This is a genomic window from Pseudoalteromonas sp. TAB23 (assembly GCF_000498075.1).
Classification (GTDB): domain Bacteria; phylum Pseudomonadota; class Gammaproteobacteria; order Enterobacterales; family Alteromonadaceae; genus Pseudoalteromonas; species Pseudoalteromonas arctica.
Window position 1 is genome coordinate 1 of record NZ_AUTP01000339.1, and the last position, 48,629, is coordinate 48,629.

The following is a 48,629-nucleotide window of genomic DNA, read 5'->3' on the forward strand; positions in this document are numbered from 1 at the left end:
CCGCCAATCTCGATTGGTAAGGGTGAAAGGGTGCGGTAAGAGCGCACCGGGCCGCTAGTAATAGTCGGTTGCAAGGTAAACTCCACTCGGAGCAAGACCAAATAGGGTTCCTTATGGCGTGGCCCACGTTGGAACCGGGTAGGTTGCTTGAGCCATAGAGCGATTTATGGCCTAGACGAATGATTATCACTTTCTTCGGAAAGGACAAAACCCGGCTTATAGGCTGACTCACTCATTCAATAAAAAGCCCGCAGTTAATACTGCGGGCTTTTTTGTGTCTAAATTTTAGTTAATACAACTTCAGCATTATTAAATAATATTTTTCCCTTGTTCTGGATCGCGAGATTGCTCTGCTTGTTCACGTATTTCGTCAGTATCACTGCTTACATCATCAAGCGTTTTAGTTTGCTCAACAGTTTCACTTTTTTCGCTTTGTATTTGCGATGGTTGTTTTTCCTCTAAACTAGAAACATTTTCATTAGGGTCGGTGAGTATAATTCTCTCTCGTGCGTCATCAGGCATGCTAATGTTTTGTTTTGTGAACTCATTGACTAATTCGCGCATAAGTTGTGAGGCTACTTTTAATGGACTGTGCTGCTCGCTATTAACCCAAAAATACAAAACGAAGTTAATAGTAGATGAGCCTAAATTTTTTATTAAAACTTGCGCGGGTGGGTCGCTAAGTACTGCGTTTTGTTGATTGGCAATATCTAGGGCGAGGGTTTGTGCGCTGCGTATATCGTTATCGTAGCCAATACCAATTTCTACTTTTCCGCGCATTTTTGGATTGGCAGTCAGGTTTTTAATGGTATTTTTATATACAGTCGCATTGGGTATTTGAATATGATTGCCATCGTAATCAACAAGCGTGGTTGCTCTTGCGGTTACTTTTTTAACAATACCTAATCGGCCATCTACTTCAATTACATCGTCAATTTTAAAAGGTCTTTGTACGCTCAGTAATAAACTAGCAATAAAGTTCTCTGCTATGTCTCTAAAAGCAAAGCCGAGTATTAAACCTATTAACCCCGTCCCACTCATAATAGCAACAGCAAACTGAGTAAGCCCTGCCAAACGTAAAAATAAATACACCCCAAATAAAATTATTAGGGTGCTTATGCTGCGCCTTATGACTAGGTGAACAAGCTTGCTGTCAGTCATATAGTCAATGGGTTTGATTAGTAATCTAGAAAGTGGTCCTGAAATTAAGTAACTGAGTATTAAAAGCATTATGCCGAGTAAAAGAGTGGGTAATATTTGCGCTGTTACGTGAAGTAATTGCACGCCTTGCTCATAAAAGAAATTCCACGAAAGTGTATCAACTTTGATCACTTCAGTTATTGGTGTTGTATTATTTAGCGCTACACTGCTTTTTAGGATGCCGAGCATGGCTTATCTTCCGTGTTAGAGTCATTTATAGATAAATATTAGCAAGTTTGGTACCAAACACTTATAACTTGGCAAATATTTTGCTGTAGTAACGTAATACAAATATTGAGGTTTAGAATGAAAGAAGCTAAACGAGGACAGCAAGCAGAGCAGCCTGCACATATCCCTTTTATAGGTTGGTGGGATATTGTTAAACGTATTTTTAAGCAAATGAGTGAAGATAACTTATCTATAGTGGCTGNGCATTTTATGCGTTACTTGCTATTTTTCCAGCCATTGCGGCGATGGTATCAGTGTATGCGTACTTTTCATCCCCAACAGATATTAGTGAGCACTTAAGTAAAATAGTTACTTTGCTTCCACCAAGCACCAGTGAACTAATTTTATCTCAGGTTTCTAGCCTAGCTAAAACATCAAGTGCAAGCTTGAGCTTAAGTGCAATTGGTACGCTCATACTTACTATTTGGAGTAGCTCAAAGGGCAGCCAAGCACTTATTACTGCATGTAATATTAGTTATCGTGAGTATGAAAAACGCTCATTTTTTCAGGCTCAACTAGTGCGCTTTTTATTTTCGGTAGGAGCGATTGTAGTCGCAATTTTTGCGCTATTAATTATTGGTATTTTACCTATTGTACTTAATTTAGTGGGACTAAAAGAAAGTATAGATTTATTAATTAAACTCATTTCTTGGCCATTATTAGCTTTTACCTTTAATTTTGCATTGGTACTTTTATATCGTTATGCCCCACATCGTAAACCGGCTAAATGGCGTTGGATCACAATGGGGTCGTCTATTGCTACCGTGCTTTGGATTTTGGCATCTATAGGTTTTTCATTTTATGTATCGCGCTTTTCTAGTTACAACGAAACTTATGGTTCACTAGGTGGTGTAGTGATCATGCTGATGTGGTTGTATATCAGCGCCTACATAATCACATTAGGTGCTGTAATTAATGCAGCTACTGAGCAGCAAACAGGCAAAGATAGCACTGTAGGGCCGGCTAAAGAGCGTGGGCAGCGAGGCGCCTATGTAGCAGATCACCTCGATGTAAAAAATGAATAGCTATTAATTAGCTAAATTAGTAAGTGCAGTAATTTGCTCTTTAAACTCTTGTGCTGCAGGACCAAGCCTGTCGTTGTCGTTGCACATTAAATATAAATTAAGAGTGCGGGTTGTGCCTTGGTCTAAATTAAGTGCAATGAGGGTTTGATCTTCAATTAAATGTGCAATTTGTGTTTTTGGCAGCCAAGCGTAACCTAAATTTTGACTAACCATATCAATAGAGTTACGTAAGTGGCTTACTGTCCAGCGCATATCTGCCCCTAGCCAGCCTTCATTGTGACTGGTGTGGGTTGCTGAATCGCGCACTACTATCTGCCGGTGTAGCTTTAAATCACGAAAGTTGAGTTGTTCAGTATGCTGGTGTAATACATGGTCTTTATGCGCAACCGCTATAAACTCTATATCGCATAACGTACTGCAACTAATTCCATAGATAGGAATTGACGAAATAGCTAAATCAACCACTGAGTTATGTAATAATTCGTTTGCACCTGTTAGCACGCTTTCTACTAAATCAATTTTTAAAAGAGGGTAAAGCTCACTCGTTTTAGCAAGTGCTTGATATAAAATAGCGTGTGGAAAAACTTCATCAACAGCTATTTTTAATGTGCTTTCCACGCCTTCGCTTAGTGTACTTGCTACCGATTCTATTTTAGTCGCTTCCTCAATTAAAAACTCGGCTCTGCGTAAAATCAGCTTACCGCTATCGGTTAAAAATGCTTTACGGCCTTTTACTTCAAGCAACTTAATTTGCAAGGCGGCTTCAAGTTTTTGCACAGCATGGTGTACGGTTGACTGACTTTTATGTACAGCTGCGCTTGCGCCTGCAAACCCGCCATGATCCACAACCGCTTTAAACATTCGCCATTGCTCTAATGTTGCTTTTGCCATTTTTAAATCCTGTTACTACTTTATATCTGATTGCTTAACTTGACCGCGCAGACGCATTATTTATTGCGTAACAGTGATTTTTTGTCTATTTATTTTAATAAAGCTACTTTTTTATCAGCTAGAAGTGCCATAAAACTGCTTTTATTTAAAGGTCTTGAAAATAAATAACCTTGACCGTAATCGCATCCTGCTTCAAGTAGTAGCTGCATTTGTAATTTAGTTTCAATTCCTTCGGCGATTACTTTTAAGCCCAACTGATGTGCCATAACAATGATGGCTTCACACAATGCAAGTTCTTGGCTGCCTATTTGAATATTATCAACAAAACGTTTATCTATTTTTAAATAGTCGGTGTCCATTTCTTGTAAGTAAGCGAGCGACGAATACCCGGTACCAAAGTCATCAAGAGCAAGCTGCATACCTGATTTTACTATTTCTTTCAGGCGTCTTTGCGTAAGTGCTTCAGGGTTAACCATTAAGCCTTCAGTTATTTCTGCGACAATTGACGAAGCAGGCAGTTTTGCTGCTTTTAGCATATCGTACCATTCATCTATGCCACTCTCTGGCGTGGATAATTGCACTGGCGATACGTTTACACTTATTTGAAAAGTATCATCGGTTAGTGTTTTTATATCGTTAAGTGTTTGCAAAGCTTGGGCAAATACAAATTGACCAATTGCATTTATTTGCCTGGTTTCTTCAGCAAGTGGGATAAATGCGATAGGGCTAATTAGGCCTTTTTCGGGATGTTGCCAACGAATAAGCGCTTCCGCTTTATGAATATGTAAATCATTTAAAGCAACTATGGGCTGATAAAATAACTCAAACTGTTCAAGTTCTATGGCACTTCGTAAGTCTTTTAATAGCACCATGCGCGCGTGTGCATATTCGCGCATGTCAGCAGAGAAAAACTCAAAACAGTTACGACCATTACTTTTTGCTTTATACATAGCCTGATCGGCTGCCTTTAAAAGCTGTTCAGTATTTTCACCATCATTAGGAGCGCAAGCAATGCCTATGCTTGCACTAATAAATAACTCTTCGTTTTCAAGATGCAAAGCTGACGATAGACTAAGTAAAATATTACTCGCAATTTGATTAATATGGCGCGTACTTTTAATGTGACTAAATACAATAACAAACTCATCTCCCCCAATTCGTGCCACAAACTCAGCGTTTTTTGCCGACTGGACTATACGCTGAGATACGAGTTTTAATAAGTTATCGCCATAGTGATGGCCTAATGTGTCATTAATATCTTTAAAGTGATCAATATCTAAAAGCATGACAACCAATTGATTATCTGGAGTAACAACATTTGAAAATCGTTGATTTAATCGCTCCTTTAACTCTAAACGATTTGGTAAGTCAGTTAGGTGATCAAAATGAGCTTGTCGCCAAATGGTTTCATCAGCTTGTTTTTTTTCTGTGAGGTCTGTGAATATCGCGATACGACGAATAGGTGCGTTGTTTGTATCATAAATAGTATCGATTGTGAGCCACTCAGAATAAAGCTGCCCGTTTTTTTTACGGTTAATAACCTCGCCTTGCCAGCGGCCTGTTTGCTGTAATTCAGACCACATTTTATTGTAAAAATTCTTATCATGTTTTCCTGATGAAAGAATTGAAGAGGACCGGCCAATAACTTCTTCTTTACTATATAAAGTCGTTTTACAAAACGCAGGATTTACATCAAATATAATGCCCGTTGGATCGGTGATTGCCATGCCTTCACTACTGTTGTTATACACTAGTGAGGCAAGGTGGAGTGCTTCTTCATTTACTTTTCGTTGTGTTATATCTCGTAGCACAACAACGTATTCATTTTTACTTTGCATTGCGCTAATACGTGCTTCAAAGCTGCGTTTAGGATCTGATTTTTCGAGTGTGAATTCTAAATTGCTCGAAACATCAAGTTTAGATAACTGCGATAACAAAAGCTGAACATTGCTGTGTGAAAGTATTGATGATAAATGAGGTACTACCGTGCTGTTAGGATTTACTTGGGGCTTAAACTGTCCTGTTATGTTGAGAATATCGCCATGGATGTTAATTCTAACGTAACTATCGGGCAGAGTATTAAGCAAGCTAGTAAGCTCATCATGCTTGTTTTTTAAATTAGCTTCAGCTGTTAACCGAGTTTGCGCCATTGATTTAAAACGCTGATAGAGAGTATTTAGCTCTGGATTATTGGGTTGTATTTTTTGTGCGGGCATCTCGCCCTTAGCCAATACGTTTGTTGCATTTGTTAGATTATTAATTGGGTCAATAATGCTGGTTTTAAGTAGTTTACGTGCAATTAAAGACAGCATCAGCAGCGATAAAATAAACACACCAATCGCTATAAAAAAATTATTATTTATTTGCTTTAAAGCATGTGTGACAGGAAGTGCGATATGTATATTTAAGCTGTTATTACTTGGATCGCTGTAAATAACAGAGTGATGAAGCATTCGGGCTTCACCTTCAATAGATTTTATTTTTGTTGATGCCTCATTATCAATCGAAGAATCAGTTGCTAATAAAGTCTGTGCAATATTATCGCCAAGAGCGGCCGTTGTAGGTGGATAACGCGCTAAAATTTTTCCGTTAGAATCAGCAATTGCAGCAATAGAGCCTGGCGGAAGTTCAATGTCATTAAAAGCATTGTTCCACCAGTCAAGCGCAACAACGATAACTACAACGCCCTGAATTACATTTTTTTTATTAATAATAGGTAACGCAAAATTAAGGGTGTTTTTTTGCAGACTTCGGTCGTGCTGAAAATAACCTACCGACAATTGGTTACTTTTTAAGGCGTTTTGGAAATACGCCCGATCGGCAATATTAATTGTTTTGGCTAACCCGCTTGTTGTGCATATAACAATGCCATTTGGATCTATAATCCCGATATTGGCAACATGTGCGTAAATAGATCTAAATTGATTAAAATAATTAGGGCAGGTCGTTGCTAAATTTTCTTTCTTACTTTCCTCTTTAGCCAAATAACGCGCTAAACGGTCAATATCATCGACTAAGTGCTTTTGCTGTAAAATTAATTGCTTAGCAATATTTTCTACTTTTTTTTCACTTTGCTCAATAGAGTGATCGCGTTCAAGCAGCAGTGTAAAAATAATTACAGCGGTGCCCGGAATACTTAGCAATATAAGTAAACGATAAAGCTGATGTTTGAGAGAATAAGTAAAAATAACCATTCCTTAGTTTTGTATTTTGCAATAACAATTGTAGCCAAATTCACTCCAAATAACCATAGTAATTATAAGGTTGAAAATGTAACCAATGAATCATTATAGTTCTATTTTTTGGAATGTTAAGGTCGATTTAAAGACATAGTTGTTTTGTTTAATGGATGATTTAATAACCCCATAAACTTATTCTTTAGAGTGAATTAATAAATGAAAATATCAAAAATACTTACAGCTTATGCAACTCAAGATGGCGATGGTGTGAGTATTAGCCGTATACCTGGGTTTGATGGTAAATATTTAGATCCCTTTTTAATGATTGATGAACTTAAGTCAGACGACAAAAAAGATTATATGGGAGGCTTTCCTGAGCATCCGCACCGAGGTATTGAAACGTTTACTTATATTCTAAAAGGTGGCTTTGAACATCGTGACCAAATGGGTAACAGAGAAGCAATTAAAGCAGGTGATGTGCAATGGATGAGTACAGGGCGCGGCGTCATGCACAGTGAAATGCCACTCGCGGATGCTGTTGACGGTTTGCATGGCTTTCAAATTTGGATCAACATGCCAAGCGCAGAAAAAATGCGTGATTCACGTTATCAAGATACTACTAAAAACCCAGCTCCGAGTTTTACAAATACGCAAGGTGTGACGTTAAAAGCACTTGCGGGATCGTGGCAGTTCGAAAGTGAAACGCTTACAAGCGCTCTGCAAAGTTTAGCTGCTAATGCGGCGCTCGCTGATATTACATTACCCGCTGGTAAAAGCATGAATTTAGAACCTATTAGCCAACAAAAAGTAATGCTTTATATTCATAGCGGCTCACTAATAATGAGCGACAATCAAACAATACCAACGGGCAAGTTACTTATTTTAGAACCAGGTAGTGATATTAATATTAGCTCTGAACAAGGCGCTGGTGTATTGGTTTTAGCCGGCGATCCACTCAATCAACCGATTGCTCATATGGGGCCGTTTGTAATGACGACTCAAGCTGAAGTACAGCAAGCAGTGCGTGATTATCAAAACGGCGAGTTTGGCAAAATTTAACGGTATTTTTAGGAGAGTTTTATGGGATTATTAGTTAACGGTCAATGGCAAGATAAATGGTACGACACCGATTCAAGTAACGGTAAGTTTGAACGCGAAACTGCGCAGTTACGTCACTGGGTAACTGTTGATGGTAGCGCTGGAATAACGGGCGAGGCCGGTTTTAAAGCACAAGCGAACAGGTATCATTTATATGTATCACTTGCGTGTCCTTGGGCGCATCGAACGCTTATATTTAGAGCGTTAAAAGGGTTACAAGATTTAATTACGGTGTCGGTTGTTAGCCCTGATATGCTTGATAGTGGTTGGGCTTTTGATACGCAAAACCACAGTACTGGTGATGCTTTATTTAATAGTAACTACTTACATCAAGTGTATACAAAAAATAATCCTAAGTATTCCGGGCGAGTCACCGTACCTGTATTGTGGGATAAAAAGTTAAATAAAATTGTCAGTAATGAGTCTGCCGATATTATACGTATGTTCAATAGTGCATTTAATGAATTAACAGGTAATAAAGATGATTACTATCCTGAGACGCTGCAACCAAAAATTGATGAATTAAACGCGTTGATTTATCCAAGTATAAATAATGGTGTTTATCGTACGGGGTTCGCAACAACTCAGGATGCGTATGAAGAGGCATTTAATGATGTATTTAAAGCACTCGATACAGTAGAGGGGATACTGAGCAAGCAGCGGTATTTAACAGGGGATAACCTCACAGAGGCAGATTGGCGATTATTCACCACTCTCATTCGGTTTGATAGTGTGTACGTTGGTCACTTTAAATGTAATTTACGCACAATTGAAAGCTATCCTGCTTTGAGCGGATACCTTAGAGAGTTATATCAGGTTAAGGGAGTAGCAGAGACAGTTGATTTTTACCACATTAAACGTCATTACTATTTTAGCCATACAATGATCAATCCAACACAAGTTGTGCCAAGTGGCCCAAGTGTTGGTTACTTATCTGATCACGGTAGAAATGTTTAACGTTTAAGCAAACAACCTAACAAGCCAGCCGTATTTTCTTACCAAGCTGGTTTCGCCTTTTCCTGCTTGTACAGCTGCACCGGCTAAAAAGGCACTTGTTAGTCCCACTTTAGTTGCGGCAAAACGCTTTAGTCTATATTGAAACGCTGCATGATGTTGGCGTTTTAACTCACTGCGCGTATCCGTTTGCTTACTCAGAGCATCAACGTTTTCATTAGGTGCTTTAATTAAGTAGTTAACTAACATAGTAATTTCCTTATAAGTTAAACAGTTGTTTTAAGCTTTTAAGTGTTTTACTAAAGCCAATTTTATTGCTTAGGTAAACCGTATTTTTCCAAAGCCATGCTAAACAAGCAACTTGCAGCAAAGTAGCTGTTGCAATACTTAGCCATACTGACCCAAAAAGATCATATACACCGTATCCAACAGCACCTAGAAATCCTGCCCACAACAAAACCAAACCACTGGCAAAACAGCCTAAAAATATAGTGATCAATGCAAGCGATCTAAGCGATAACCGCCATTCAGCTTTAGCAAGCTGATGGGTGATCTTTCCTTGAGTTTGGTAATCATCCTTGAGCTGCTTAGAGTACTCTAAAAGCTTTGCAATATGATCTTGCCAATCGTCCTTTTGGCTCTGCTGCTCAGTTGTTTGGTTTTGCGCTTCACCATCCTTGGCTGCGCTTGTTTGTGGGTTATTCATCACTGATTACTTACGACGAAATAGTGATGTAATCAGCATACCCGCAGCAAAAGCAATACCCGCGGTTGCTAATGGATTTTCAGAAGCAAATGCACGGGTTTTAGCTGTACATTCACTTAACTTTTCGCGTGCAATAAGCTGTTTTTCGCTTAGTGCTTCTGCTGAACTCGAAGCGCCTTTACGAACACTGCTTTCAGCTGTTGCTGCTTTGCTAGAAAGTGCATCTACAGCATCGTGCGCCGCTGATGTTGCTTTCTCTGTAAGAGGTGATTCAGTATTTGTTAGTTTAACGTCAGGCTTAACATCTGAAGTTGTGTTTGGTTTCGTATTTGTTGCAGTAGCCATAATCAATCCTTAATAAGTTAAAAATTTAAATAGTGATTTAGATGATGCAATGATTAAACCAAACTTGTTATTTATTTTAACCTATTGATTTTATTGGTTTTTATTGTTTATATATAACTTTTCATATTTGGTAATTTAAAGCAAACAGTAACTATTACTACACGGTTAGGTAAATTTTACAAAGGGAGTGAAAATGCTTAAAAAGTTGTAAATATTCATTGGTTATTCAGTAAGCAAAGCGTGTAAACAGAAAGTTATAAAAAACAGAATAGATATTTTTTTCATCACAATCCCACTTTTTCCCACGTAATTCAAACGCTTCGCTTGAGCCCTTATTTTTTCTAGCTTTGGGACTTACTAAAGCTGGTCAGCTTACTTGACAAAATGGCTTGTCAAGCCCTAAACTGGAGCACTGTGGTAAAAAGTGGTTTTTAGTGGATCACACTGGATAAAAATAAACAAAAGTTGAATAAAACAATTTTAAAGTAGGTTTTTTATGTTTCGTGGCGCGAGTTCACTGAGTTTGGATGATAAGGGGCGTTTTGCGGTACCGACTAAGTACCGAGAATCTCTATTGTCTGAAGATCAGGGAACGGTTATTTGTACCGTCGCATTAAATGAGCCGTGTTTATGGTTGTATCCGCTGGCTGAGTGGCTCGAAATAGAAAGCCGTTTAGCTAAAATCTCCAATATGAACCCACGAGCCCGTCGAATGCAGCGTATGTTGCTCGGGAATGCTACTGAATATCAACTTGATAAAAATGGTCGAATTTTGCTTGCGCCGTCACTAAGGGCTCATGCATCACTTGGCAAAAAAATCATGCTAGTTGGTTTGATGAATAAATTTGAAATTTGGGATGAGGCGCGTTGGCACGAGCAAATGCAGCAAGATACTGAGCTTGAAAGGCTTGGCGATTTTGAACCTAACCAAGATTTAGATAATTTTACACTCTAACAGCACAAAAAAAGGCAAATAATAGCTAATGACAGCACAATTTGAACACGTATCCGTATTAATGGACGAAACCATCGATGCCCTCGCAATTAAGCCAGACGGTATATACATGGATGGTACGTTTGGACGTGGCGGCCACTCTGGACAAATTTTAGCACGCCTTGGTGATGAAGGTCGCCTGCAAGCAATTGACCAAGATCCACAAGCGATACAATCAGCCGAAAAATTTGCTGATGATCCACGTTTTGCGATTGCACATACTCGTTTTTCAAATCTATACGAAGTAGCAGAGCAGAACGATCTCATTGGTAAAGTGGATGGCATTTTATTAGACATTGGTGTCTCGTCGCCACAACTGGATGACGCTGCGCGTGGTTTTAGTTTCATGAAAGATGGGCCACTTGATATGCGCATGGACCCAACAACAGGTCGCAGTGCTGCGCAGTGGTTAGCAGAAGCTGAATTAGATGATATTACCCACGTAATTAAAAAACTGGGCGAAGAAAAGTTTGGTAAACGCATTGCACACAAAGTACTCGAAGTTCGTGAGCACACGCCAATCACAACAACCAAGCAACTTGCTGACCTTGTTGATGAAGCAGTACCGGTAAAAGATAAGTTTAAGCACCCTGCAACACGTACTTTTCAGGCGATTCGTATTTATATTAATAGCGAGCTTGAAGAGATTCAAACAGCGCTACAGTCTGCAGTTAAAGTACTAAAGCCAGGCGGACGTTTAGTGGTGATTTCGTTTCACTCACTAGAGGATCGTATTGTAAAACAGTTTATTAGAAAACAGAGTAGGGGAGAAGTGTTACCCAGAGGTCTGCCTTTAACTGATGCACAAATAAATAAAAACCTGACGTTAAAAGCAGTGGGTAAGGCTATTAAGCCAAGTACTGTTGAAGTAGAACGTAATCCACGTTCTCGTAGTTCTGTACTTAGGATTGCACAGAGGTTGGGATGAGTAAAAAAGCGAGCTATCGTCAACCCAATTTATTCTTTGAAATATTAAAAGGCCTAGGTGCTAACAAGCTAACCTCGGCCTTGTTGGTTGTGATATTCGCTTCTAGTTTAGCTGTTGTGCAAACAACACATTTAGCTCGTGGGCAACTTATAAAGCAAGATCAATTATTACAAGAACGTGATGAACTCGATTTAGAGTGGCGCTACTTACTTGTTGAAGAAGAATTTTATTCGCAACATGCACGCATTGAAGAAGTTGCTATATCACAATTAAAAATGAAACGACCTACGAGTCAAGATGAGCAGGTAATAATAGTACAATGAGAAATAGAGGCAAAAAACCAGTCACTAATTTAATCACATGGCGCTTTATGCTGGTGTGTACAGTTGTGTTTATGGTGTTTGTAACACTCGTATCTCGCGCTGCTTATTTACAAGTGATAGAACCTGATAAAGCACGTTCAGAAAGTGATAAACGTACGGTACGTGTTGAAAAACTGCATGTGCAACGCGGAATGATTTTTGACCGCAATGGTAAAGAATTAGCGGTAAGTGTGCCTGTGGTAAGTGTATATGCTGATCCTAAAGCATTACATAAATCGCTTGTATCTAAAGTAATCAAACAAGCCCGCAAAAGCGGCGAAGATCACTTATCTTTAACTGAAAACACTGTTGAGCTTGATAAGCGTACTGCACTTTATTATAAAAACGATTTACGCTGGCGCGAGCTTGCAGATGTGCTGCGTATTGATCCTAAAAAGATTAATTCTCGACTTTTAAACGATCCTTCGCGTCGCTTTGTGTATTTAAAGCGCCAAGTTACTCCTGCTGTAGCAAATTATATTGGTGATTTACGCCTCCCTGGTATCCATTTACTAGATGAATCTAAACGCTACTACCCTGCAGGTGAAGTTACCGCGCATGTAATTGGTTTTACCAATATCGATGGCAAAGGCATTGAAGGCATTGAAAAGCTATACGAAAACGCTTTAACGGGCGAGGAAGGCCGCCGTACCATTCGTAAAGACGCACAAGGGCGTGAGGTAGAAGTACTTGACGAGCGTGAACGTGTAGAGCCAGAAAGTATAGAACTAAGTATTGATCAACGAATTCAAGCCATTGCGTACAAGGCCGTAAAATCAGCTGTACTGACTTATAAAGCCACATCGGGCTCAGCTATGGTAGTTGATGTTAAAACCGGTGAAGTACTGGCAATGGTAAATAGCCCTTCATTTAATCCAAACAACTTAAGCGATGCTGCACCTCATAAACGTCGTAACCGCGCAATTACAGATTTGTTTGAACCAGGCTCAACTGTTAAGCCTCTAGCCATTTTGGCTGGGCTAGACTACGGCGCCATTCAGGCAGATGACACGATTGATACCTACCCAGGTTGGATGCGTTTAGGTGGTAGTTTAGTTAGAGATACTCGTAATCACGGCGAACTAACACTACGCGAAATACTAAAGTACTCCTCAAACATGGGAGTTGCGAAGGTTACTCAGTTAGTGCCTAAAGATTACCTTGTTGGCTTATACCAAAAAGTAGGGTTTGGCAGTGATACAGGTACTGGAATGGTAGGTGAAAGCAGCGGTTTGTTTTATCCAAATCGTCGTTGGTCTGACTTTGAAATTGCGACTTTATCATTTGGTTATGCAATTTCGGTAAGTACTGCGCAAATGGCGCGCTTTTATACCATGTTAGGCGCTGGTGGAATTAACCGACCTCTGACTATTTTAAAGCAAGATAATATACCTGAAGGCGAACGTATTTTTAAACAAAAAGACGTAGAAGCCGTAGTGCACATGATGGAAAGTGTATTTGAAAAAGACGGTACTGCTCGCAACATAAAAGTTGATGGGTATCGTGCAGCTGGTAAAACAGGTACATCTAAAAAAGCCGTAGCAGGTGGTTATGGTGATGAATATGTAGGTTATTTTGCAGGTGTAGCGCCGGCAAGTAATCCTCGTTTAGCCGTGGTAGTTATGATTAATGAACCAGGTGGTGATGTGTACTATGGAGGTGCCACCGCTGGCCCTGCATTTGCAGAAATCATCTCTAACGCATTAAGAATATTAAACGTAGCGCCTGACAAGGAAGAGGTTGCGTACGTACAAGGTAAAGATAACGATGCGTGATTTAAAGGATATTTTAAAATACATCGAAATAGATGCGCCCTCGCAACTGGTAAAACATTTACGCCTTGATAGCCGTGAAGTAACGCCAGGTGATGTATTTGTTGCTATTAAAGGCCATGCACTTGATGGCGGTCAATTTATTAATAAAGCAATTGAAAATGGCGCAACAGCTATTATTGCTGACAGATTATGTGAATTTGAAACAAGTTTTGAGCCGCTATATTTAGTTTCGGAGCTTGATAAAAAGCTTCCAGAATTAGCAAGTCGCTTTTATAGCCAGCCAAGTCAGGCTCTTGATTTAATTGGTGTGACAGGTACAAACGGTAAATCGACAACCACAGCAATGATTGCCCACTTAGCGCAATTTTGCAGTACTGATTCGGCTATTATTGGCACTTTAGGTTATGGTCATCCTGATAACTTAATTCCACTGATAAACACTACTCCTTCAACAGTTGATTTACAGCATATTTTGAGCGATTTAAATTCGCAGCATAAAAAGCTGGTAGCCATGGAAGTATCATCTCATGGGTTAGTGCAACAACGCGTTGCTAAATGCGCGTTTAAAGCGGCTGTGTTTACTAATCTTTCGCGCGATCACTTAGATTACCATGGTGATATGGCAAGTTACGGTGATGCGAAACTAATGCTTTTCCGTGATTTTGAGCCGCAAGTTGTAGTGCTTAATCAAGATGATTCTCAAGCTGAGCAATGGCTTGAAAAGTATGATTTTAATAACCTAATCTGTTATGGCCGCAAAAACTTAGCCCCAAAGAATGCTCAGTACGTTTATTTTTCTGATGTTGAATATTCAAGTGAAGGTATTTCGGCACAGTTATCAACTAGTTGGGGTGATATGTCGATTAAATCGCCTCTGTTTGGCGAATTTAATTTATATAACTTAACGGCCGCGATCGCTACATTACTAGGGCTTGATTATCCGCTTGAGCAATTAGTTGCAGGTTGTGCGCAGTTACAGCCAGTAGCAGGGCGAATGCAAGCATTTAGCCAAGCAGGCATGCCGACGTGTATTGTTGATTACGCACATACACCCGATGCACTTGCACTTGCATTACAAGCATTGCAGCTGCATGTGCCAGGTGGTGTAAGTTGTGTATTTGGTTGTGGTGGCGACAGAGATAAAGGTAAGCGCGCATTAATGGCGCAAGCTGCTGAGCAAAACGCTAATAAAGTTATTATTACCAGTGATAACCCTCGCTCAGAAAACCCTGATGACATTATTGCAGATGTAGCAGGCGGTTTAACCCATCCTCAAAATGCACATTTAGAGGCTGATAGAGCAACTGCAATTCGTTTTGCTATAGAAAATGCTACATCTGATGACGTTATTTTGATTGCAGGTAAAGGCCACGAAGATTATCAAATTATAGGCGATAAGCGCATCGACTTTTGCGATCGCCGCTATGTACAAGAACAACTAAAAAAAGCAGTAAGAGGGATAACACAATGATCCCAATGGATTTTGATTGGTTAGCTAATGTGCTAACAACCGATTATCAAGGTGATAATCAACACGTGCTAAATATAAATACTGATACTCGCACAGTGTGCGATGGCGAAGTGTTTTTAGCACTTAAAGGGCCAAATTTTGATGGCCATAAATTTATAGCTGAGGCTAAACAAAAAGGCGCTATAGGCGTTATTGTTCAGCACAAAGTTGATGTAGATATTCCACAATTTATAGTAAGCGATACACGTATTACACTAGGTACAATTGGCACCGCTGTTATGGCACAAGTGGCACCTAAAACAATTGCAATTACAGGGAGTGTAGGCAAAACCACCGTAAAAGAAATGTGTGCGGCAATTTTGTCGGTTCACGGTGATGTATTAGCTACTAAAGGTAATTTTAACAACGATATTGGCGTCCCACTTACGTTATTGCGCTTAGAGCCTCAACATCGTTTTGCTGTAATTGAGCTAGGTGCAAATCACTTAGGTGAAATTGCTTACACAACGGCAATGACAAAACCAGATGTGGCCGTTGTATGTAATGTTGCAGCAGCTCACTTAGAAGGTTTTGGTAGTTTAATGGGAGTCGCAAAAGCTAAAGGTGAGATTTTTGACGGCCTTAAAGATGACGGCGTTGCGATTGTTAACTGCGATAGTGAATTTAGCCAGTATTGGTTAGATAAGCTTAAAGGGCGTAATGTTAAACGTTTTTCTACAACCGAAAAACTAGACATTTGGGCAGAGAACATCACGCTTGATGCCAATGCACGTGCAAGCTTTACGCTTTGCACTAAAAACAAGCAAGTACCTGTTACTTTGGCACTTCCGGGTAAGCACAATATTAGTAATGCACTTATCGCTGCTGCACTGACCAGTGAATTTAACGTAACCCTTGAAGAAATAGCCAATGCACTTGCCACAATGGGGGATGTAAAAGGGCGCGTTAATTTAATTGAAGTGTCTGATTTACTCACCGTGGTTGATGATACCTATAATGCCAATGTTAAGTCGGTAAAGGCTGCGATTGACTTGTTAAGTGATATGCAAGGTCACCGCATTTTAGCGCTGGGAGACATGGGTGAGCTAGGTGAAGATGCACGTAAGTACCATCAAGAAGTTGGCGAGTATGCACTTGAGCAAGGGATTGATGAGTTATTTACATTAGGTGTATTAAGTAAATACGCAAGTGATGTGTTTGAACTCCCTAATCGCCACTTTTCGAGCCGCGAACAAATGCAGCAAAAAATTCAAGAAAGTATTAATAAAGTGAATACTAAAACAACAATAGTAGTGAAAGGATCGCGCAGTTCTCGCATGGAATTATTAGTAACCGATTTAGTTAATGGCCAGCAACAAGCCATCAATGGAGTATCATAATGTTAGTTTGGCTGGCAGAGTATTTAACACAGTATTTTAGTGGTTTTCATGTTTTTTCGTATTTAACGCTACGTGCCATTTTAGGTATTTTAACTGCGCTAATTATGTCTCTTTATTTAGGACCTAAGTTAATTCGTGGTTTGCAACGTATGCAAATAGGCCAAACAGTTCGAGACGACGGTCCGCAATCGCATTTGTCTAAGTCGGGTACGCCGACTATGGGTGGCTTACTTATTTTAGCGGCTATTTTTACCAGCACGCTACTTTGGGCCGATTTATCAAATAAATACGTATGGGCAACACTGTTTGTAATTGGCTCTTTAGGTATTGTTGGCTTTGTTGATGATTACCGTAAAGTTATTCGTAAAGATCCAAAAGGTTTAATTGCTAAGTGGAAGTACTTTTGGCAGTCGGTCATTGCATTAGTTGTAGCTACTGCTTTGTACTTTACCAGTGCACAAGCATCTGAAACATCACTTGTTGTTCCATTTTTTAAAGACGTATTACCGCAATTAGGTTTGTTTTATATCGTGCTTACGTATTTTGCGATAGTAGGTACATCAAACGCGGTAAACCTGACCGATGGTTTAGATGGCTTGGCGATTGTGCCAATTATTTTAGTGGCTTCAGCATTGGCAATTATTGCTTACTTAACAGGTAATATTAACTTTTCGGCTTACTTGCATATTCCACATTTACCGCTGGCGAGTGAGCTTGTGGTTGTGTGTACTGCCATTGTGGGCGCAGGGCTTGGCTTTTTATGGTTTAACACTTACCCAGCACAAGTATTTATGGGCGATGTTGGCTCATTAGCACTTGGTGGCGCATTAGGTATTATTGCTGTTTTAGTACGCCAAGAGTTACTGCTTATTATTATGGGCGGTGTATTTGTAATGGAAGCACTATCGGTAATATTACAAGTGGGGTCGTATAAATTACGCGGTCAACGTATTTTTAGAATGGCGCCGATTCATCATCATTATGAATTAAAAGGTTGGCCAGAGCCTCGCGTTATTGTGCGCTTTTGGATTATTTCTGTTGTGCTAGTGCTTGCTGGCTTAGCTACTTTAAAGATTCGATAAATGCAGTATTTAAACGAGATAAAAAACAAACAAATAACAGTGCTCGGACTCGGTGTAACCGGTCTGGGCATTGTGCGTTTTCTATTATCTCATGGCCTCACACCAAAGGTCGTTGATAGCCGAGTAACCCCGCCGGGGATTGATTGGTTAAAAGAGCACGCGCCAACTCTAGATACCCACTTTGGTAAGTTGGATGACGCAGAGCTTTGTTCAAGCGATATGATTATTATAAGCCCTGGGCTTAGCTTAAAAATACCAGCTGTTGCCGATGCAATTAACGCAGGTGTTGAAGTGATTGGCGACGTTGAGTTATTTGCACGTATTAATACAAAACCGGTTGTTGCAGTAACGGGCTCTAACGGTAAATCAACCGTGGTTACGCTCGCTTATGAAGTGTTAAAAGAAGCCGGCTATAAAGTTGCTTTGGGTGGGAATATTGGCACAGCGGTACTTGATTTACTCAATGATGATTTTGATGTGTATGTGCTTGAGTTATCGAGTTTTCAGTTAGATACCACAACGAGTTTAAAACCAGTAAGTGCAACGGTATTAAATGTGTCTGAAGATCATCTTGACCGCTACGACAGTTACCAAGCTTATATAGATTCAAAGCTTAGTATTTATAATTTCGCAGAGCTTATTGTTGTCAACGCAGACGATAGTCAAACACATCCAGTTGAACGCGGTACAACCCCTTTAATTAGCTTTGGTGCTCAACAAGGTGATTACCATTTAGCGCAGCACAATGGCGAAACTCACTTTATGGTTAAAGGCGATGCCTTTTTACCTGTTGATACGCTTGCGGTAGTGGGTAAGCACAATTATTTAAATGCGCTTGCAGTAATGGCGCTCTTAAGTCCGTTTGAAGTAAGCAAAGAGCAATATAAAAATGCGTTAGGTCAATTTAATGGATTGGCTCATCGCTGCCAATTTGTAGCTGAGCTTAACGGTGTAAAGTATTTTAACGATTCAAAGGCAACTAATGTTGGAGCGACCATTGCTGCAATAGATAGTTTAGCTAGTGACGGTGAAAATCTGATTGTTATTGCTGGTGGCGATGCCAAAGGTGCTGATTTAAATGCGCTTAAACCCTACATAGAACAGCATGTAAAAGCATTAATTTGTTTTGGTAAAGATGCAAGTGACTTAGCTGCGATTACCAATAAGAGTTATTTAACTAACAATATGGAAGAAGCCGTTACTTTTGCCAAAGTACTTAGTAGTACAGGCAATATTGTTTTATTAGCACCCGCATGTGCCAGCATTGATATGTATAACAACTATATGCAACGCGGTGATGACTTTGTTCAGTGTGTAATGGCAGGGGCGTTATGATTGCTTTTGCCGATATAAGAGACGCATTAACACCTAAGCCTTCGGCGCAGTTATACGATGTACCGCTATTGTACTGCGTAATAATGCTAATTGGTGTTGGTTTTATCATGGTGACCAGCGCATCAATGCCTACCGCAGAGCGGTTATTTGATGACCCGTACCATATTACCATTCGCCATAGCATGTTTTTAGCAATGGCTTTTGTGCTTTTTTGGATAAGCGTTTGTGTGCCAATGGAGTGGTGGAAACGATCAAACCCTTATCTATTAATACTAGGCATGGTGCTATTAATAGCGGTATTGATTATTGGGCGTGAAGTAAACGGCGCTAAACGATGGATACCTATAGGACCTGTTGGTTTTCAGGTGGCTGAGGCCGCTAAGTTGTACTTTTTTAGTTATATTGCGGGTTATTTGGTAAGAAAACGCGAAGAAGTACAAGAAAATATTAAAGGCTTTGCAAAGCCTATTGCTGTATTTGCAGTGTATGCACTGCTTATTCTGCTGCAGCCAGATTTAGGCACAGTGGTTGTTATGTTTGTAACAACGGTTGGTTTATTGTTTCTAGCTGGTGCTAAGTTATGGCAGTTTTTTGTACTTATTTTAACGGGCGTTGGTCTGGTTGTATTACTTATTATTGTTGAACCATATCGTATGGCACGTGTTGTTGGCTTTTTAGACCCTTGGGATGATCCTTTTGGAAAGGGTTATCAGTTGGTGCAATCGCTAATGGCATATAGCCAGGGGGGTTGGTTTGGTCAAGGCTTAGGTAACAGTGTACAAAAGCTACAATATTTACCTGAAGCACATAACGATTTTATTTTTGCCGTTATAGGTGAAGAACTTGGCTTAATAGGCGTTGTAAGTATTTTAACGGTATTAGCTACTTTAGTATTTAGAGCCTTATTAATAGGCCAACAAGCCCTTAAATGCGGCAAGGAATACGAAGGCTACTTTTCATTTGCCATTGGTATTTGGTTTGCATTTCAAACCATGGTGAATGTAGGTGCGAGCGCGGGTATTTTACCGACGAAGGGTTTAACCCTGCCGTTTATTTCTTATGGCGGNCGGCTCAAGCTTATTAATTATGACGATTGCCACGGGTATTTTATTACGCGTAGATTTTGAAACCAAAATGGCAACCAAACAAGCCACCTCACGCGGAGGTAAGCGATGAGTAAAAAATTAGTAGTAGTGGCTGGTGGAACTGGCGGACACATTTTTCCCGGTATTGCAGTAGCCGATTATTTAAAACAGCAGGGCTGGCAAGTTAGCTGGATCGGCACACCAGATCGAATGGAAGCGAGCGTTGTACCTAAGCACAATATAGATATTGATTTTATTAATGTTAAAGGTGTTCGTGGTAACGGATTAAAGCGTCTTATTAAAGCCCCATTCATGGTAATTAATGCAGTATTGCAGGCGCGTAAGGTATTGAAAGAACAGCGTCCTGATGTAGTACTTGCAATGGGCGGTTATGTTACGGGTCCAACGGGAATTGCCGCAAAAAGTTTAGGTATCCCGCTGGTTATTCACGAGCAAAACGCTGTAGCGGGTATGAGCAATAAACTGCTAGCTAAGGTGGCTACACGAGTATTAGCTGCATTTCCAAGTGCTTTTGCACAGGGTCAAGCCGAGCTAGTAGGTAACCCAGTTCGCCAAAGCGTTATGAATATAGCCAAACGCGATGTATCAAGCCCTATTAATATTTTAGTAGTGGGCGGCTCGCTTGGTGCACAAGTGCTTAATCAAACATTACCAGAAGCATTTAAAGTACTAAATAATACAGCTCCAATAAGTATATGGCATCAAACAGGTAAGGGTCATTTAACTACCGTAGAAGCCGCTTATAAAATGCATGCTTTTACAGGCAGTAATACAAAAATAGCTGAATTTATTGATGATATGGACGCAGCGTATAGCTGGGCTGACATTGTTGTTTGCCGTGCTGGTGCGTTAACTGTTAGCGAAATTGCAGCGGCAGGTAAAATGGCCGTTTTTGTTCCGTTTCCACATGCCGTGGACGACCATCAAACAGCGAACGCACAATATTTAGTGATGGCTAATGGCGCATTATTAATGCCACAAGGGCAGTTTAATAAACAATCAATTGTTGAACTATTAAGCCCGTATTTAGCCCAACCTTCATTAATTACTGAAATGGCTACAAATGCAAAAAAACAAGCCATTTTAGATGCCACAGCAAGCGTAGCAACGCACTGTGAGCAAGTAACAAATAAGAGAAAATAAGTGAAAGAAACGTCAGTACAAGAAAAACACACACGCCCTGCAATGCGCCGAATAGAAACCATTCACTTTATTGGTATTGGTGGAGCAGGTATGGGCGGTATTGCTGAAGTACTCGCTTTTGAAGGCTACCGTATTACAGGTTCTGACATTGCCCATAGCGCTATGACAGATCGTTTAATTAAAGCCGGTGCTGAGGTATTCATTGGCCATCATGAAAATAACGTAAAAGATGCCAATGTAGTCGTTGTTTCAAGTGCGATTGATGAAACAAACCCTGAAATTATTGCAGCCAAAGCCGCAAGAGTTCCTGTTGTTCGCCGCGCAGAAATGTTGGCTGAATTAATGCGTTTTCGCCACGGTATAGCAATTGCGGGTACGCATGGTAAAACAACGACAACAAGCTTAATTGCGAGTATTTATGGACAAGCAGGGCTTGATCCAACCTTTATTATTGGTGGCTTGTTAAATAGCGCAGGTAGTAACGCAAAAGTAGGCAAAAGTGATTTTTTAATTGCAGAAGCTGATGAAAGCGACGCGTCGTTTTTACACTTACAGCCAATGGTATCGGTGATCACAAATATTGAAGAAGATCACATGGATACTTACGGTGGCAGTCTTGAAAAGATGAAAGACACATATGTGGATTTTATTCATAACTTGCCGTTTTATGGTTTAGCTGTTGTATGTATTGATTCTGAAGTTGCTGCTGAACTTATTCCGCGCTTTGGTCGCCCAGTTATTACGTATGGCGAATCGAAGGATGCTGATTACCGCATGAGCGACTTTAGCCAATCAGCTAATACATGCACATTTACAGTAACTAACAAGCAAGGTGAGTGTTTAACTGCCACGTTGAATATGCCAGGTAGACACAACGCACTTAATGCAACCGCTGCGATTGCTGTGGCAAAAGATCAAAACATTGCGAACCATGCAATTTTAGAAGCGCTGCAGAAGTTTGAAGGTATTGGTCGTCGTTTTCAGCACTATGGTGAATTTGAAAACGAGCGTGGCAATGTGATGTTAGTTGATGATTACGGGCATCATCCTTCAGAAGTTGCAGCAACAATTGCAGCAGTACGTGAAGGTTGGCCTGATAAGCGTTTAGTAATGGTATATCAACCTCATAGATTTTCCCGTACACGCGACTTATACGAAGATTTTGTAAAAGTACTTGCTGATGTAGATCAGTTGCTACTGCTTGATGTGTATAGCGCTGGTGAAGATCCTATTGTCGGCGCAGACAGCAAAAGCTTATGCCGTAGCCTTCGTCAACGTGGCAAAGAGCCGCTGCATGTAGCAACAAATGCAGAGCTTGCAGGCGTTTTGGCCGCAAATTTACAAAATAATGATTTAGTATTAACCCAAGGCGCTGGTAATATAGGTCAGTTAGTTAAAACATTAGCTGCGACGGGTATGTCGATAGAAAAACTTAAGCAAGGTGAAGTATGACTCAGGTAAACACACAATTTGGTAAAGTAGCGGTACTGCTAGGTGGTAACTCAGCAGAACGTGAAGTGTCTTTACGATCGGGTCAGGCTGTTTTAAATGCGCTGCAAAATAGTGGCATTGATGCAATTGCATTTGACCCGCAAAGTCGTTCTTTGTGGGAGTTAAAAGAATTAAATGTAGAGCGCGTTTTTATTGCTTTGCATGGTCGTGGTGGCGAAGACGGAACTGTACAAGGTGCGCTTGAATTTATGAACCTGCCTTACACGGGCAGTAATGTACTGGGTTCAGCACTTGCTATGGATAAAGTACGTTGTAAGCACTTATTTAAATCAGCGGGTTTAAGCACTGCACCTTATGCCGTAGTTGACGCTAAAAAAGGCTTTGATGCTGCAGCTATTATGGGTGAGTTTAAAAAGGTAATGGTTAAGCCATCGCACGAAGGTTCAAGCATAGGTATGGCGCAAGCAAGTACAGCACAAGAACTTGAAGACGCACTAGCTAATGCATTTAAGTTTGATAATCAAGTGCTTGTAGAGCAGTGGATCACGGGACGTGAATTCACAGTTACAGTGCTTGGCGACGAAGTACAACCAGTCATTGAAATGACTACGCCAAATGGTTTTTACGATTACCAAGCTAAGTATCAATCAAATACAACCCAGTATCATTGTCCTGCCGATTTATCAGAGCAAGATACTAAGTACTTACAAGCTATATCGCTAGATGCATTTGATTTAGTGGGCGCAAGTGGTTGGGGCCGTGTTGATGCGATGCAAGACGAGCAAGGTAACTTTTACCTGCTTGAAGTAAATACAGTACCAGGCATGACTGAAAAGTCGTTAGTGCCAATGGCGGCAAAAGCGAATGGGGCAACTTTTGAACAATTAGTTGTTCGCATTTTAGAGCAAACGCTTTAATATGCATCCCCTTTTAGAAAAAGCTCAGGAAATCAAACTGAAACTTAATTGGTCTCTGATTTTTGGTGTGAGCTTTTTTCTGATAGTTGTAATTGGCTTAGTGCAAATTACAACAGGTGTATCGGATTGGTTAGTTGAAAACAAAGATGCTCAAATTAAGCACCTTACAGTGCAAGGGCAGCCTAAATACACAGATGAAACGGCAATTATAAAAGCGATTAAAAAAGCCGATTTAAGTAGTTTTTTTGAACTTGATGTCAAGCATGTGCAGCAGCTAGTTCAAGACTTACCCTGGGTTGCTACCGCTTCGGTGCGTAAACAATGGCCTGATACTATACAAGTATATGTTGTTGAACATGAAGTAGTAGCACATTGGAATAGCGACTTATTGCTCAACCAAAGTGGTCAGGCATTTCAAGCCAGCAGCGATAAGTTAGATCATGACTTACCGCAGTTATACGGCCCAGAAGGCAGCGAAGAAGAAGCGTGGATTGCTTTTAAGCAATTTGATGAAATGCTAAAAGTTAACGGCTTAACGTTAACAAGTTTGGCATTGTCGGAGCGCTTTTCGTGGCAACTATGGTTAGATAACGGAATACGTTTAAATTTAGGACGTAAAGATAAAGCCAAGCGTGTACAACGTTTTATAGACGTTTATCCACGAATGGAACAACGTGCAGATGCACAAGTAGATACAATAGATTTACGGTATGATACCGGCCTTGCAGTCAGCTTTAAGCCAGTGCAAGAAGAACAATTACAAAATAAGAGTAAGGCATGACTAAGTCAGCAGAAAGAAACCTAGTAATAGGGTTAGACGTTGGCACCTCGAAAGTGGTTGCCACGGTAGGTGAAATCACCGCAGATAACAAGCTCAGCATTGTTGGTGTGGGCAGCCAAGTATCTCATGGTATGGATAAAGGCGGCGTTAACGATTTAAACTTAGTGTCTGAGNAATAGACGAAGCCGAGTTAATGGCTGATTGTCGTATTAGCTCTGTGTATTTGGGTATTTCTGGCAAACATATACAATGCCAAAACGAAAGTGGCGTGGTGGCAATTAATAATACCGAAGTCACTGACGAAGACATTGAAAATGTAATTCATATTGCGCGTTCTGTGCCTATTTCGGCAGAGCGTAAAATGCTGCATGCATTGCCGCAAGAATACAGTATCGACATGCAAGAGGGCATTAAAAACCCACTTGGTATGAGTGGTGTTCGTATGGAAGCGCGTGCACACATTATTACGTGCTCAAACGATATGGCAAAAAATATCGAGAAATGCGTAGAGCGCTGTGGTCTTGAAGTCGATCAACTTATCTTTACTGCATTAGCGTCATGTTATTCTGTACTAACAGATGACGAAAAAGAGCTAGGTGTTGCAGTACTTGATATTGGTGGCGGCACTATGGATATCACCATTTATATTAATGGCGCACTTCGTCACTCTGCGGTTATTCCAGTGGCGGGTAACCAAGTTACTGGTGATATTGCAAAAATATTTCGCACACCTATATCACATGCCGAGTCACTCAAAGTACAATACGCATGTGCTAGTAGCCAAATGGCAAGTAGCGAAGACACAATTGAAGTACCAAGTGTAGGCGGACGACCAGCAAGGTTAATGTCGCGCCATACATTATCTGAGGTGGTAGAGCCTCGTTTTAGAGAATTATTTGAGCTTGCGATGGAAGAAATTCGTCGTTCAGGCTTAGAAGACCAAATTGCGGCAGGTCTCGTTATTACAGGCGGAACTGCTAAAATGACTGGCGCGATGGAGGTGGCAGAAGACATCTTCCAAATGCCAGTAAGAATAGGCAAGCCAATCGGGATGGTTGGTTTGACAGACTATGTAGATGATCCTTCGTACGCAACCGCTGTTGGTTTGTTACAATACGGGCGTACCATGCAATCGATGAATGCACAAAAGTCGAAAGCAGAGGATAACAATAATTGGTGGAACCGCATTACTAAATGGTTCCAAGGCGAGTTTTAAGACTCAAGTCGGAGAGTAAACATGTTTGATATAATGGAACAACACAGCGAAGAAGCTGTAATTAAAGTAATCGGCGTGGGCGGTGGTGGCGGTAACGCTGTTGAGCACATGGTAAAGCAACAAATAGAAGGCGTGCGTTTTATAGCCGCAAATACAGATGCGCAAGCATTACGTAACTCTGCTGCCGATATTACAGTTCAGCTAGGCACGCAAATAACCTCTGGGTTGGGTGCGGGCGCAAACCCTGAAGTAGGCCGTAAGTCGGCTGAAGAAGATGCAGATACAATTCGTGCCAGCCTTGAAGGCGCCGATATGGTATTTATTGCAGCCGGTATGGGCGGTGGTACAGGTACTGGTGCAGCACCTGTAGTTGCTAAAATTGCTAAAGAACTCGGTATTTTAACCGTTGCAGTTGTAACACGTCCTTTTGATTTTGAAGGTAAAAAACGTGCAGCAGCCGCTGAACAAGGTATTAACGAATTGTCAGAAATTGTAGATTCACTTATTACAATTCCGAACAATAAATTGCTTAAAGTTTTAGGAAAAGGGACTACACTTCTAGATGCCTTCGCTAAAGCTAATGACGTATTATTTGGTGCGGTACAAGGTATAGCAGAGCTAATTACACGTTCTGGTTTAATTAACGTGGATTTCGCCGATGTTAGAACTGTAATGTCTGCAATGGGTACTGCAATGATGGGAACGGCGTCTGCGTCAGGNAAGCCGCTATCTCAAGCCCACTACTAGAAGACGTTGATTTAACAGGTGCTAAAGGTATCTTAGTTAATATTACCGCTGGTATGGACATTGCGATTGAAGAATTTGAAATTGTTGGTAATCACGTTAAAGCACTTGCGTCAGAAAACGCAACGGTTGTTGTTGGTGCGGTAATCGACCCAGAAATGACTGATGAGCTACGTGTAACGGTTGTTGCAACTGGCTTAGGCGGCGATCGTCGTCCACAGTTTGGTATTGTTGATAACGGCTTTAAAAAAGCATCAGGTTCTGATGTTGCAAGCACATCAAACCAAACGAGCAGTATGTACGTACCAAGCTTTGCAAGCCAAGATACAAACACTGAAGAAAACACTGCTAAAGCGCAAACGCAAAGCAAAGAAAAAGCGCCTACAACTAGTTCAAGCAGTGCATCAAGCTCTTCAGCACAAAATAGTAAAAAAGCGGATAAATCAGAAGGTGGTGATTATTTTGATATCCCCGCTTTTTTACGTAAGCAGGCTGATTAACATTTAATAATACTTTTGTTTGAAATATGTACAAATATTGAAAGGCAAAAGGATTTATGTTAAAATCCGCCATATAACTGTAACTGATTTAAAAGTGAGCATACCTATGATTAAACAGCGTACGATTGCAGAAGTAGTCAAAGCCATAGGAATTGGACTTCATAAAGGTGAGAAGGTCACAATAACTCTCCGACCTGCGAGCGCAAATACTGGGATTGTATTTCGTCGTGTCGACCTTGATCCGGTTGTTGATTTTGAAACAACACCTGAAGCCGTTGGTGATACGCAGTTGTGTACCTGTTTAATTAACAAAGATGGTGTTCGCTTATCGACTACTGAGCATCTTATTGCAGCCGTTGCTGCAATGGGAATTGATAATCTAATTGTAGAATTAGATAGCTCAGAAGTGCCGATTATGGATGGTAGTGCATTACCATTCATATATCTGTTACAAAAAGGCGGAATTGAAGAGCAAAACGTTGCTAAACGCTTTATCCGTATTAAAGAAAAAGTACGCATTGAAGAAGGTGATAAGTGGGCTGAAGTTGAACCATATGATGGTTTTCATATCGACTTTGAGATTGCATTTAACCACCCAGCTATCAATGAAAGTCGCCAACGTATTGGGTTGGATATAACAACGCAAAGCTTTATTGAAGAAATTAGCCGTGCGCGTACTTTTGGATTTATGAAAGATATTGAATACATGCATGCAAACAACCTAGCGCTAGGTGGTAGCATGGATAGTGCTGTGGTACTTGATGAGTTCAAAGTTTTAAATCCTAACGGTTTACGTTATAGCGACGAGTTTGTTAAGCACAAGATATTAGACTGTGTTGGTGACATGTTTATGACAGGCCATAACCTTTTAGGTAAAGTAACTGCATTTAAATCGGGTCATGATTTAAATAATAAATTACTTCGTAAAATAATGGCTACAGAGTCAGCATGGGAGTGGGCAACATTTGAAACGCCTGTGACGATGCCTGCACCCGGTCTTGAGTTAGCTCCAGCCTAAAAGCAGTAAAAGAGCAGCTCGAAAAACAGTTATAAAAAATGACGCTAATTAGCGTCATTTTTTTTGCGTGAAATTTACTATATTATAACTCTAAAAGAGCTTGTAACTGATTTAAACTAGCTACGGTATAGGTTGGCTTTATTCCGTCGGCTAATTGCTCACCAGGGTGCTGTAACCAGCAAGTATCAATACCAGCATTGTTGCCGCCAAGTATGTCACTTGCCGCGGTATCACCTACCATAAGTATCTCGCTTTTATCTGGGTTACCCATTAGCTCAAATGTGTGCTCGAAAATTGCTTTATTCGGTTTTGCTATACCTACAAGTTCAGATATAACTAACCATTCAAACATATCTTTTAAGCCAGTATGCTCAAGGCGTACGGTTTGTAAGCGGGCAAATCCGTTAGTAATAATACCTAATCTAGCATTTGGCTTAAGTTTATTTAAAAGCTCAATAGCACCAGGTAATGGCTCGCAAATTTGCGCCATAGAATCTAGAAAAGCATCGTTTAGCTCTTTTGCTGGCACATTAAGTTTTGAAGCCCACTCATTAAAGCGTGTTACTTGTAAGTAATCTGCGCTAATAGTGCCATTTTGATAATCAACCCACAGCTGCTTATTGGTTTTTTGATAATGAATATAATCGTCTTGGCTAAAATCTACGTTGTAAGCTTTAAACATGCGAGTCATGCCCGCTAAAATATCAAACCTAAATAAGGTTTCGTCTGCATCAAACAATACATAGTTGTACTTCATTAAACTTCCTAAATTAATTTGTTTGGCCGTATAGCTCAGGGTGTAAAAAAGGCGCCATAGCTAAAGTGAGTGCTTGTGTATAGGTACTTTCGCGCGTGGCATGATTGTTGGTAAGTAGACCAATAGCGCCACCTTTTTGTTTAACGTTGGTGGTATTAAATGCTTTGTCCATTACATCGCCAAGTTCTTCACCTTTAAGTAATGCATTATAAAGTACTTGGGGTAGAGGAAGGTTGCTGCTACGCCCTACAACTTGATTTAAGGCATTATCAATAACAACGTAAGCAAAGGTTGCTGCACCATAGCTAAATTGCTCTGCACCGCCTTCCATTGCAACGTAATAGTGAGCTTGGTGGTGCTTTTTGCAATAATTAACACGGTTTTGAGCGCCAATACGTGTTTCGTCTTCGCCAATAGGCTGATCGGGCACGCCTGAGGAAGCATTCACACCTTCACAGTCAATGATACATTCTGGAAAATACATAGTAAAAATATGTTTAGCGGCATTTATTTTTACAGGATTTTTAGAACCGACAATAATTTTTAATTGTTGTGACATGCTGATCTCACCTTGAGCAAAATCAGCAGTGTACGTGAGTTAGCTTTAACAAAAAAGAGTCGGTAATCAAATAGGTAAATCGAGTGGTGCTAGGTTTTCCAGTGCACGCTTTTTCAAAATAATATCTTTAATTAATGGGGTAAGCACAAGCTCCATAGCCAAGCCCATTTTGCCGCCTGGTACTACAAGCGTATTAATACGAGACATAAAACTGCCTTCGATCATGCGTAAATAATAAGGAAAATCAACATCATCAATTCCTCTAAAGCGAATAACTACAAAGCTTTCATCGAGTGATGGAATATCTTTAGCGCTAAATGGATTTGAGGTATCAACAGTAGGCACCCGCTGAAAATTAATATGGGTACGAGAAAACTGCGGGGTAATATGATTTATATAGTCATCCATACTGCGCACAATAGAGCCCATAACCGCTTCGCGAGAATGGCCTCGTTCGGATGTGTCGCGTATTAATTTTTGAATCCATTCAAGGTTAATAATTGGAACCATGCCTATTAATAAATCGACATGCTTTGCCACGTCTACATCTTGATCAACTACACCACCGTGTAACCCTTCATAAAACAATATATCAGTATTACTGTCAAGGTCTTGCCAAGGAGTAAATGTACCCGGTAATTGATTATATGGGACGGCTTCATCAAAGGTGTGTAAGTATCGGCGTAACTTACCTTGGCCTGTTTCACTATAGTTTTCAAACAACGCTTCTAAAGCACCAAAGTCATTTGCTTCTCGGCCAAAGTAACTAATGTGTTTATTTTCTTGTTGTGCTTCACGTACTTTTTTATCCATTTCAGGGCGAGTGTAACGATGAAAGCTATCTCCTTCGATAAAAGCCGCTTCAATATTAAGGCTACGGAAAATATGTTTAATTGCATTGGTTGTGGTGGTTGTACCCGCACCAGACGAACCCGTAATCGCAATAATAGGATTTTTAGCTGACATGTTAATTCTCTTTTTTAGGAACAGGTTTTATAACCAGACTAAACTTAACATTATTTTAAGCCGTTTGGGTATCTTAAGAGTTGACTGACTTAGCTCAAGTGACGTCATCAGCAAATAACGTTATCATGAGGTGCTTAAAATTAAAACGAGAGAAAGCATGAAACTTATTAAACCATTACTTGGGATATTTTCTATAGCAGCGCTTAGCCCAATTATGGCGCAGGCTAGCATGCCAAAAAGCCAAGTATTACTTGCTGATTTAAATACGCCTTATGGGGTACAAGTTAGTATAGTGAGTGATAAAAACAGTTATAACAACCAACCGCACTTAACAAGTACAGGTTTATACTTTACTCATGAGGTGATTGCTGATGAGCAAAGCCAAACCGATATTGCTCATTACGATTTAACATCAAAAAAAGTTACCAATATAACTAACTCTCCCGTAAGCGAATATTCACCAACGGTTATGCCAAGTGGTGATGCGATATCAGCGATTGTTGTAGAGGCAGATGGTAAGCAAAAACTGTGGCAATACCCACTCAAAAGCGAAGATGCGCCAAGTCGTATTTTTGATTGGATTGAACCTGTTGGCTACCATGCTTGGGGCGTTCAAAGTGATTTAGTGATGTTTATTTTAGGAAAGCCTCATACTCTTCAATATACTTCTGTTGCACAAGCGAAGGGAAAAATAGCTGCCAGTAATATTGGCCGAACGCTTATTTATAACAACTCTACGGCTGCATTTTTATTTAGTTACACTAAAAACGAGCAACATATTTTAGCGAGTTTTAATCCACAAGATAAACAAGTTGAAGACCTACTAAGGTTACCTGCTCAAGTTCAAGATTTTATTTTGAAAGATGATGCAACTATCGCTTATGCTATTAAAAACCGCGTTTATCAGCGTAAACTTGATGGAAGTGATGAAGTATCGCAATGGCTTAATTTAAGCACCTACTGCGAAACAAATATAACAAGAATGAGTTACAACAATGAAAAACTCGCTTTTGTATGTGATATAACGCAGTAAAGCAGACAAATAAATTCAGATTTTATTGTGTGTATGCGTTAATCTAATACGCAAATTAACTAATAGGGATTACACGTGGCTTATAGTGCAGACGAGCTGACAGAACAGCTTATTAAATTACAGTGCAGAAGTAATTTTAAGATTAAAAATATTGCAGAGTACATGTTAGTAAACTCTAAAGAAGCATTTTATACCCACAGCGAAAGCGGCAAGGGTAAAATAGTAATTCGCCCAGCATTTGAGGTGTTTAGCGATGATTTTAGTGATATTGATGGCGTAACGCGTGCGCAAGGCTACTTTCATAGCAGCGAGATGACACGCTTTCCTACGCGTATTTTTAAAAGTGCTCAGCCTATTCACTACGGTGTTGCGTTTAAAATAAATTCTGAGCAAGCAGCCAAAGATTTTATAGCTAAACTTACGATGATTATTGGTAATTAAATAAAGCAAAAATATAAACGTAAACATAAACGTAAAAAGCCGCCGAATTTATATTCAGCGGCTTTTGTATTTTTATAGCTTAATAAGCCTAATAATTATTTACTTTTTAAGAAGCTATTAACCGATTCTAGTTCACGTGTTTTAAGCGCGATACAATCGTTTGTGCTTTCTTCAAGCTTACTTAATGTACGAGCGTAACCGGCTACATCGGCTACTTTTTCGTTAAAAAAGGTCTTTGTTCTAGCTAAGCTTTCTGCATTACAACTCGCCGTTGTAAAGTACGGCAAGTTAGGAATAAAGAAAGGCGGTAAGCTTGCTGTTACTTTATCGTAGTTACTGTAAACCCAGTCAATAAATAACGCTTGGCGCTCATCTGTATAACTTTGACCTGACAAAATAGTGCGCATGTCAGATGCCGTTACTTCATCCGTTAAGCTATAAGCTAATACCGCTTTTTGTAATTCAGGTTTACCAAAAAAGCCCATTGCAGCAAGCATGTTAGTGCGTACTTGTGGATCTTTCGTTGTTTTAAACGTTGTCATGAATTGATCAAGCAGCGCTTTGTCACCATGAAAAGCAGCAAGAGTTAAGTACGTACCCGCTAAGTAAGGATCTACTTTTTGTGGATCATTTAAATAAACTTGTGTTTGTTCTTTCGCTTTATTAATGACGTTTTGATCTTCACCATCAAAACCTAAGCGTGATACAACGGCTGCACGAAGTTGTGCAATAGCTCCGTCTTCTCCCGCTTTAGCTTCTAAACCATATTTTTTAGCTGCAGGCGTTACTGCACCGCGAATAAATTCAGGCCATAGGTCTTTATTGCTATCGTCTTTAAAAGTACGTTGTTGCGATACTAAGTAACCTAGTGCGGTATTTGCTACGCGAGGGTGGCTATCGCTTACGAACACTTCAAGTGTTTGCATTAACTTAGCAGCAGATATAACACCAGCATCAAGTAGTGCATCAGTAGCCGATAACAACGCTAAGCGTTCACGATCACTCAGTACGCTTGGTGCCTTTTTAACAAGTGCGCTAAATTGTGCGTCATCCATTACCCAGCGGTAGTAGCCTAGTGCACCTTGGTCAGGATAAATCCACTCTGGTTCAAAGTCTAAGTCTAGAGTTTGGCTTTGTTTATTAAGTAATACATTTGCTGTTTTTACTTTATCGCCAGCACCATATTTAATTGCAACCGGTACATTCCATAACTGCTCTGGCGCATCAACGCCTGCATTTACAAAGCGGCTTTGTGAAATAGTTACTTTGCTACCTTGTTGAGTTACTTTAACTAGTGGGAAAGAAGACTGTTCAATAAACGATTTTAAAACACTCGCTACGTCTTTATTTGATGCTTTACCAAGTGCTTCCCACAGGTCGGCCGCTTCTGCGTTTTTATATGAAAACTCTTTTAAGTAGCTTTGAATACCTTTTTGAAATGCATCTTCGCCAATCCAGTTTTCAACCATAGCAAGTACTGAGCTGCCTTTACTGTAAGCAAGACCTAAACCATCNCAGGTCTAAGTGCGATTCAAACTCAGGGTTAAGCTGCTTAGTAATTTTTGCAGCCATCCAGCTAGCAAACGCTTCGTTTAACCATAAGTCGTTCCACCATTTCATGGTTACTAAGTTACCGTACCATTGGTGAGCAAGTTCGTGAGCAATAATTGATACATTACGTTGTTTTTTACTGCGTGTTGCGGCAGCTAAATCAACCAATAAAATATCTTCTCTGTAGGTCACTAAGCCTGAGTTTTCCATTGCGCCAAATGGAAACTCTGGTACCGCTACTGAGTCTAATTTTTTGTAAACGTAAGGGATACCAAAATACGCTTCAAGTGCGCCCAGTACTTTTGGCATATTTTCTTTTGCGTATTGGGCTAAGTGAATTTTACCTTGAGGGGTAATTACACGACCAGGAATTGGCATGCCTTTAATTTCTAATTCTTCAAACGGGCCAACAGCCATCGCTACTAGGTATGAAGGGATTGGCGGTGTTTTATCAAAAAAGTGTGTGGTCATATCGCCATTAACTGTTGTTTTTAACTCTGGCGTATTTGAATATACTTTTTGTGATGTAGGCGCAGTAATCGTTAACTGAAATGGAATTTTGTAACTTGGCTCGTCAAAAACAGGAAATGCACGGCGTGCATCACTCATTTCAAATTGAGTAAATAAGTAAGGAGTGCCTTGGTCTAATGTTTTGTATAAACCAACACTTTGACGGTTATATGGCGCTGAAAAATCAACTTTAAGTGTGTATTTACCTGGTTGAATTTGCTCATCACAGCTAAATTTTACTTTACCTGTTTTAAGCATTTCATTGTTTAAATCACAGTTTTCATCACCAAGCAGTTGCGCCATTTTAACAGCGTAAGCTACGCCATTTAACTCAATGTATTTTGTTGGTTTTAGTACTTCTAGGGAAATCTCAGTCATCCCTGTGAATGTATCTTGGCTCGGGTCGAGTGTTAACGACACCTGTTGTGAACTTGGTTTTGCGAGTTTTTCAATAACGAATTCATTAGCGTTTGCAGCACCCATTGCCAAAGCAACGCTCACTGTTAAGAGGCTTTTAAGAAACATAGTGATCCCTAGATTGTTGTTGTTAGAAACTACCCTAAATAGGCTTTTTTATGCTCATATAATTAGGGGGTTAGATATCCTAACAGTTTTTTTAAATAGAGTAATTGATTATAACGGTGACTTTAAGGGGAAATAGTAACAAAGTTTGTCAGTGGCTTTCGCGTGTTATAAAACGCTGCCAATGCAGGTGTGAGTTAATAATACGTATTTGTTGGACAACGGTATTTAATAAGTGGGTATCGCTAAACACATCCTGTGGATACTCGTTAAAACCCATCAAGTAATTAAAAGCGTCTTTAGAGTTAGCTTGTAGGGCGTATATACGCACTTGTTGCTCAAAGTTAAGACGAAGACTGCTTATTGCTGTTTTCATACCGAGTTGATCTACGTTTGGTATATCACATTTTTGCAGATAACCGGCTCGCTCACCTTCGCCTGAAAACCAAATGCGGACTTTTTCACTGTACCTGCCAGTTTTAGCGGGTAAGTCGAACATTAATCGGTGTTGGTTTTGCGATTTGATGAACGTTATATATTCATTAAATCCAGCATTTATAAGTGCTTGATGTACAGGAACTAGACGAGGTTTTATTTTACCGTGGGTATGAAAATTAAAACATAAGACGTTTTTTTCAAGGGACAGATCATCAAGCGTTAAGTAACCAATCTCATCGCTATAAGCACCGCTATAATATGCAATTAAAGGGAGCCAAAAATGCCAGTGTTTTGGTTGCTCTCGTGCAACTTTAAAATCACCGTATATATATCCATTATAAAGAGTGTGCAGTTCCATGGCTGAAAAGGGCCGGCGACCAAGATGGGTTTTCAACGTAATACCTTGAAAATAATGATGTGTTTTATTTTATACCCAACTAGCAGTAGATGCTAGTCGGGTTTTATCCGCTTTTAGAGTAAAGCGTATAAAGTATTATTCACTCAATGCGCGAGCTAAACCTGTAGGTTCAATTTCTGCACATACTTGGTCGTCATTCCAATTGATACCAACAAGTGCGTTATCTTCATTTAAGTCTTCAACCCATGCATCTAAAAATTCATCAAGGTTGATTTCTACTGGGCTGTAATCTTTCCACTCTTCTTTACACTGTGCTTTAGCTGCTGCTTCACTTTCCCAAAGCAGTAGTACGTCAGTTTCGTCAAATTGGTTAGAATCGCACACTACAAAGCCATTATCTTCTGCACCAAGTGCCCAAATTACTTCGCTAACACGTACTTTTTCTACGAAGTTAACTAGTTGTGATTCAATTTCGATATCGCTCATGTGTTTACCCTTTTAAATTAGTGACGAGGATTGGTGTCTATTGCTGCTTGGCGCTCGTCATATTGCTTATGAAAAGCAACAAGCGCTGAATGCTGACTAAAGTCAGCTAATTCGCGAAAGCAAATCCAATCAAGCAGGCAGTATAAACTGATGTTGAGGTATTCACAGCTTTTAAATTCTTCATCGCTTAAATGGGTATTTAAAAAGCTTAATGTTTGTTCAATACGTTCGTTTTGCAGATTAAAAAATAATTTATCGCTTTTGGTGTCAAATCCAGAACGTTTACATAACACCATTTCTACTAACGAATCGTTACAAGCATTTATAGTCGTAAGTAAGTGCTCTTGAGGCCACGTTAGTTTTGGCTGACCTGTTTTTTCAAGTAAATAACGCAATATAGAATTAGAGTCACTAAGAGTTAAGTCGCCATCTACCAGTATTGGGATTTTTCGAGCTGGATTTTTACTGGCCATAGTAGGGCGATCTTGCTCAGAAAATATATCGAGACTTACAAGCTCTAGTTTGCAGCTGTTTTGTTGTGCCCAAATTCTAATGCGGCGCACGTAAGGTGAAGGTACAGAACCAATTAATTGCATAATTACTCCATAAAAAAGCCGCATAAGCGGCTTTTATCAAATGTTACTTACAGTACTGTTAAATTTATTCTGAACGGCTAGTAACTTCAAGTAAATGATAACCAAATTGAGTTTGCACAGGGCCTTGTACTTGATTAATTGGCGCAGAAAACACAACTTTATCAAACTCTGGAACCATCATACCAGGGCCAAACTCACCAAGAGCACCGCCATCCTGACCTGAAGGACAATTAGAATGTGCTTTTGCTAGTTCAGCAAAGTCTTCGCCTTGCTCAATTTTTGTTTTTAAGTCTAAGCATTGTGCTTCACTGTCTACAAGTATATGTCGTGCGCTTGCTACTGTCATAAAATCTCCCGAGTATAGTGTGGTGTTTTTTTTACCGAATTGAAATATCATTCTAGTTAGTTTCAACTAATTGTACCAGTATAAACTTATTTATCAGAAAACGCAGTTTCAATTGCAGTAATCATTTGCTCTGAATTAGGTGCCACTTTGCTGTTAAACCGTAAAACTGTTTTACGATCAGCAGACACTAAGTATTTATAAAAGTTCCAATTTGGAGAGCTAGTTTGCTCATTCAAATATTTAAAAATTGGATTTGCTTCGCTACCACGAACTTTGCTGGTGGCAAACATGGGAAAAGTTACACCATAATTTACAAAGCATACTTTCGCTGTTTCTTTTTCATTGTCTTCTTCTTGAAAAAAGTCATCAGAGGGGAACCCTAATACGACTAAACCTTGCTCTTTGTATTGTTGATATAGCGCTTCAAGGCCTTTAAATTGATATGTAAAACCACAATTACTTGCCGTGTTTACTATTAACAAAGGTTTATTTTTGAATTGGCACAAGTTAATAGATTCTTTTGAGCGAAGCTTTCGTATATCTACATTGGTAAAATCTTGGCAGTCCTGTGTAGAGGTTTTATTTATGGTTGATGGTGTTTGAGCTTGAAGGGGAGCATTAATAAGTAAAGCCGTTAAACCTATTATAATTATTTTAAGCATTACATTACCTAAACTTTACGATTGTTTGATTGGATAATCATACGCTAATATGGAACAAATTGATCAACCCTCTAATGACCTATGACAATCCGTTTAGCAACTATTAATGATCTTAATGAAATTGTAGCCATTTACAACGAAACTATTGCAGGGCGAATGGTAACTGCAGATACGCAAGAAGTGAGCGTTGACGAAAAGCGTGACTGGTTTAATAGCCACAACGATAAAAGGCCTATTTACGTTTACTGCGAAAATAACCAAGTACTTGCTTGGGTAAGTTATAAATCGTTTTATGGGCGCCCAGCTTACGACGGCACAGTAGAAATGAGCATTTACATTACCAGTAAAGCGCAAGGTAAAGGGCTTGGTAAAAAGCTAATGATATTTGCTCAAACACAAGCTAAGCAATTAAATATTAAAGTATTACTCGGCTTTATTTTTAGTCATAACTTACCGAGTGTTAAATTGTTTAAGCATTTTGATTTTGCAATATGGGGTGAGTTGCCAAGCGTTGCCATAATGGATGATAAGGCGTATAGCCTTACTATTTTTGGAAAACATCTGGAATAAATTATTTTTCATAATGTTGTAATATTTTTTTACAAAATAAGACGAAGGGTTTATGCCAATTAAATAAAAATAGTCTACGCTATTAACATATTAAGTTTATTAATTTGAAGTGTAGCTTGATGATTCGAAAAATATTAATTGTTGATAGTAGCAGTGTCATCGCAATGCGTGTGAAAGTGCTTTTAGAATTAATAGGATGTGAAGTCGAATTAATTCATTTCAGCATGCTAGACATGTATACCAATATAGGCGACTACGACTTAGTTGTTGTTGCCCATGGTGTGCCTGTTGATTCTATAAAACCGCTTGTTAGCCAAGTAGCGCAAGAGCGTTTTATGCTGCTTGCTCCAAAAGCACAAAGTGGTGAGCAACTAACTGCGTTTAGTGAGCTAAATCATGTTGCGCCTGACGCAACCGTGATCTACCCGTTTTTTTCTAATAAAGAAATTACTTCTCTTTTAGAGAGCCTACTAGAATTAGGCTCTAATCATATTTTGCAGTTACCTACTATTTTACTCGTCGATCATGTTCCTGAGCGCCTCGAAAAAATGAAAAACAGCTTGATTGGTGCTCATATCGAGACCCATACAGCAACCACCTCTGCAGAAGCTTTAGAAATTACGAAAGAAAAGCAAATCGATATACTAATAAGTGATTTTGTTTTAGATGACGGAACCGGTTTAGAAATTTTTTCAAACTTAAAAATAATGCAACCACATTGCCGTTGCTTATTATTTACCTCACGTCCCGATCAAGTTTCAATGATTGAAGCTATTCGTCAAGGTGTAGAAGACGTACTTATTAAGCCATTGAACGACAGCTCATTATTACAATCAATACATAAACTGTGGCAAACAGAGTTATTAAAACGCCATAACGCAGAACTTGTTGAAAGGCTACAAGATACGGTTGATGCCCTGATTGAAAAAGACAGCCTACTTCAGGTTATTTATAAGCATACGCCTGATGCAATTATGTTGTTTGAGAAGTGCGGTAGAGTGATAGAAGCTAATGATGCTTGTTTAAAACTATTTAACTTACCGTTTAACGAACTAGAAGGTAAATCAGTATTTAGCTTTTTAGATGATGATTCAACGTTAGGTATCAAAAATAAAATTTCGACATTAAATAGTAATCGCCAATTTAGCTGCGACTTACGTTTATCTAAAACTGCAGGGGGCTATATACCGTTAGTGGGATCTTTTAATGAGATAGATCACCATGGCGAAATAGCACTTGCCGTAATATTTAAAAATGTAACTCACCTCAAGCAAAAAGAAGATTTACTACTTGAAGCAAAAGATCTCCTTGAAGAGCAAGTAAGAGCGCGTACTTCACAACTCGAGCACGCTAAAAACGTCGCTGAGGCTGCAAACTTAAGTAAATCAGAGTTTTTAGCAAACATGTCGCATGAACTTCGAACACCTATGCACTCTATTTTAAGCTTTTCACGTTTTGGTTTAAGCAAACTAGAAACTGGAGATTTTGCAAAAGAGAAACTCATTAAATACCTATCGCGAATAGAGAGTAGTGGTGAGCGTTTACTGTCGTTACTAAATAATTTACTCGACCTATCTAAGCTAGATGTGGGTAAGTTTCCATTTAATCCTCGTCCATATAATTTAGCGAACATTATAAAAACAAGTATTGATGATGTATCTGGTACGGCAATGGAAAAAGAAATTGAGGTTGTATTTACCGCGCAGCCATTACCTGTAATTGCGCAATGTGATGAAGAGCAAATAAATCAGTTACTTCGAAACGTATTAGGTAATGCACTTAAATTTAGCGAACCCAAAAGTAAAATACGGGTAAATTTAGAGTCAGATAATAAGCTTGCTACTATAGAAGTTACCGATAATGGGGTCGGTATACCAGAGGATGAGCTGGAACATATTTTTACTAAGTTTGTACAAAGCAGCAAAACAAATAGCGGTGCCGGTGGTACCGGATTGGGCCTTGCATTGTGTAGAGAGTTTGTGTCTTTACATCAAGGTGAGATCACTGCACGTAACAACGAAAATGGTGGTGCAACTATATCTATACAGGTGCCATTAGAAATAAATCTAGATGATCATTTGGCTGAAGATCAATTAATACAACACAGTAATTAATTGCTAGTTAGCATACCAAGTAACTTTTTTTGAGAATTTGAATGGATGATAAATTATGGCCTTAACTAAAATACTTGCCGTTGATGACGAACCCTTTAACCTTGAAATTATTGAGGAAATTTTAGAGGAGCTTGATTTTGAATTACAAGTAGCAACAAGTGGTCCTGAGTGTTTAAACATGGTTGAAGGCTATATGCCTCAGGTTATATTGCTCGACGTAAGTATGCCGCAAATGAACGGCTATGAAGTATGTAAGGCACTTAAAGCAAACCCAAATACAGCACACATTATTGTTATGTTTGTGTCTGCTCGTGGCACAGTTGAAGAGCGCATGGAAGGCTACTCGGTTGGTGCAGAAGACTATATTGTAAAACCCTTTGGCCATGATGAACTTAAGTCAAAGCTTAAAAATTTAAACCAAGTACTTGTTGAAAAACAAAGCCTTGAAAAGCAAGTTGAAGATGCTACATCAACTGCATTTAATGCCATGGCTAACAGCAGTGAAATGGGGCAGATAGTTAACTACGTTGAAAACATAGGTTTTATTAACGACCCTCAAGAGCTAGGTAAAGCGCTTATAGATTGCCTACAATCTTTTGATTTGCAAAGTAATATTGAGTTTAGAGAGAACGATGAAATTAGTCACTTTGCATTAAGTGGCGTGTGTTCACCTATTGTGGTGGAGCTATTTGAAATGCTTAAAAATAAAGGGCGTTTACATGAATTTTCGCATCGAATTTTAGTTAACTATGAATTGATTAGCTTACTTATTTTAAATATGCCTGATCACGATCCAGATAAGCACGGGCGTATACGCGACCACGTATGTTTTATTGTCAGTGTTACCGAGCAGCAGCTACGCGCCATCATGACTAAGAAAATGCTTGAATCACAACAAGCAAAACTTAATGCCGTAGCAAGTACAGTTCACAGTAAGTTTCATGGCTTAATTAGCTTATTGAATGACAACCGTCAAAACAACGAAAAAGTGTTTAAACAGTTACAAGAAGAGCTCGAAGAACGTATCCCATCAATGGGATTAGATGAAGATCAGGAGGTGTTTATTTATAAAAAAGTAGATGAAACTATCCAAAACTCAGTGGCCAGAGAGGAGTCTGTTAAAAAGGTAAAAGCAGCTTTTGCTGAAATTGAGCAAGACCTGTCATTGCTTTTAAAGAGCTAAATATACTTAATCAAATAATGTTACTTTAAGGCTTACTCCAACTGCATTATGCATCTCTGGGTAAGCCTTTTTCTACGATTCTGATTAACCTAGCCGTTTTACGAATTTGTAATCGTTGTTTATCGTTTTGTTGAGCAAGCGCCCATTCAATATGTTCTAAAACAAGCTCGCTGCATATTTGGCTTTTATCTTGTAAGGCATGAATAATAGCCGGGCTAAACTCTGCATTACCTAAACCGACCGCTATATTACGTAACCAACGTTCGTGACCTATGCGGCGAATAGGGCTGCCTTCGGTATTTTTTAAAAATGTAGGCTCATCCCAAGCAAATAGCTCAAGTAAATCTTTATTTTTTAATTGAGTACGGGGATGAAAGTCATTTTCATCCGTTATTTGTCCATAACGATTCCAAGGGCATACCAACTGGCAATCATCACAACCATAGATACGGTTGCCTAATAAAGTTCGGTATTGTTCGGGTATGGGGCCTTGGTGTTCTATCGTTAAGTACGATATGCATTTACGTGCATCAACAACGTAAGGCTCTACAATTGCACCTGTTGGGCAAAGAGTGATACAAGCAACACATTTTCCGCAGCCTTCAAACGTATTCTCTGCATCTATTGGTAGAGGTAAATCAATAAATAGCTCGCCTAAAAAAAACCACGATCCTGCTTCTTGATTAATCAATAACGAATGCTTACCACGCCACCCTAAACCGGCTTTTTCTGCAAGTTGACGCTCAAGTACCGGGGCTGAATCTACAAAGGGCCTAAAGCCATATTCGCCAATTTCTTGCTCTATTTTTTGGCCAAGTTTTTTTAAACGATTACGCATTAATTTATGGTAATCACGACCCAGTGCATAACGACTTATGTATGCTTTTTCTTTATTTTTTAAGGTTTTTGCAAAGCCAGCATCGGGAGGGAGATAATTCATTTTTACGGATATAACACGCTGTGTACCTGGTACTAATTCAGCAGGGCGAGCGCGTTTCATGCCGTGAGCAGCCATATAATCCATCGAGCCGTGGTAGCCAGCATCAAGCCAGCGTTGCAATTGGGCTTCGTGCTTAGATAGGTCAATATCAGTAATACCTACTTCGCTAAAACCAAGCTCTTGCCCCCAGGTTTTTATTTGTAGGGCTAATTTTTCATAGTCTGGGGTAGGGTTGCTCACACACTTCACACACTTAAATTAATAGCTGCGTAATTTACCATATTTCTCTGAGCCCGAAAACGCTTCTTAGCGCACGAAGCGCTTTAACTGTTGTTGGGTCTGTAAGCTTAACTGTTGAGATTGCTCGCTATCGGCTAATGCCGTATCTATTTGCTGTTTAGCTTGCTCACCTAAAGCTACTATTTGCTCTACCGATTGGTGAGTATTAGTTTGAGTGCCCTCAAGCATATGTACAGCACTGGCTATTTGTTGTAGTTGTTGTTGGTTGTGCTCAAACTCACTAAGCATTTTTGTAAAACCCTCACAGGTTGCACTAATTGAGCTTTGTGCATTATTGGAGTGAATCATTAATTGCTCTGACTCTTTATTTGTCTCGTTTACCAAATCATTCATCTGATTTATAAAGTCGCTTATTTGCCTAGTTGCGCCACTTACCTTTATTGAAAGTGTGCGTACTTCGTCTGCAACTACGGCAAATCCTCTGCCAGCTTCACCCGCTCTAGCTGCTTCTATTGCGGCGTTAAGGGCTAACAAATTAGTTTGATCAGAAAACTCTTCAACCATTTTTAAAATACTACGAATGTTTTCACTATTCTCTTTCAGTCCCGCAATTGTATTTGAAAAGCTACCTAGCATATTAGTAATAAGTTTAACCTGCTTTACTAAAGCAGCGAGCTCTGATGCAGATAGTTTTACAAAGTTAAGGTGTTCATTATTAACGTTATGCACGCTATCTGTATTATTTACTATGTTTTGTAAGCTTTGGGTTATTTGCATACTGGCATTAATAATACTGTGGCTTAACTGTATTTGTTGCTCACTTGATTGCTCAGTATTTTTCATCGATTCAGTGACTTGTATATTACTGTGTGCACTAGCTTGAGCACTGTTATATGTTGTGCTGAGTAACTCACTTAAATGGGCAGTAAATATATTATATTGTGAACTTAAATCTTTAAATTCGTCATACGAAAAGTGGGGAAGTTTTGCTGCTAAATTTGCATCTTGTTGGTTTATTTTTATCAAAGTATCGCGCATAGCAGTAACAGGGCGAACAATTAAAAAACGCATATAAAAAAGAGTAAAAATAAAACCAGATATAATAACAAGCGTAAGTAGCCAAAATAGCCCTGTACTTTGCTGTTGTTCGCTTAAGCTCTGATGCAGCCAAAATAACGTAATTGCTTGGAACAATAATACAAAACTCAAATTACCGACTATTTTACGCGTTAACGTAAAAAAGAATGTTTGCTCTATATAGTTATAAATTTTCATAAAACTACTCATTATGCTTAAGCCCTACGATTCTTATTTTAGTTAGGGAGGTGTAAGTTAGCTTTTTTGTAACGATAACAAGTAAGCTTTGGTTCGCGCTGGGTAATTTGTAAAAATTCCGTCTATGCCATACTCAAGCATTAGCGCTATATCTTGTTCTCTATCGACCGTATAAGCATAAATCTTTAAGCCTCTTTTTTTTGCATCATCGGCAAAAGCCTTATTTATAAAGGTTTTATCTGCATGTACGCTATAAGCGTTTAAATCACTTGCAAACTTTGCATAGTTAATTGGAATAGAAGAAGTAAGGGCGCCTATTTTAAGCCATGGTAGCTTGCTTTTAAGCCACTGTAGTTGATGATGATCAAACGATGATACTAAAATATTGGCTTTCGATATTTTGTTAGCCTCAATGTTTTCTTCAAGTTGAGCCACAAACCTTTCTAGTTCAAATGTATGTTTAAGCTCAATATTTAATAAAGATTTATTATTATTCCAATCAAACAACTGCTGAAGAGTAGGAATTTGTTCACCATTTCCAGCATCAAGTTTAGAGAGTTCATGTGCCGTAAAGTTACTCACCCTACCTTTACCGCTGGTGGTTCTATCGAGCCATGAGTCGTGTATTAACATGTAATCATCTAAGGAACTTTGAATATCTACTTCAATACCATCAACACCTACTTTTAACGCTTCTAAAATAGCGCTTTTGGTGTTTTCAGGAAAATCCCCACTGGCACCTCGGTGTGCAAATACTTTCATTGTCGAGCCTTTTTAGTGATTGACCACGTTTCAAAACAAGCGGCACTAACAATAAGCGCTCCACCAACTAACGTCATAACAGTAGGACGTTCATGAATAATTACTATAGCCAGTATGGTGCCATAAAGTGGTTGTAAGCAAGAAATTAACCCCGCAGTTGCCGCTGATAAATGCTTTAAACTTGCTGCAAATAACGAGTGTGGTGTAGCTGTAAAAATAACACCCGCTATGGCAATTAAAATTAGGTCGTGATGACTAACCTCATACACTGGCACTTCTATAAATGCGCACAGCATAATGCTTGCCACTAAGGTTTGATAAAACATAGTTTGCGGGCCACCATATTGGCTAAAGTAGCGCTTATGGGTAATGTTTCTGATTGAAAAAAACAATGCCGATATCACACCTGTTATTACACCCAAGGTCACATCGTCGCCTAAGTTTGCACTTGGTACTAATAAGTAAATACCTAAAACAACCACCGCTGCACTTATTATATCTTTTGCTTTTGGCCTGCTTTTATTAAATAAGGGTTCTAAAAACACCGTCATTACGGGATAGCTAAAAAATGCCAGCATTCCAATAGTTATACCGGCCATTTGCATACCAGCAAAATAGGTAACCCAGTGAATACCCACCGCAACACCTAAAAATAATGCAATAAGGTAGTCTTTAGGCTTGTTTAGTTTAATTTGTTTTTTTTGAAAATACAGCATGGCTAAAATAGCCATTCCTGCAATTGCAGTTCTGTAAACGGTAATATCTAAAGCATTTAGACCAATAAGCTTGGCAAATAAAGCGGTTCCGCCAAAAAGTAATACCGCTATGTGCAAATAAATTAAACTTTGCTGCTGAGACTGCATTTAGTTTCCTTGTTGTACTTTTTGAACATATTAACATTGCTTAAAAATTCTTAAGATGAATTTTTTTATCGCATGACAAATGTCATAAAAGTTGATGACACTTCACACTCTTATTATTTTTATACGCTGGCATAGTTACCTTACTCAACAGGGGATAATTATGAATTCTTTAATTTTAATCAGCTTAACTATTAATGAAGTGCTAGAGGCGTTAAGTTTTACGATTACGTACGCAGATTGCTTTATGCTGGCGTGCATTTTTATGTTAATTAATAAAAATAGTGCTATAAGTAAAAATAATATGCCTGAGGTATTAGTATGAGCTCGCTTAACTCCTTTTCTCAACAAAGTGATAAAGGTTTTTGGAAATATGGGCATTTAATTTTTACAGGCTTTTATTTACTCCCACTAATAATTAATTTTGCGAGCTTTACTGCTAACCAAATAACGATGTCTTTAGCCTTTTATGTTGCTTTTATTCTTTTATATGTAAAAGCAATAAACTGCAAAAGTGCAGGGGTGACCAAGTTGTTTGTAGCCATGCTATTAATTTGTTTTTGCGCCACTTTTTACACCACAGGTACTCCTACTTTATTTGGCTTTGCAGCGTACGTAGCAGGCTATGCATACAGCTACCATCAAAGAATTTATGCTGCACTCGCGATTATATCTACGGTTTTATTAAGCGCATATATTGGTGATATAGGGAAGGTTCAATACTTTTTAGCCGTTGCTTTGATTTTATGTGCAGCCTTATTTAGTTACGGTATTGCAGCAAAGAGAGAAAGCTTATACAAAAAGCGCGAACAAGAAAGCGCTAACCAATTAGAGCAATTAGCAGCAATTGCTGAGCGTGAACGGATAGCCCGCGACTTGCATGATATTTTAGGCCACTCATTGTCATCTATTGCTTTAAAAGCTGAGCTTGCCAATAAATTAAACCAAGGTGAGCGTTACGCTCAAGCAAATAGCGAAATTGCACAAGTGGCCGATCTTGCAAGGCAGTTACTTAGTGATGTAAGAAGCGCCGTTAGTGATTTAAAACAGCTTAACCTTGTTAGCCAAGTAGCACAGTTAAAACAAAGATTAATAGAACAAGACTTTAACGTTTCATTTAATGTGGTTTTAAATACTCTACCCGCTAAAGTCGAGGGCATCGCCGGCCTTATAATTAAAGAAGCCGTTACCAACTTGCTACGCCATAGCAGCACAAAAAATTGCGAAATAAATATAGAACAAACAGCGCAGCAGCTACTCATTACCGTTATTGATCGTGCACCGTGCTCTACATTAAATTCGGGCAATGGCCTAAATGGTATTAAAGAGCGAGCAGAGCAACTCAATGGCAGTGCAACATTTACCTGTGGCGATATTTTTACTTTAAATGTAATGCTACCAATTTCAGCTAAGGATTTACAATGATCAGAGTGTATTTAGTGGAAGATCAAGCGCTTGTGCGCGACGCAGTAGCAGCATTGTTAGGACTCGATTTTAATATTGAGATTATTGGGCAAGCAAGTAACGGGCAATATGCACTTAATGCAATTGAAGCGCTTGATAGTGATTTACATCCCGATATAATTTTAACCGATATAGAAATGCCAACCATGAATGGTATAGAGCTGAGTGAAAAAATAGCCACTAAGTTCCCCGCTATAAAAATGGTTATTATGACCACATTTTCTCGTGCGGGTTATATTAGGCGAGCGCTTACGGCAGGCGTTAAAGGTTTTATTTTAAAAGAAGCACCCAGTGAAGAGCTAATAAATGCGCTTAAAAAAGTAATGCAGGGGCAAAAAGTGATAGACCCAGAGCTTGCTATTAATGCATTAGACGACGCAGATCCACTTACCGATAAAGAACGCAAAGCACTTAAACTTGCAAGCGACGGCCTTAAAACAAGCGACATAGCCAAGCAGTTATTTATAAGTGAAGGTACCACACGTAATTATTTATCAGACGCTATTGCTAAGCTAAACGCCACTAACCGTATAGATGCTGCGCGTATAGCTAAACAAAAAGGATGGCTTTAAATAGTAGGTTTATAAATTATAAGCAAAGTATTACTATGTTATTTAAAAGTAACGAACAGCGCTTAAAGTTAGCTTAAAAAGCGTTAAAAGAGGGTTTAATGGCAAATCTAATAGAACTAACAACTAAAAATAACACCGCTATACTCACCATGAATACCGCTGAAAACCGTCACAATCCAGCGTTTTTGGCTGAGTTTAATTTACACCTTGACCACATTGAAGCAGATCAAAATATTAAGTCAGTTATTTTAACGTCCTCGAGTGACAAAAACTGGTCATTAGGCATAGACCTTCAATGGATGTCTAATCCAAGTATTTTACCTGCAGCTATTTCTGACTTTATGATTCAAATAAGTGACTTGTTTAAGCGCATAGTTACTTTTCCTATGCCTATTATTGCTGCGTTAAACGGGCATACCTATGGCAATGGTGCTGTGCTTGCGTGTGCGTGCGATTTTAGATTTATGAAATCAGACAAAGGCTTCTTTTGTTTTCCTGAAGTGGATGTGATGGTGCCGTTTGTACCGTCGATGTTTCCTATAATTAATAAAGCAATTTCGCAAACATTCTTTAATCGTTTAGCTATGTCAGGAGAGCGTGTTGGTGCACAGCAGTTGCTAGAGAACAAAGTAGTTGAAGCTGTGTTTGCAAATAACGACGAACTACAAGCGGGTGCACTTGAGTTTGCCCAGCAATTTAATAAAAATCGTTGGATTTACGCTCAAAATAAAACACAAATGAATAAGCAAATTTTGCTTACAATGAAAGAGGAAGACCCAAGCTTTATTGATAATATAAGTAAACTGCTGTGGAAAAACCTACAAAAAAAATAGTATAAGAAAAGGTTTTAGCATTACTACGATATGACTAAACACTTTGCAGTTAAGGGGTCGTTAAGCCCCATTGCGCTAGATTTTTAAACTATACAGCAAGATAAACAGCAAGGTAAAAGTGCTTTCTTAAAAGTTTAATCGCTTTTACCTGTCTCATTATAACTATATGGGTTAAAATACCTACATAACCAACTAACAAGATAGTGAATGTCAAACCAAGATCCAAATCTCAGTCGAGAACAAGAAAAGTACGAAAACCCAGTCCCTAGTCGTGAGTTTATACTTACTCACCTTCAAGAGCGTTCAAAGCCTGCTAACTACGCGCAATTATGTGAAGAACTAGCAGTAAACGATGACGAACGCCAAATAGCATTTAAACGCCGCCTTCGCGCTATGGAGCGTGACGGACAGCTGTATTTTAATAAATTTAAATGCTATGCCCTAATTGACGAAGCCGGTTTAACCAAAGGCAAAGTAATAGGCCACAGAGACGGTTTTGGCTTTTTAGAAGTTGAAGGCGAGAGTAAAGATTGGTTTATTGCTAAGCACCAAATGAATATGGTGTTACATGGTGACATTGTACTAGCTAAAGGCACTAAACGTGGCTCTGGCTCAAAATGCGATGCACGTATTATAAAAGTGCTTACTAACGAGCGCGCGCCAATTGTTGGCCGTTACTTTGTAGAGCATGGTGTTGCCGTTGTGGTAGCTGAAGACCCGCGCATAACGCAAGATATAATGATTTTACCAGGCAACGAAAAC

General features: G+C 39.3%; 42 protein-coding genes, 1 other RNA gene and 5 pseudogenes. 29 read left to right on the forward strand and 19 right to left on the reverse strand.

What is annotated here, in order from left to right; translation table 11 throughout:
- An RNA gene (gene rnpB, locus L654_RS1000000127100) (RNase P RNA component class A) lies at nt 1–235 on the forward strand; the annotation flags it as partial.
- Nucleotides 236–309: 74 nt separating this feature from the next.
- Here the strand turns inward: rnpB and L654_RS0122600 are convergent.
- On the reverse strand, nt 310–1,389 hold the full coding sequence (locus L654_RS0122600; protein WP_024609123.1) for a mechanosensitive ion channel family protein: 1,080 nt from the start codon (nt 1,387–1,389) through the stop codon (nt 310–312).
- A gap of 117 nt (nt 1,390–1,506) precedes the next feature.
- Between L654_RS0122600 and L654_RS01000000126650 the strand changes: the two are divergent.
- A pseudogene (locus L654_RS01000000126650) lies at nt 1,507–2,453 on the forward strand (YihY/virulence factor BrkB family protein).
- A 3-nt stretch (nt 2,454–2,456) separates the two neighbouring features.
- Here L654_RS01000000126650 and L654_RS0122610 read toward each other — a convergent pair.
- Nucleotides 2,457–3,344 (reverse strand): LysR family transcriptional regulator, encoded by an 888-nt coding sequence (locus tag L654_RS0122610; protein ID WP_010554286.1) that lies wholly within the window; start codon nt 3,342–3,344, stop codon nt 2,457–2,459.
- Nucleotides 3,345–3,433: 89 nt separating this feature from the next.
- Complete coding sequence (locus tag L654_RS0122615) at nt 3,434–6,538, reverse strand: EAL domain-containing protein (RefSeq protein ID WP_024590204.1); 3,105 nt, start codon at nt 6,536–6,538, stop codon at nt 3,434–3,436.
- Between the two features lie 201 nt (nt 6,539–6,739).
- Between L654_RS0122615 and L654_RS0122620 the strand changes: the two genes are divergently transcribed.
- Nucleotides 6,740–7,582: a pirin family protein gene (locus tag L654_RS0122620; protein WP_024609124.1), complete on the forward strand. Its 843-nt coding sequence runs from the start codon at nt 6,740–6,742 to the stop codon at nt 7,580–7,582.
- 21 nt (nt 7,583–7,603) lie between these two features.
- Nucleotides 7,604–8,578, forward strand: coding sequence for a glutathione S-transferase family protein (locus tag L654_RS0122625; protein WP_024609125.1), 975 nt, complete (start codon nt 7,604–7,606; stop codon nt 8,576–8,578).
- A 3-nt stretch (nt 8,579–8,581) separates the two neighbouring features.
- On the opposite strand, the gene L654_RS0122630 is transcribed toward L654_RS0122625, so the two are convergent.
- The 3 genes from L654_RS0122630 to L654_RS0122640 are packed head-to-tail and all read right to left on the reverse strand — an operon-like array spanning nt 8,582 to nt 9,626.
- A complete protein-coding gene (locus tag L654_RS0122630) occupies nt 8,582–8,824 on the reverse strand; it encodes a hypothetical protein (RefSeq protein ID WP_024590207.1) in 243 nt (80 codons plus the stop codon).
- A gap of 10 nt (nt 8,825–8,834) precedes the next feature.
- The gene (locus L654_RS0122635) at nt 8,835–9,281 is read right to left on the reverse strand and encodes a hypothetical protein (protein WP_024590208.1); all 447 of its coding nucleotides are present in this window, start codon (nt 9,279–9,281) and stop codon (nt 8,835–8,837) included.
- A 6-nt stretch (nt 9,282–9,287) separates the two neighbouring features.
- On the reverse strand, nt 9,288–9,626 hold the full coding sequence (locus L654_RS0122640) for a hypothetical protein (protein WP_010554292.1): 339 nt from the start codon (nt 9,624–9,626) through the stop codon (nt 9,288–9,290).
- Between the two features lie 496 nt (nt 9,627–10,122).
- Between L654_RS0122640 and mraZ the strand changes: the two genes are divergently transcribed.
- From mraZ to lpxC, 16 genes and pseudogenes are all read left to right on the forward strand, one after another.
- Nucleotides 10,123–10,581, forward strand: a complete 459-nt coding sequence (mraZ, locus tag L654_RS0122645; protein ID WP_007582904.1) for a division/cell wall cluster transcriptional repressor MraZ — start codon at nt 10,123–10,125, stop codon at nt 10,579–10,581.
- 28 nt (nt 10,582–10,609) lie between these two features.
- Nucleotides 10,610–11,548: a 16S rRNA (cytosine(1402)-N(4))-methyltransferase RsmH gene (rsmH, locus tag L654_RS0122650; RefSeq protein ID WP_008167099.1), complete on the forward strand. Its 939-nt coding sequence runs from the start codon at nt 10,610–10,612 to the stop codon at nt 11,546–11,548.
- Nucleotides 11,545–11,871 (forward strand): cell division protein FtsL, encoded by a 327-nt coding sequence (gene ftsL / locus L654_RS0122655; protein ID WP_007582915.1) that lies wholly within the window; start codon nt 11,545–11,547, stop codon nt 11,869–11,871. Before rsmH ends, ftsL begins: the two co-directional genes overlap by 4 nt.
- Nucleotides 11,868–13,685 carry a penicillin-binding transpeptidase domain-containing protein gene (locus tag L654_RS0122660; protein ID WP_024609126.1) on the forward strand — a complete coding sequence of 606 codons (1,818 nt, stop codon included), beginning with the start codon at nt 11,868–11,870 and terminating at the stop codon, nt 13,683–13,685. Before ftsL ends, L654_RS0122660 begins: the two co-directional genes overlap by 4 nt.
- On the forward strand, nt 13,678–15,156 hold the full coding sequence (murE, locus tag L654_RS0122665; protein ID WP_024609127.1) for a UDP-N-acetylmuramoyl-L-alanyl-D-glutamate--2,6-diaminopimelate ligase: 1,479 nt from the start codon (nt 13,678–13,680) through the stop codon (nt 15,154–15,156). Before L654_RS0122660 ends, murE begins: the two co-directional genes overlap by 8 nt.
- Complete coding sequence (gene murF, locus L654_RS0122670) at nt 15,153–16,535, forward strand: UDP-N-acetylmuramoyl-tripeptide--D-alanyl-D-alanine ligase (protein WP_024609128.1); 1,383 nt, start codon at nt 15,153–15,155, stop codon at nt 16,533–16,535. The genes murE and murF overlap by 4 nt, the downstream gene beginning before the upstream one ends.
- A complete protein-coding gene (mraY, locus tag L654_RS0122675; RefSeq protein ID WP_007582922.1) occupies nt 16,535–17,617 on the forward strand; it encodes a phospho-N-acetylmuramoyl-pentapeptide-transferase in 1,083 nt (360 codons plus the stop codon). The genes murF and mraY overlap by 1 nt, the downstream gene beginning before the upstream one ends.
- Nucleotides 17,618–18,952, forward strand: a complete 1,335-nt coding sequence (gene murD, locus L654_RS0122680) for a UDP-N-acetylmuramoyl-L-alanine--D-glutamate ligase (RefSeq protein WP_024609129.1) — start codon at nt 17,618–17,620, stop codon at nt 18,950–18,952.
- Nucleotides 18,949–20,128 (forward strand): annotated as a pseudogene (gene ftsW / locus L654_RS01000000126655) (cell division protein FtsW). Before murD ends, ftsW begins: the two are co-directional and overlap by 4 nt.
- A complete protein-coding gene (gene murG / locus L654_RS0122690) occupies nt 20,125–21,201 on the forward strand; it encodes an undecaprenyldiphospho-muramoylpentapeptide beta-N-acetylglucosaminyltransferase (protein WP_007582929.1) in 1,077 nt (358 codons plus the stop codon). The pseudogene ftsW and the gene murG overlap by 4 nt, the downstream one beginning before the upstream one ends.
- Nucleotides 21,202–22,653, forward strand: a complete 1,452-nt coding sequence (gene murC, locus L654_RS0122695; protein WP_002957994.1) for a UDP-N-acetylmuramate--L-alanine ligase — start codon at nt 21,202–21,204, stop codon at nt 22,651–22,653. It begins immediately after the preceding gene.
- Complete coding sequence (locus L654_RS0122700; RefSeq protein WP_010554298.1) at nt 22,650–23,570, forward strand: D-alanine--D-alanine ligase; 921 nt, start codon at nt 22,650–22,652, stop codon at nt 23,568–23,570. Before murC ends, L654_RS0122700 begins: the two co-directional genes overlap by 4 nt.
- 1 nt (nt 23,571) lies before the next feature.
- Nucleotides 23,572–24,351 (forward strand): cell division protein FtsQ/DivIB, encoded by a 780-nt coding sequence (locus L654_RS0122705; protein ID WP_024590214.1) that lies wholly within the window; start codon nt 23,572–23,574, stop codon nt 24,349–24,351.
- Nucleotides 24,348–25,567: pseudogene (gene ftsA, locus L654_RS01000000126660) on the forward strand (cell division protein FtsA). Before L654_RS0122705 ends, ftsA begins: the two are co-directional and overlap by 4 nt.
- A 21-nt stretch (nt 25,568–25,588) precedes the next feature.
- Nucleotides 25,589–26,811: pseudogene (gene ftsZ / locus L654_RS01000000126665) on the forward strand (cell division protein FtsZ).
- A gap of 106 nt (nt 26,812–26,917) precedes the next feature.
- Entirely contained in the window at nt 26,918–27,829 is a 912-nt protein-coding gene (gene lpxC / locus L654_RS0122720) for a UDP-3-O-acyl-N-acetylglucosamine deacetylase (protein ID WP_007582940.1), read from the forward strand.
- A gap of 82 nt (nt 27,830–27,911) precedes the next feature.
- On the opposite strand, the gene yjjG is transcribed toward lpxC, so the two are convergent.
- From yjjG to L654_RS0122735, 3 genes are all read right to left on the reverse strand, one after another.
- The gene (yjjG, locus tag L654_RS0122725) at nt 27,912–28,586 is read right to left on the reverse strand and encodes a pyrimidine 5'-nucleotidase (RefSeq protein WP_010554302.1); all 675 of its coding nucleotides are present in this window, start codon (nt 28,584–28,586) and stop codon (nt 27,912–27,914) included.
- 13 nt (nt 28,587–28,599) lie between these two features.
- Nucleotides 28,600–29,145 carry an inosine/xanthosine triphosphatase gene (gene yjjX / locus L654_RS0122730; protein ID WP_024609130.1) on the reverse strand — a complete coding sequence of 182 codons (546 nt, stop codon included), beginning with the start codon at nt 29,143–29,145 and terminating at the stop codon, nt 28,600–28,602.
- Between the two features lie 66 nt (nt 29,146–29,211).
- A complete protein-coding gene (locus L654_RS0122735; protein WP_007579904.1) occupies nt 29,212–30,111 on the reverse strand; it encodes a phosphoribulokinase in 900 nt (299 codons plus the stop codon).
- 157 nt (nt 30,112–30,268) lie between these two features.
- Here L654_RS0122735 and L654_RS0122740 point away from each other — a divergent pair, with 157 nt between their 5' ends.
- Both L654_RS0122740 and L654_RS0122745 read left to right on the forward strand, forming a co-directional pair.
- Nucleotides 30,269–31,144 carry a hypothetical protein gene (locus L654_RS0122740; RefSeq protein WP_024609131.1) on the forward strand — a complete coding sequence of 292 codons (876 nt, stop codon included), beginning with the start codon at nt 30,269–30,271 and terminating at the stop codon, nt 31,142–31,144.
- 75 nt (nt 31,145–31,219) lie between these two features.
- Nucleotides 31,220–31,585, forward strand: coding sequence for a hypothetical protein (locus tag L654_RS0122745; RefSeq protein WP_007579906.1), 366 nt, complete (start codon nt 31,220–31,222; stop codon nt 31,583–31,585).
- A 95-nt stretch (nt 31,586–31,680) separates the two neighbouring features.
- Here L654_RS0122745 and L654_RS01000000126670 read toward each other — a convergent pair.
- From L654_RS01000000126670 to L654_RS0122775, 6 genes and pseudogenes are all read right to left on the reverse strand, one after another.
- Nucleotides 31,681–34,171, reverse strand: a pseudogene (locus L654_RS01000000126670) (M1 family metallopeptidase).
- Nucleotides 34,172–34,319: 148 nt separating this feature from the next.
- Nucleotides 34,320–35,000, reverse strand: a complete 681-nt coding sequence (locus tag L654_RS0122755) for a hypothetical protein (RefSeq protein ID WP_024609132.1) — start codon at nt 34,998–35,000, stop codon at nt 34,320–34,322.
- 99 nt (nt 35,001–35,099) lie between these two features.
- A complete protein-coding gene (locus tag L654_RS0122760) occupies nt 35,100–35,450 on the reverse strand; it encodes a DUF2750 domain-containing protein (protein ID WP_007579911.1) in 351 nt (116 codons plus the stop codon).
- Between the two features lie 17 nt (nt 35,451–35,467).
- Entirely contained in the window at nt 35,468–36,046 is a 579-nt protein-coding gene (locus tag L654_RS0122765) for a glutathione S-transferase family protein (protein WP_007579913.1), read from the reverse strand.
- Between the two features lie 64 nt (nt 36,047–36,110).
- Nucleotides 36,111–36,392, reverse strand: coding sequence for a peptidylprolyl isomerase (locus tag L654_RS0122770; protein WP_002958009.1), 282 nt, complete (start codon nt 36,390–36,392; stop codon nt 36,111–36,113).
- Nucleotides 36,393–36,478: 86 nt separating this feature from the next.
- Nucleotides 36,479–37,054, reverse strand: a complete 576-nt coding sequence (locus L654_RS0122775) for a glutathione peroxidase (RefSeq protein WP_024609133.1) — start codon at nt 37,052–37,054, stop codon at nt 36,479–36,481.
- Nucleotides 37,055–37,135: 81 nt separating this feature from the next.
- On the opposite strand from L654_RS0122775, the gene L654_RS0122780 reads away from it, so the two are divergent.
- The 3 genes from L654_RS0122780 (at nt 37,136) to L654_RS0122790 (ending at nt 40,921) form a co-directional block, all read left to right on the forward strand.
- Complete coding sequence (locus tag L654_RS0122780) at nt 37,136–37,624, forward strand: GNAT family N-acetyltransferase (RefSeq protein ID WP_007579917.1); 489 nt, start codon at nt 37,136–37,138, stop codon at nt 37,622–37,624.
- Nucleotides 37,625–37,743: 119 nt separating this feature from the next.
- Complete coding sequence (locus L654_RS0122785; protein ID WP_024609134.1) at nt 37,744–39,738, forward strand: ATP-binding protein; 1,995 nt, start codon at nt 37,744–37,746, stop codon at nt 39,736–39,738.
- Between the two features lie 55 nt (nt 39,739–39,793).
- On the forward strand, nt 39,794–40,921 hold the full coding sequence (locus L654_RS0122790; RefSeq protein ID WP_010554312.1) for a response regulator: 1,128 nt from the start codon (nt 39,794–39,796) through the stop codon (nt 40,919–40,921).
- A 46-nt stretch (nt 40,922–40,967) separates the two neighbouring features.
- On the opposite strand, the gene queG is transcribed toward L654_RS0122790, so the two are convergent.
- From queG to L654_RS0122810, 4 genes are all read right to left on the reverse strand, one after another.
- Entirely contained in the window at nt 40,968–42,101 is a 1,134-nt protein-coding gene (queG, locus tag L654_RS0122795) for a tRNA epoxyqueuosine(34) reductase QueG (RefSeq protein WP_007579922.1), read from the reverse strand.
- A 66-nt stretch (nt 42,102–42,167) separates the two neighbouring features.
- A complete protein-coding gene (locus tag L654_RS0122800; protein ID WP_024609135.1) occupies nt 42,168–43,388 on the reverse strand; it encodes a methyl-accepting chemotaxis protein in 1,221 nt (406 codons plus the stop codon).
- A 45-nt stretch (nt 43,389–43,433) separates the two neighbouring features.
- A complete protein-coding gene (locus L654_RS0122805; RefSeq protein ID WP_024609136.1) occupies nt 43,434–44,138 on the reverse strand; it encodes a glycerophosphodiester phosphodiesterase family protein in 705 nt (234 codons plus the stop codon).
- Nucleotides 44,135–45,001, reverse strand: a complete 867-nt coding sequence (locus tag L654_RS0122810) for a DMT family transporter (RefSeq protein WP_010554316.1) — start codon at nt 44,999–45,001, stop codon at nt 44,135–44,137. The genes L654_RS0122805 and L654_RS0122810 overlap by 4 nt, the downstream gene beginning before the upstream one ends.
- A gap of 318 nt (nt 45,002–45,319) precedes the next feature.
- Between L654_RS0122810 and L654_RS0122820 the strand changes: the two genes are divergently transcribed.
- From L654_RS0122820 to L654_RS0122840, 4 genes are all read left to right on the forward strand, one after another.
- Nucleotides 45,320–46,423, forward strand: coding sequence for a sensor histidine kinase (locus L654_RS0122820; RefSeq protein ID WP_024609137.1), 1,104 nt, complete (start codon nt 45,320–45,322; stop codon nt 46,421–46,423).
- Nucleotides 46,420–47,034, forward strand: a complete 615-nt coding sequence (locus L654_RS0122825; protein ID WP_024609138.1) for a response regulator transcription factor — start codon at nt 46,420–46,422, stop codon at nt 47,032–47,034. Before L654_RS0122820 ends, L654_RS0122825 begins: the two co-directional genes overlap by 4 nt.
- A gap of 98 nt (nt 47,035–47,132) precedes the next feature.
- Nucleotides 47,133–47,867 (forward strand): enoyl-CoA hydratase/isomerase family protein, encoded by a 735-nt coding sequence (locus L654_RS0122835; protein ID WP_024609139.1) that lies wholly within the window; start codon nt 47,133–47,135, stop codon nt 47,865–47,867.
- Between the two features lie 207 nt (nt 47,868–48,074).
- Nucleotides 48,075–48,629: winged-helix domain-containing protein (locus L654_RS0122840; protein WP_029753757.1), on the forward strand; the 555-nt coding region annotated here is incomplete at its 3' end.

Bases quoted from the DNA above. Each gene is read 5' to 3' on its own strand.
- L654_RS0122735 (WP_007579904.1), bottom strand. From the start codon at position 30,111: ATGTCAGCTAAAAATCCTATTATTGCGATTACGGGTTCGTCTGGTGCG.
- L654_RS0122705 (WP_024590214.1), top strand. From the start codon at position 23,572: ATGCATCCCCTTTTAGAAAAAGCTCAGGAAATCAAACTGAAACTTAAT.
- L654_RS0122770 (WP_002958009.1), bottom strand. From the start codon at position 36,392: ATGACAGTAGCAAGCGCACGACATATACTTGTAGACAGTGAAGCACAA.
- L654_RS0122785 (WP_024609134.1), top strand. From the start codon at position 37,744: ATGATTCGAAAAATATTAATTGTTGATAGTAGCAGTGTCATCGCAATG.
- L654_RS0122820 (WP_024609137.1), top strand. From the start codon at position 45,320: ATGAGCTCGCTTAACTCCTTTTCTCAACAAAGTGATAAAGGTTTTTGG.
- L654_RS0122810 (WP_010554316.1), bottom strand. From the start codon at position 45,001: ATGCAGTCTCAGCAGCAAAGTTTAATTTATTTGCACATAGCGGTATTA.
- L654_RS0122620 (WP_024609124.1), top strand. From the start codon at position 6,740: ATGAAAATATCAAAAATACTTACAGCTTATGCAACTCAAGATGGCGAT.
- mraZ (WP_007582904.1), top strand. From the start codon at position 10,123: ATGTTTCGTGGCGCGAGTTCACTGAGTTTGGATGATAAGGGGCGTTTT.
- L654_RS0122805 (WP_024609136.1), bottom strand. From the start codon at position 44,138: ATGAAAGTATTTGCACACCGAGGTGCCAGTGGGGATTTTCCTGAAAAC.
- rsmH (WP_008167099.1), top strand. From the start codon at position 10,610: ATGACAGCACAATTTGAACACGTATCCGTATTAATGGACGAAACCATC.
- murD (WP_024609129.1), top strand. From the start codon at position 17,618: ATGCAGTATTTAAACGAGATAAAAAACAAACAAATAACAGTGCTCGGA.
- L654_RS0122835 (WP_024609139.1), top strand. From the start codon at position 47,133: ATGGCAAATCTAATAGAACTAACAACTAAAAATAACACCGCTATACTC.
- murE (WP_024609127.1), top strand. From the start codon at position 13,678: ATGCGTGATTTAAAGGATATTTTAAAATACATCGAAATAGATGCGCCC.
- L654_RS0122765 (WP_007579913.1), bottom strand. From the start codon at position 36,046: ATGCAATTAATTGGTTCTGTACCTTCACCTTACGTGCGCCGCATTAGA.
- L654_RS0122800 (WP_024609135.1), bottom strand. From the start codon at position 43,388: ATGAGTAGTTTTATGAAAATTTATAACTATATAGAGCAAACATTCTTT.
- L654_RS0122635 (WP_024590208.1), bottom strand. From the start codon at position 9,281: ATGAATAACCCACAAACAAGCGCAGCCAAGGATGGTGAAGCGCAAAAC.
- murG (WP_007582929.1), top strand. From the start codon at position 20,125: ATGAGTAAAAAATTAGTAGTAGTGGCTGGTGGAACTGGCGGACACATT.
- yjjG (WP_010554302.1), bottom strand. From the start codon at position 28,586: ATGAAGTACAACTATGTATTGTTTGATGCAGACGAAACCTTATTTAGG.
- lpxC (WP_007582940.1), top strand. From the start codon at position 26,918: ATGATTAAACAGCGTACGATTGCAGAAGTAGTCAAAGCCATAGGAATT.
- L654_RS0122740 (WP_024609131.1), top strand. From the start codon at position 30,269: ATGAAACTTATTAAACCATTACTTGGGATATTTTCTATAGCAGCGCTT.
- L654_RS0122775 (WP_024609133.1), bottom strand. From the start codon at position 37,054: ATGCTTAAAATAATTATAATAGGTTTAACGGCTTTACTTATTAATGCT.
- mraY (WP_007582922.1), top strand. From the start codon at position 16,535: ATGTTAGTTTGGCTGGCAGAGTATTTAACACAGTATTTTAGTGGTTTT.
- L654_RS0122630 (WP_024590207.1), bottom strand. From the start codon at position 8,824: ATGTTAGTTAACTACTTAATTAAAGCACCTAATGAAAACGTTGATGCT.
- L654_RS0122780 (WP_007579917.1), top strand. From the start codon at position 37,136: ATGACAATCCGTTTAGCAACTATTAATGATCTTAATGAAATTGTAGCC.
- L654_RS0122790 (WP_010554312.1), top strand. From the start codon at position 39,794: ATGGCCTTAACTAAAATACTTGCCGTTGATGACGAACCCTTTAACCTT.
- ftsL (WP_007582915.1), top strand. From the start codon at position 11,545: ATGAGTAAAAAAGCGAGCTATCGTCAACCCAATTTATTCTTTGAAATA.
- L654_RS0122660 (WP_024609126.1), top strand. From the start codon at position 11,868: ATGAGAAATAGAGGCAAAAAACCAGTCACTAATTTAATCACATGGCGC.
- murF (WP_024609128.1), top strand. From the start codon at position 15,153: ATGATCCCAATGGATTTTGATTGGTTAGCTAATGTGCTAACAACCGAT.
- L654_RS0122610 (WP_010554286.1), bottom strand. From the start codon at position 3,344: ATGGCAAAAGCAACATTAGAGCAATGGCGAATGTTTAAAGCGGTTGTG.
- L654_RS0122825 (WP_024609138.1), top strand. From the start codon at position 46,420: ATGATCAGAGTGTATTTAGTGGAAGATCAAGCGCTTGTGCGCGACGCA.
- L654_RS0122600 (WP_024609123.1), bottom strand. From the start codon at position 1,389: ATGCTCGGCATCCTAAAAAGCAGTGTAGCGCTAAATAATACAACACCA.
- L654_RS0122625 (WP_024609125.1), top strand. From the start codon at position 7,604: ATGGGATTATTAGTTAACGGTCAATGGCAAGATAAATGGTACGACACC.
- L654_RS0122760 (WP_007579911.1), bottom strand. From the start codon at position 35,450: ATGAGCGATATCGAAATTGAATCACAACTAGTTAACTTCGTAGAAAAA.
- yjjX (WP_024609130.1), bottom strand. From the start codon at position 29,145: ATGTCACAACAATTAAAAATTATTGTCGGTTCTAAAAATCCTGTAAAA.
- L654_RS0122640 (WP_010554292.1), bottom strand. From the start codon at position 9,626: ATGGCTACTGCAACAAATACGAAACCAAACACAACTTCAGATGTTAAG.
- L654_RS0122615 (WP_024590204.1), bottom strand. From the start codon at position 6,538: ATGGTTATTTTTACTTATTCTCTCAAACATCAGCTTTATCGTTTACTT.
- L654_RS0122700 (WP_010554298.1), top strand. From the start codon at position 22,650: ATGACTCAGGTAAACACACAATTTGGTAAAGTAGCGGTACTGCTAGGT.